This is a genomic window from Clostridium intestinale DSM 6191, assembly GCF_900130055.1.
Taxonomy (GTDB): Bacteria; Bacillota; Clostridia; order Clostridiales; family Clostridiaceae; genus Clostridium_T; species Clostridium_T intestinale.
Genome location: NZ_FQXU01000018.1, coordinates 1 through 57,671, shown reverse-complemented (window position 1 = coordinate 57,671; position 57,671 = coordinate 1). Strand labels below are relative to the sequence as shown.

General features: G+C 29.5%; 60 protein-coding genes and 3 tRNA genes (1 of these 63 running past the window's edge). 52 read left to right on the top strand and 11 right to left on the bottom strand.

Going from position 1 to position 57,671, the window contains the following annotated elements; all coding sequences use genetic code 11:
* A protein-coding gene (locus tag BUA92_RS20655) for a glycosyltransferase (protein ID WP_073022548.1) crosses the window boundary here: on the bottom strand, positions 1-278 show its 5' portion. The gene continues 820 nt to the left of window position 1, outside the view; 278 of the gene's 1,098 nt are visible here — the first part of the coding sequence; the start codon lies at positions 276-278; its stop codon lies off the left edge, out of view.
* Positions 279-287: 9 nt separating this feature from the next.
* On the bottom strand, positions 288-761 hold the full coding sequence (locus BUA92_RS20650) for a hypothetical protein (protein WP_073022547.1): 474 nt from the start codon (positions 759-761) through the stop codon (positions 288-290).
* 183 nt (positions 762-944) lie between these two features.
* Here BUA92_RS20650 and BUA92_RS20645 point away from each other — a divergent pair, with 183 nt between their 5' ends.
* Complete coding sequence (locus BUA92_RS20645) at positions 945-1,817, top strand: CsxC family protein (protein WP_073022546.1); 873 nt, start codon at positions 945-947, stop codon at positions 1,815-1,817.
* 83 nt (positions 1,818-1,900) lie between these two features.
* On the opposite strand, the gene BUA92_RS20640 is transcribed toward BUA92_RS20645, so the two are convergent.
* Positions 1,901-2,368 (bottom strand): FMN-binding protein, encoded by a 468-nt coding sequence (locus BUA92_RS20640; RefSeq protein WP_073022545.1) that lies wholly within the window; start codon positions 2,366-2,368, stop codon positions 1,901-1,903.
* 359 nt (positions 2,369-2,727) lie between these two features.
* Here BUA92_RS20640 and BUA92_RS20635 point away from each other — a divergent pair, with 359 nt between their 5' ends.
* The 4 genes from BUA92_RS20635 to BUA92_RS20620 all read left to right on the top strand — a co-directional run bounded on the left by BUA92_RS20635 (position 2,728) and on the right by BUA92_RS20620 (position 6,618).
* A complete protein-coding gene (locus tag BUA92_RS20635) occupies positions 2,728-4,611 on the top strand; it encodes an FAD-dependent oxidoreductase (protein ID WP_073022544.1) in 1,884 nt (627 codons plus the stop codon).
* 107 nt (positions 4,612-4,718) lie between these two features.
* The gene (locus tag BUA92_RS20630) at positions 4,719-5,102 is read left to right on the top strand and encodes a NusG domain II-containing protein (RefSeq protein ID WP_073022543.1); all 384 of its coding nucleotides are present in this window, start codon (positions 4,719-4,721) and stop codon (positions 5,100-5,102) included.
* A 12-nt stretch (positions 5,103-5,114) separates the two neighbouring features.
* The gene (locus BUA92_RS20625; RefSeq protein ID WP_073022542.1) at positions 5,115-5,636 is read left to right on the top strand and encodes a Gx transporter family protein; all 522 of its coding nucleotides are present in this window, start codon (positions 5,115-5,117) and stop codon (positions 5,634-5,636) included.
* A gap of 16 nt (positions 5,637-5,652) precedes the next feature.
* Positions 5,653-6,618, top strand: a complete 966-nt coding sequence (locus BUA92_RS20620; RefSeq protein ID WP_073022541.1) for a polyprenyl synthetase family protein — start codon at positions 5,653-5,655, stop codon at positions 6,616-6,618.
* Between the two features lie 15 nt (positions 6,619-6,633).
* Here the strand turns inward: BUA92_RS20620 and BUA92_RS20615 are convergent, their stop codons facing one another.
* Positions 6,634-7,524, bottom strand: coding sequence for a LysR family transcriptional regulator (locus tag BUA92_RS20615; RefSeq protein ID WP_073022540.1), 891 nt, complete (start codon positions 7,522-7,524; stop codon positions 6,634-6,636).
* A gap of 165 nt (positions 7,525-7,689) precedes the next feature.
* Between BUA92_RS20615 and BUA92_RS20610 the strand changes: the two genes are divergently transcribed.
* Positions 7,690-8,796 carry an extracellular solute-binding protein gene (locus tag BUA92_RS20610; RefSeq protein ID WP_073022539.1) on the top strand — a complete coding sequence of 369 codons (1,107 nt, stop codon included), beginning with the start codon at positions 7,690-7,692 and terminating at the stop codon, positions 8,794-8,796.
* A 51-nt stretch (positions 8,797-8,847) separates the two neighbouring features.
* Here BUA92_RS20610 and BUA92_RS20605 read toward each other — a convergent pair whose 3' ends face one another.
* On the bottom strand, positions 8,848-9,981 hold the full coding sequence (locus BUA92_RS20605; protein ID WP_073022538.1) for a glycosyltransferase family 4 protein: 1,134 nt from the start codon (positions 9,979-9,981) through the stop codon (positions 8,848-8,850).
* A 122-nt stretch (positions 9,982-10,103) separates the two neighbouring features.
* Between BUA92_RS20605 and BUA92_RS20600 the strand changes: the two genes are divergently transcribed.
* Genes BUA92_RS20600 through BUA92_RS20590 form a run of 3 tightly spaced genes read left to right on the top strand, consistent with a single transcriptional unit; the run spans position 10,104 to position 12,904 of the window.
* Positions 10,104-11,123 (top strand): CotS family spore coat protein, encoded by a 1,020-nt coding sequence (locus BUA92_RS20600; RefSeq protein ID WP_073022537.1) that lies wholly within the window; start codon positions 10,104-10,106, stop codon positions 11,121-11,123.
* Positions 11,120-11,848: a hypothetical protein gene (locus BUA92_RS20595; protein ID WP_073022536.1), complete on the top strand. Its 729-nt coding sequence runs from the start codon at positions 11,120-11,122 to the stop codon at positions 11,846-11,848. Before BUA92_RS20600 ends, BUA92_RS20595 begins: the two co-directional genes overlap by 4 nt.
* A gap of 12 nt (positions 11,849-11,860) precedes the next feature.
* Positions 11,861-12,904: a CotS family spore coat protein gene (locus tag BUA92_RS20590; RefSeq protein WP_073022535.1), complete on the top strand. Its 1,044-nt coding sequence runs from the start codon at positions 11,861-11,863 to the stop codon at positions 12,902-12,904.
* 18 nt (positions 12,905-12,922) lie between these two features.
* Here BUA92_RS20590 and BUA92_RS20585 read toward each other — a convergent pair whose 3' ends face one another.
* From BUA92_RS20585 to BUA92_RS20575, 3 genes are all read right to left on the bottom strand, one after another.
* Positions 12,923-13,666 carry a TIGR03915 family putative DNA repair protein gene (locus tag BUA92_RS20585; RefSeq protein ID WP_073022534.1) on the bottom strand — a complete coding sequence of 248 codons (744 nt, stop codon included), beginning with the start codon at positions 13,664-13,666 and terminating at the stop codon, positions 12,923-12,925.
* A gap of 11 nt (positions 13,667-13,677) precedes the next feature.
* Positions 13,678-14,988, bottom strand: a complete 1,311-nt coding sequence (locus BUA92_RS20580; RefSeq protein WP_073022533.1) for a putative DNA modification/repair radical SAM protein — start codon at positions 14,986-14,988, stop codon at positions 13,678-13,680.
* 200 nt (positions 14,989-15,188) lie between these two features.
* Positions 15,189-16,313: a glycosyltransferase family 4 protein gene (locus BUA92_RS20575; protein ID WP_073022532.1), complete on the bottom strand. Its 1,125-nt coding sequence runs from the start codon at positions 16,311-16,313 to the stop codon at positions 15,189-15,191.
* Positions 16,314-16,419: 106 nt separating this feature from the next.
* Here BUA92_RS20575 and BUA92_RS20570 point away from each other — a divergent pair, with 106 nt between their 5' ends.
* The 13 genes from BUA92_RS20570 to rho all read left to right on the top strand — a co-directional run bounded on the left by BUA92_RS20570 (position 16,420) and on the right by rho (position 30,858).
* Positions 16,420-17,424, top strand: coding sequence for a CotS family spore coat protein (locus BUA92_RS20570; protein ID WP_073022531.1), 1,005 nt, complete (start codon positions 16,420-16,422; stop codon positions 17,422-17,424).
* Between the two features lie 111 nt (positions 17,425-17,535).
* Entirely contained in the window at positions 17,536-18,396 is an 861-nt protein-coding gene (yabG, locus tag BUA92_RS20565) for a sporulation peptidase YabG (RefSeq protein WP_073022530.1), read from the top strand.
* Between the two features lie 58 nt (positions 18,397-18,454).
* Positions 18,455-18,691, top strand: coding sequence for a Veg family protein (locus BUA92_RS20560; protein ID WP_073022563.1), 237 nt, complete (start codon positions 18,455-18,457; stop codon positions 18,689-18,691).
* Positions 18,692-19,036: 345 nt separating this feature from the next.
* Positions 19,037-19,273, top strand: a complete 237-nt coding sequence (locus tag BUA92_RS20555) for a Veg family protein (protein WP_021800455.1) — start codon at positions 19,037-19,039, stop codon at positions 19,271-19,273.
* Between the two features lie 327 nt (positions 19,274-19,600).
* Positions 19,601-21,166: a DUF3794 and LysM peptidoglycan-binding domain-containing protein gene (locus tag BUA92_RS20550; RefSeq protein WP_073022529.1), complete on the top strand. Its 1,566-nt coding sequence runs from the start codon at positions 19,601-19,603 to the stop codon at positions 21,164-21,166.
* 137 nt (positions 21,167-21,303) lie between these two features.
* On the top strand, positions 21,304-22,131 hold the full coding sequence (locus tag BUA92_RS20545; RefSeq protein WP_073022528.1) for a cyanophycinase: 828 nt from the start codon (positions 21,304-21,306) through the stop codon (positions 22,129-22,131).
* Positions 22,118-24,730, top strand: a complete 2,613-nt coding sequence (gene cphA / locus BUA92_RS20540) for a cyanophycin synthetase (RefSeq protein WP_073022527.1) — start codon at positions 22,118-22,120, stop codon at positions 24,728-24,730. Before BUA92_RS20545 ends, cphA begins: the two co-directional genes overlap by 14 nt.
* Positions 24,731-24,898: 168 nt before the next feature.
* Positions 24,899-25,744 (top strand): 4-(cytidine 5'-diphospho)-2-C-methyl-D-erythritol kinase, encoded by an 846-nt coding sequence (gene ispE / locus BUA92_RS20535; RefSeq protein ID WP_073022526.1) that lies wholly within the window; start codon positions 24,899-24,901, stop codon positions 25,742-25,744.
* 58 nt (positions 25,745-25,802) lie between these two features.
* Entirely contained in the window at positions 25,803-26,444 is a 642-nt protein-coding gene (gene spoIIR / locus BUA92_RS20530) for a stage II sporulation protein R (protein ID WP_073022525.1), read from the top strand.
* 136 nt (positions 26,445-26,580) lie between these two features.
* A complete protein-coding gene (locus BUA92_RS20525) occupies positions 26,581-27,003 on the top strand; it encodes a YwiB family protein (RefSeq protein ID WP_073022524.1) in 423 nt (140 codons plus the stop codon).
* A 125-nt stretch (positions 27,004-27,128) separates the two neighbouring features.
* Positions 27,129-27,422 (top strand): hypothetical protein, encoded by a 294-nt coding sequence (locus BUA92_RS20520; RefSeq protein WP_073022523.1) that lies wholly within the window; start codon positions 27,129-27,131, stop codon positions 27,420-27,422.
* A 163-nt stretch (positions 27,423-27,585) separates the two neighbouring features.
* A complete protein-coding gene (locus tag BUA92_RS20515; RefSeq protein ID WP_073022522.1) occupies positions 27,586-29,193 on the top strand; it encodes a CTP synthase in 1,608 nt (535 codons plus the stop codon).
* A gap of 225 nt (positions 29,194-29,418) precedes the next feature.
* Positions 29,419-30,858 carry a transcription termination factor Rho gene (gene rho, locus BUA92_RS20510; RefSeq protein ID WP_073022521.1) on the top strand — a complete coding sequence of 480 codons (1,440 nt, stop codon included), beginning with the start codon at positions 29,419-29,421 and terminating at the stop codon, positions 30,856-30,858.
* On the opposite strand, the gene BUA92_RS20505 is transcribed toward rho, so the two are convergent.
* Positions 30,855-31,976: an MGDG synthase family glycosyltransferase gene (locus tag BUA92_RS20505; RefSeq protein WP_073022520.1), complete on the bottom strand. Its 1,122-nt coding sequence runs from the start codon at positions 31,974-31,976 to the stop codon at positions 30,855-30,857. The genes rho and BUA92_RS20505 overlap by 4 nt on opposite strands.
* Positions 31,977-32,194: 218 nt before the next feature.
* Positions 32,195-32,401 (bottom strand): 50S ribosomal protein L31, encoded by a 207-nt coding sequence (gene rpmE / locus BUA92_RS20500; RefSeq protein WP_021800466.1) that lies wholly within the window; start codon positions 32,399-32,401, stop codon positions 32,195-32,197.
* A 183-nt stretch (positions 32,402-32,584) separates the two neighbouring features.
* Between rpmE and BUA92_RS20495 the strand changes: the two genes are divergently transcribed.
* The 26 genes from BUA92_RS20495 (at position 32,585) to mreB (ending at position 55,851) form a co-directional block, all read left to right on the top strand.
* Entirely contained in the window at positions 32,585-33,184 is a 600-nt protein-coding gene (locus BUA92_RS20495) for a thymidine kinase (protein ID WP_073022519.1), read from the top strand.
* A gap of 12 nt (positions 33,185-33,196) precedes the next feature.
* Positions 33,197-34,960: a peptide chain release factor N(5)-glutamine methyltransferase gene (prmC, locus tag BUA92_RS20490; RefSeq protein WP_073022518.1), complete on the top strand. Its 1,764-nt coding sequence runs from the start codon at positions 33,197-33,199 to the stop codon at positions 34,958-34,960.
* Between the two features lie 83 nt (positions 34,961-35,043).
* The gene (gene prfA / locus BUA92_RS20485; protein WP_073022517.1) at positions 35,044-36,129 is read left to right on the top strand and encodes a peptide chain release factor 1; all 1,086 of its coding nucleotides are present in this window, start codon (positions 35,044-35,046) and stop codon (positions 36,127-36,129) included.
* Positions 36,130-36,216: 87 nt separating this feature from the next.
* Positions 36,217-36,804 (top strand): hypothetical protein, encoded by a 588-nt coding sequence (locus BUA92_RS20480; RefSeq protein ID WP_073022516.1) that lies wholly within the window; start codon positions 36,217-36,219, stop codon positions 36,802-36,804.
* A 10-nt stretch (positions 36,805-36,814) separates the two neighbouring features.
* Positions 36,815-37,867: an L-threonylcarbamoyladenylate synthase gene (locus tag BUA92_RS20475; protein ID WP_073022515.1), complete on the top strand. Its 1,053-nt coding sequence runs from the start codon at positions 36,815-36,817 to the stop codon at positions 37,865-37,867.
* 11 nt (positions 37,868-37,878) lie between these two features.
* Positions 37,879-38,337 carry a low molecular weight protein arginine phosphatase gene (locus tag BUA92_RS20470; RefSeq protein ID WP_073022514.1) on the top strand — a complete coding sequence of 153 codons (459 nt, stop codon included), beginning with the start codon at positions 37,879-37,881 and terminating at the stop codon, positions 38,335-38,337.
* Positions 38,338-38,397: 60 nt separating this feature from the next.
* Complete coding sequence (gene rpiB / locus BUA92_RS20465) at positions 38,398-38,847, top strand: ribose 5-phosphate isomerase B (RefSeq protein WP_021800473.1); 450 nt, start codon at positions 38,398-38,400, stop codon at positions 38,845-38,847.
* An 18-nt stretch (positions 38,848-38,865) separates the two neighbouring features.
* Positions 38,866-39,495 carry a uracil phosphoribosyltransferase gene (upp, locus tag BUA92_RS20460; RefSeq protein WP_073022513.1) on the top strand — a complete coding sequence of 210 codons (630 nt, stop codon included), beginning with the start codon at positions 38,866-38,868 and terminating at the stop codon, positions 39,493-39,495.
* Between the two features lie 99 nt (positions 39,496-39,594).
* Positions 39,595-40,086: a dCMP deaminase family protein gene (locus BUA92_RS20455; RefSeq protein ID WP_021800475.1), complete on the top strand. Its 492-nt coding sequence runs from the start codon at positions 39,595-39,597 to the stop codon at positions 40,084-40,086.
* A gap of 16 nt (positions 40,087-40,102) precedes the next feature.
* A complete protein-coding gene (gene wecB / locus BUA92_RS20450) occupies positions 40,103-41,257 on the top strand; it encodes a non-hydrolyzing UDP-N-acetylglucosamine 2-epimerase (RefSeq protein WP_073022562.1) in 1,155 nt (384 codons plus the stop codon).
* 419 nt (positions 41,258-41,676) lie between these two features.
* Positions 41,677-42,858: an acetyl-CoA C-acetyltransferase gene (locus BUA92_RS20445; RefSeq protein WP_073022512.1), complete on the top strand. Its 1,182-nt coding sequence runs from the start codon at positions 41,677-41,679 to the stop codon at positions 42,856-42,858.
* Between the two features lie 610 nt (positions 42,859-43,468).
* Positions 43,469-43,825, top strand: a complete 357-nt coding sequence (locus BUA92_RS20440; protein ID WP_073022511.1) for a hypothetical protein — start codon at positions 43,469-43,471, stop codon at positions 43,823-43,825.
* An 8-nt stretch (positions 43,826-43,833) separates the two neighbouring features.
* On the top strand, positions 43,834-44,514 hold the full coding sequence (locus tag BUA92_RS20435) for a F0F1 ATP synthase subunit A (protein ID WP_073022561.1): 681 nt from the start codon (positions 43,834-43,836) through the stop codon (positions 44,512-44,514).
* A 26-nt stretch (positions 44,515-44,540) separates the two neighbouring features.
* Positions 44,541-44,771 carry an ATP synthase F0 subunit C gene (gene atpE / locus BUA92_RS20430; protein WP_021800480.1) on the top strand — a complete coding sequence of 77 codons (231 nt, stop codon included), beginning with the start codon at positions 44,541-44,543 and terminating at the stop codon, positions 44,769-44,771.
* Positions 44,772-44,833: 62 nt separating this feature from the next.
* Complete coding sequence (locus BUA92_RS20425; RefSeq protein WP_073022510.1) at positions 44,834-45,313, top strand: F0F1 ATP synthase subunit B; 480 nt, start codon at positions 44,834-44,836, stop codon at positions 45,311-45,313.
* A 1-nt stretch (position 45,314) separates the two neighbouring features.
* Positions 45,315-45,854 (top strand): F0F1 ATP synthase subunit delta, encoded by a 540-nt coding sequence (locus BUA92_RS20420; protein ID WP_073022509.1) that lies wholly within the window; start codon positions 45,315-45,317, stop codon positions 45,852-45,854.
* A gap of 10 nt (positions 45,855-45,864) precedes the next feature.
* Complete coding sequence (gene atpA / locus BUA92_RS20415; protein WP_073022508.1) at positions 45,865-47,379, top strand: F0F1 ATP synthase subunit alpha; 1,515 nt, start codon at positions 45,865-45,867, stop codon at positions 47,377-47,379.
* A 154-nt stretch (positions 47,380-47,533) separates the two neighbouring features.
* Positions 47,534-48,382: an ATP synthase F1 subunit gamma gene (gene atpG, locus BUA92_RS20410; protein ID WP_073022507.1), complete on the top strand. Its 849-nt coding sequence runs from the start codon at positions 47,534-47,536 to the stop codon at positions 48,380-48,382.
* A gap of 15 nt (positions 48,383-48,397) precedes the next feature.
* The gene (gene atpD / locus BUA92_RS20405; protein WP_073022506.1) at positions 48,398-49,795 is read left to right on the top strand and encodes a F0F1 ATP synthase subunit beta; all 1,398 of its coding nucleotides are present in this window, start codon (positions 48,398-48,400) and stop codon (positions 49,793-49,795) included.
* A gap of 23 nt (positions 49,796-49,818) precedes the next feature.
* The gene (locus BUA92_RS20400; RefSeq protein ID WP_073022505.1) at positions 49,819-50,223 is read left to right on the top strand and encodes an ATP synthase delta/epsilon chain alpha-helix domain-containing protein; all 405 of its coding nucleotides are present in this window, start codon (positions 49,819-49,821) and stop codon (positions 50,221-50,223) included.
* A 153-nt stretch (positions 50,224-50,376) separates the two neighbouring features.
* A complete protein-coding gene (locus tag BUA92_RS20395; protein ID WP_073022504.1) occupies positions 50,377-51,027 on the top strand; it encodes a hypothetical protein in 651 nt (216 codons plus the stop codon).
* Positions 51,028-51,048: 21 nt separating this feature from the next.
* The gene (murA, locus tag BUA92_RS20390) at positions 51,049-52,308 is read left to right on the top strand and encodes a UDP-N-acetylglucosamine 1-carboxyvinyltransferase (protein ID WP_073022503.1); all 1,260 of its coding nucleotides are present in this window, start codon (positions 51,049-51,051) and stop codon (positions 52,306-52,308) included.
* Positions 52,309-52,402: 94 nt separating this feature from the next.
* The gene (gene spoIID, locus BUA92_RS20385; RefSeq protein WP_073022502.1) at positions 52,403-53,461 is read left to right on the top strand and encodes a stage II sporulation protein D; all 1,059 of its coding nucleotides are present in this window, start codon (positions 52,403-52,405) and stop codon (positions 53,459-53,461) included.
* A 155-nt stretch (positions 53,462-53,616) separates the two neighbouring features.
* Positions 53,617-54,384, top strand: a complete 768-nt coding sequence (locus BUA92_RS20380) for a M23 family metallopeptidase (protein ID WP_073022501.1) — start codon at positions 53,617-53,619, stop codon at positions 54,382-54,384.
* 100 nt (positions 54,385-54,484) lie between these two features.
* The gene (gene spoIIID / locus BUA92_RS20375) at positions 54,485-54,736 is read left to right on the top strand and encodes a sporulation transcriptional regulator SpoIIID (RefSeq protein WP_021800490.1); all 252 of its coding nucleotides are present in this window, start codon (positions 54,485-54,487) and stop codon (positions 54,734-54,736) included.
* A gap of 92 nt (positions 54,737-54,828) precedes the next feature.
* Positions 54,829-55,851: a rod shape-determining protein MreB gene (gene mreB, locus BUA92_RS20370; protein WP_021800491.1), complete on the top strand. Its 1,023-nt coding sequence runs from the start codon at positions 54,829-54,831 to the stop codon at positions 55,849-55,851.
* Positions 55,852-55,909: 58 nt separating this feature from the next.
* Here the strand turns inward: mreB and yyaC are convergent, their stop codons facing one another.
* Positions 55,910-56,449: a spore protease YyaC gene (gene yyaC, locus BUA92_RS20365; RefSeq protein ID WP_073022500.1), complete on the bottom strand. Its 540-nt coding sequence runs from the start codon at positions 56,447-56,449 to the stop codon at positions 55,910-55,912.
* 151 nt (positions 56,450-56,600) lie between these two features.
* On the opposite strand from yyaC, the gene BUA92_RS20360 reads away from it, so the two are divergent.
* The 4 genes from BUA92_RS20360 to BUA92_RS20345 all read left to right on the top strand — a co-directional run bounded on the left by BUA92_RS20360 (position 56,601) and on the right by BUA92_RS20345 (position 57,643).
* The gene (locus BUA92_RS20360) at positions 56,601-57,212 is read left to right on the top strand and encodes a hypothetical protein (RefSeq protein WP_073022499.1); all 612 of its coding nucleotides are present in this window, start codon (positions 56,601-56,603) and stop codon (positions 57,210-57,212) included.
* Positions 57,213-57,384: 172 nt separating this feature from the next.
* Positions 57,385-57,459, top strand: a tRNA-Thr gene (locus BUA92_RS20355).
* 8 nt (positions 57,460-57,467) lie between these two features.
* Positions 57,468-57,552 (top strand) — tRNA-Tyr (locus BUA92_RS20350).
* Positions 57,553-57,567: 15 nt separating this feature from the next.
* Positions 57,568-57,643: transfer RNA gene (locus BUA92_RS20345), tRNA-Val, on the top strand.
* Positions 57,644-57,671: the final 28 nt, after the last annotated feature.

The following is a 57,671-nucleotide window of genomic DNA, read 5'->3' as shown; positions in this document are numbered from 1 at the left end:
AAGCCATTATTTGGATCGTGATAAAGATCTATTTCGTATCTATTTATAACATTATTTATATTAGGGGAAGGATATATACTCCTATCTATATTAAGGTAAAGGGGAGTTACATTCTTAAATGATAAATCGGAAGTTGGCTTATCTATATTATAAAGAAGTACATTAAAATCTATTTCATCTTCGGTGTTATTGATTAATGAAATAATCTCATTAGTGTAGGATCCTAAGGAATTTCCTACATGATGAGTAATTCCAAAACCATCAAATAGAATTTTCATAAAAACCTCCTAATAAAATTCTGAATCAGTATCGTATCTCGAGGTTTGAGAGTTGGGTTTAACGCCATATTTTAAGAAGTAGCTTATATAGTAGTCAATAATATTTGTATCAGCTACATAGAAGTATCCATGTATTAAATGAACTTGAACATTTTTTAATGATTCTCTAAGTGGAGTAATAAAGCTACCATTAAAAGGAGCTTTTTTTGTAAGATTAATTTCGTCATCATTATCATCAGCATAAGCTATCTTAAATTCTTTTACTCCCTCAAAATAATTTATCTTGCTGTCTGCTGTTAATAGACTTTTAAATGAAACAATTTTTAGGGATAAATCTATACTTATTAATTTCTTTAAGGGATAGGATTTGTCGGATAGAAATAAATAATCTTTATCTTCCATTAGATAACCGCGTCTTAAAGAAATGTTTTGTAATTCTTCTTCAGTTAAGAATCCATTAAGTAGAATTTCTTCTGTATCCATATAAACCTCCATAATTCATTTTTAATTATTATATGTAATAAATGCGTTATATGTTAATTTGAGGAAGAAAAATATATTTTAATATAAATAACACAAAACTGTCGAAAGGTGTAACAACATGTGAAGTAGAGAATATACTATTATTACAGAAGATAACTCGATGGACAAGAGGAGGAATAACAAATGTCTAAAAAATACTGTTCAAGTAAAATATACTCAGAAGAAGTAAATTTAAGCTCAAGCACTAATGCATCAATAAACCCTAGATGTAGAGTAACTTATACTAGGCTTCCTGTTTTATTATCAGTTAGAGATGTACAAATCGATTTACAATCTTGTATAGAATTATGTGACGATTTATATGAAATAAAGAGGGTAAAGAAAGAAGTATATATAACTCAATGTAAACTTATGGTTAATTGTGGTAAAGTAGATCCTGTAAACCCTGATAAAGGATATGGAAAGCTATTTTTAACTGGATATATAGAAAAAAATATAGAGTATGCAGTTGCTGGAAAACCAGGTTGTAACGGACAAATTATGGTTGGAGCAATAAAACACGCTACAGTAAAGGTTCCATTTAGTACAGCTACAGAAATCGACTATATCCAAAAACCAGTAATAGAATGTAGAGAAAATGGAAAAGAAATTAACTACTTCACTAAATGCAATAAATCAATAGATTGTTCTTGCGGCGGATTTGAAATGGGTAATTCTAAATGTGAATGGGATTTTGCTGATAAGATAATTTATATTGAAAAACCATTCTGTAGATTAGCAGAAGCTAGAATATTTGACGCAGACCAAGCTATAGATAGTGAAGATGTTGGTGGAAAAGACTACGGTTATGATAACTACAATGAATTTGCAGAATATGATGAATTTGAAGAATACGGAAAAGAAAAATGCAAGAAACATGGAAAAGATGATAAATGTGAAAATGTTTGTCAAGCTCAAGAATTTAAGTTCAAAAAACATCATAAGATAGTAGAAAGAATGGTAGCTTATTTAAAGATAGAATTATACCAAGAACAATTAGTTTATCTAGATAAATAATATTTTAAATACACTCTCTAATTTTGGGAGTGTATTTTTAAGAAAAAAAGACTTTAGAATTTCTAAAGTCTTTTTGATTATAATTATTTTATTTCAACTTTTGCAGTATCAGTTTTTCCAGCAGTAGCATTATCAACAGCTGCTTTAACTAATGTTTTAAAGTTTTCACTTGAGTGAGTTGCACCAGTTACAGAATCAACTTTCTCAACATCTTGTTTTTCTACTAAAGCCTTAGCTAATTCTACAGTGTATTTATCTGGAGAAGTACCAGATTTAGCAGCCATAGCAGCTATATATTTTTCATCAGTAGATTTTTTATGTCCATCTTGTTTGTTTGAATAGTCGAATGCAGCAGAAGCTATTTTTCCATCTTTGTATTCAACTTCAACGTAAGGTTTCCATCCTTTATCATCAAAATCACTAGCTTCAGCTTTGTAAGTACCATCCTTGATTTTAGATGCAGCAGCATCTTCTTTTTTACCGCAGCCAGCAAGTACAGTTACAGCTAAAGTAGCAGCAGCGATAACGCTTAGTAAAGTTTTCTTTTTCATTGAGAGAATCCCCCTTAAAAATATAATTTATATTATAATATTGTGAAAAAGTTGACAAGAAAGATATTATTTCCATCAACAAATTTAATTATACACGCTTTTCCCAAGAAATATAATTAAAGTTACTTATGTTATATTAAAAAAACTTATACAATTTTTATATAGTGAAAATGTTTAAGAAACCTTGAAAAGCAGGTTGTTAAAAAGAAAACGGGATTGATAAACTATTAACCTAAATAAGAAAATGACACTCTTTATCTATAGACATAGCGAAAAAAAAAGGATAAAATGAATATGGATTTGTATTTAAGTATGTTTTCTAAACAAAAATGTAAGAATAATATTGAAGAGGTGGTAAAATGTCTAATAAGAAAAAGATACTTGTTCTTGGAGCAGGTTATGGTGGAGTTCATTCTGCTAAAAAATTAGCAAAGAAATACAAAAAGAACGATGATGTTGAGATTACATTAATCGACAAAAATACCTTCCACACATTAATGACTGAATTACATGAAGTAGCTGGTGGAAGAGTTCATAAGGAGTCAGTTCAAGTCGATTTAACTAAAATTTTTGCTAGAACAAAAGTTAATTTAGTTACTGACTATATAGAAAAAGTAGATACTGATAAAAAAGTTGTAAAAACAACTCACGGTAGCTATGAATATGATTATTTAATAGTAGGTACAGGTTCAGAACCAGCATTTTTTGGAGTACCAGGGGTTAAGGAAAATGGATTTACTTTATGGTCCTTTGAAGATGCATTAGAAATAAGAGAACATATTCAAAAAATGTTTGAAAAAGCATCTAAAGAAAGAAATGCGAAAGCCAGAAAGAAAATGTTAACTTTTGCTGTAGCAGGTTCAGGTTTCACTGGAATAGAAATGGCTGGGGAACTTATTGAATGGAAAACAAAGTTAGCTAAAGAATACAATGTAGATGAAAGTGAAGTTAGATTGTTAGTTGTTGAAGCTATGGGAACAATTCTTAATATGCTAGATAGACAACAAGCTGACAAAGCTGAAAACTATATGGTTAGAAAAGGGGTAGAAGTACTTAAAAATTCCCCAATAGTAGAAGTTACTGAAGATAAAATAGTTCTAAAAGACGGTACAGAAATAGAAACTAATACTTTAATTTGGACTTGTGGTATACAAGCTAATGCAGAAGTTAAAGAATATGGATTAGAAACTGCAAGAGCAGGAAGATTACAAACAAATGAATATATGCAAGCAGTAGATAAAAAAGATGTATTTGTTGTTGGTGATTTAACTTATTTTGAAGAAGAACCAGGAAAAGGAACTCCTCAAATTGTTGAAGCGGCAGAACAAACTGCAAATACAGCTGTTAGTAATATAGTTGCATCAATAGAAAACAAAGAAATGACTAAATTTAAATCAAATTATCATGGATTTATGGTTTCTATTGGAGGAAAATATGGCGTTGCCAACCTAGCAGGTATAAAATTATCTGGATTCCTTGCTTTGTTTATGAAACATATGGTTAACCTATATTATTTATGGGGTGTAAATGGAATAAATGCATGTTATCATTATTTAAATCATGAATTCTTCTCAATAGAAGATAAGAGAAACATAATGAGAGGGCATTTAGCTTCTAAAGGTAATAGATTATGGCTTGTTCCATTAAGATTATACGTGGGAGTTATTTGGCTACTAGAGGGTCTTAAGAAACTTGTAGGTGAAGGAACTTGGGATGATAAAGGAATAAAAGGATTCTTCAATATTTTCTCTAATGGTTTAGCAAATGATTCATGGTTTAAAGCTGGAAATGTTAAGATGCCATTTGATTGGGTTCAAGCAGCTGCTAACTCTGGAGCATCTGAAGCGACAACTGATGCTGCAAAAGCTCTTCCAGTTCCAATGTTAGAACATATGCCAAAATTCTATGAAGCTGTTATGAAAATAATGATTCCAAATGCTGATGTAGCAGTATGGTTCCAAAGAATGGTTGTTTTACTAGAGTTAGGTATCGGTTTATGCTTATTAGCAGGATTATTTACTTTCTTAGCTTCAGCAGCATCAATATTCATGGGCTTTAACTTTATATTATCAGCTATGGGTGAATGGAGTATATTATGGTATATATTCTCTGCGATTGCTTTAATGCAAGGAGCTGGTAGAACATTTGGATTAGACTATTATGTGATGCCATGGGTAACAGAAAAAGTAGGAAATTACTGGTTGGGTAAAAAAGTTCCAGTATATAAACAAGGACAAAAATAAATTAAATTATATTAATATGGTAAACTTAATAAGGTAGAGTGAATTCACTCTACCTTATGATTATTTATACAGTTTAAGAAAAAGATTAGAGATTGGAGAAGAATGATATGATTAAAAAGTGGGATATAGTAATTATTATTCTACTTGTAGTGTTATCTTTTATTCCAGCGGTGATTTTTGGTGTGGTTTTGAATAAAAATTACAATAGTAAATATGCTCAAATTACTGTAAATGGAAAGGTTTATAAAAATATACCTTTATCAGCCCACAAAGGCGAAGAAATAATAGAAGTAAAAACTGAATCGGGAATTAATGTAGTCTCAGTTAAAGATGATACTATTGCTATTATTGAGGCGGATTGCCCAGATAAAATATGTATAAGACCAGGCTACATAGGTAAGGTAGGAGAACAATTAGTATGCTTACCTCATAGATTGATGGTAGAAATTAAAGGAGATACTTCAGATGATGGAGTGATTCTTTCATATTAGAGGTGAATTTATATGAGAAAAACAACCAAACTAGTATATATGTCATTATTGGTTGCTCAAGCATTAGTATTACATATATTTGAAAATATGATTCCGGTTCCTTTCGCAACCCCAGGGGCTAAACTTGGATTAGCAAATCTGATAACAGTAATTGCATTATATACATTAGATAAAAAAAGAGATGTATTTTATATTATTATATTAAGGCTAGCTTTAGCAACAATGTTTGGAGGAAATCTATCCTCTTTTATGTATTCATTTTCTGGAGCCTTGCTAAGTTTTTTAATAATGATAATAGTAAAAAAAATTGGAGCAGACAAAGTAAGCATTATAGGAGTAAGTTGCGCTGGTGCTGTTTTTCACAATGTTGGGCAACTTTTAATAGCGTCTTGGATAGTTAAGAATATAGGTGTTATGCTATATTTGCCGGTATTATCTTTAGTAGGAATTCTTACTGGATTTTTTATTGGGCTGACTGCGAACTATGCCTTAAAGCACATGTCTAAACTTCCGTATTTTGGTAAAATATCTTAAAAGTTGAGGCGATTATATGGATAAAATGTGGGATAGTAATATATATATTAAAAATGAGTTAGAAGAAGTAGTAAAACTCATGAAGAAAAACGCAAAATGTAAAGATAAATTTATAGAAAAATCTATCATTGAACTTATAGAGTCAGGTGGGAAAATGCTAAGACCTGCTTTTGTTATAATAAGCTCTAAATGGGGAGAAAGTAACGAAGGTAAGGTAAGAGCATTAGCATCTGTAGTAGAAATGCTGCATATGGCTACTTTAGTTCATGACGATATTATAGATGATGCAAAGGTTAGAAGAGGTACTGAAACCATCCAATCAAAATACGGTAAAGATTATGCCGTTTATATTGGAGATTATTTATTTTGTGCTTGTTTTAGATTATTAGCATCGGAAGGATCTTTACAAAGTATAAAGATAGATTCTAAGTCTATGTCTAGAATATGTCTTGGAGAAATAGAACAACTTAATTCTAAATTTAGTGAAAAATTATCGGTTAAAAATTATTTATCTAGAATATCTGGAAAAACAGCAGAATTATTTTCACTTTCTATGTATATAGGAGCTGCAGAAAGTAATTGTTCTGAAAAACTATGTAGAGAGTTTTGGAATATAGGTCACAATATTGGAATGGCTTTTCAAATAATAGATGATATTTTAGACTATACAGGAACTGATGAAAGTATTAAAAAATCTGCAATGAATGATATAAAACAAGGCATATTTACTTTGCCATTTATAATTGCATTTAGAAACGATAAGAAAAAAATAGAGCCGTATATGAAAAAAGAGACATTTGATGACAAAGATGTGTATGAAATAATTAAATTAGTAAGAGAAAATAAAGGTGTAGAAAAAGCAAAAGAACTTGCATTGAAATATACTAATAAGGCATTTAAGAGAATAAATAAGTTGCCTGATAACGAGTATAAAGATATATTAATAGAAGTTATCAAAGGATTACTTATGAGAAATTATTAGATTAGAAAAGGGCTCTTATTTTAAGAACCCTTTTATTTTTTTCTTGAGAGTGTCAATAAATACTTTTTCATCCATGTAAAATGATCTGTTTACCAATAGGTAAAGAGAATAAGAAAGTGTAAAGTTGCTTATTTTCACCTCTTTAAGATTATGATCTTTAGTATATAATTGTGCAACTGTTTTTGGAGCAAAAGATATGGCTTCATTAACAAGCAATGCATTTAAAGCGGTGAGAGGTGAGTCAGTAGTAAAAAGAACATTTAATGAATCTCTATTTGAGTTAAAAGAAGATAGTTTATCTTCAACGTATTTTGATATATTTGTATTATTGTTAACTATTATTATAGGAAGAGTAAGAATTTCTTCTATAGTATACTCATCTTTAATATTGAACTTAGGGGATGCTAGGGCTACAAACTCATCATCAAAAAGCTTTTGGCATACTATATCTTCTCTTAGAAACTTTTCACTACTAATTATTATGTCGAATGAACTTGAGTTTAGGGACTCCTCATTAAATGGTGTTTCTATAGAAGATAAATTTATTTTATAATTTTTGAAGTTTTTTTTGAAATCTCCTATAAAACCTGGTAGAATGAAGTTTTTTACGTAGGAAAGAGAATAGATATTTACTGTCTTTTTATTGTTTTTATAAGCATTTAGTTCTTCTAGCATTCTACTATAGCTTGTTAGGATTGTTTTAGTATATTTTAGTGCTATTTCACCTTCAGGAGTTAAATTGACTCCTTTATTACTTCTTTCTAGAAGTTTGGTATCAAGTTTATCTTCAAGCTTGATAAGTTGTTGGGACAATGCTGATTGTGATATATGAGATTTTTTTGCCACAAATGATATATTTTTAGTGGTTGCAATATCATAAAAATATTTTAAGTTATCAATGTGCATTATACATTTTACCCTCCTTATTTTCTATATAAATCCATTAATAATTATAAAATATAATTCTACATATTGCAAAAGAATAATCATTTTCAATTGAAAATGGATAGGTTTGATATATTAAGATATTTGTGATAAGTTTATAGTAAGTTCGCTTTAAGGAGTTTATTTATGAGAAATTTAAAGAAAAATATAATAGTATTAATTGTGATTACCCTACTTGTTTTATCTATGTATAAAGTGTTTAAAATTATTAATAATAAGGAGTTAGTTGGGAGTATTGAGATTATAACTAACGAAGAAAATTATGTTTACTTAAAAGACTCAGCAGAAATGTTTATGAGTGCAAATAAGAAGAGTAAAATTAATGTTACCAAACATAATAAAGATGAAATAATAGGATATTTAATTAAAGCATCAAATGTTGAAAATGAAATAAATCTTATAATGTTAGATTCTAAAACATTGAGAAGTATAAATGATGATTCTTTAGAACATATAAGCTATCAAGATAACATAATAGATAGTTACAGTAAGAACTTTAATTCATGGAGATTAAATGAGGTGAAAAAAGGTGAACATTACTTAGGTATACCAATACAGAGCAATCCTCAATTTTTAATTATTAGAGAAGATATATTGAACCAATATGGATATAAATCAGAAGATATAAGAAGTTGGAATGAATTAATAGATTTATATAAAGATATAGATAGTAAATCTAACAATGAAATAAGTTTATTTTCATATGATTTAACTACTATTGAGGAGATAGAAAAGATTATTATTTATCAAGGTGGTAATATAAATCAAGCGGAAGAAATAACTAATATAATTAAAGATGATAATTTAATGGGAAAAGAAACTCCACTAGGGTATATCGCTGATAAAAATAATTATAAAAATATTATTAACAATAACTTAAAAAATTCATTAAAAGCTATAATGATTCCAGCTATTGTAGTCGGAGGTAATAGAGCTGTTTCCTTTGATGGAGATAATATTGCTGCGTTGAAGAGTGAGTATGAAAGGCAAGAGGTTGCTAATAGATTTTTAAGATTCTTAATAGACAATCAAAATCTTATTAGCGTGGATACTTTAAACAATGAAGGATTTTTCCCAAGCTCGAGAGCTTTTTATAATAATATAGTTGTAGATAAGGAGTTTGAAGAAATTAATAATCAAAAAGTGTTATCCATAATGACTAATATTGTTAATAGAGTTCCAGATACAACAGATTATGATAGAATAGATGATATATTAGATGTTAGAAAGTAGAAGTAGAAAGATATCTCAAAATAACTATTTAAAGTATTTTGAGATATCTTTTTATTCAAACAAGTATTTTTCATTGATTTTATTGTAAGCTTTTAGAGTTTCTTTGGCTGTATTCTCCCAAGAATAATATTTACTTCTTTCAAGACCTTTTATACTTAAATCTTCACTAAGGTTTGAATCTTCAGATATTTTGACTAAGGCATTTGATATATCCAATATATCAAGTGGATTTATCAATAAACCATTATCACCTACTACTTCAGGGATTGATGTTATATTTGAGGTTATAACAGGAGTTGCACAACTCATTGCCTCTAGTGGGGGAAGTCCAAACCCTTCATAAAGAGATGGATAAACAAAAGCTTCACACGCATTATATAATACAGGAAGATCAGAGTTTTCACAAAAACCACCAAATACAATATTTTTTTGTAAAGACTTATCTTGAACTAATTGTTTCAATTTTTCTCCTTCTTCTCTCAATGAACCAATAATTAATAGGCTTCTTTCTTTAGGAAAGCTTCTAAAAGCTTTTTCAAATGCTAAAATTAGTCCTTTGACATTTTTTCTTGAACTAAATCCTCCTAAATATAAGAAAAAAGGAGTATTTATACCATACTTCTCTTGAACATGTTTTTTGCAAATATCCTTATTTAAAGGTCTGTAATTTTCATTAGCAGCTAGAGGAGTAACAAAAACATCATCCTCATCAATTTCAGGAAAAAATCTTAAAATATCCTTTTTAGAGTAATTTGAAACTGTTAATATACCATGAGAGTTATCCATTATTTTGGGCATTGTTGTTAAGAATTTCTTTAAATAACCTTTACCTACAGTTTCGGGTAATATATAAGGTATAAGATCATGAATAGTAACGACTTTTTTGCAATCTATATTCTCTTCTAATCCAATTCCGTTTTGAGGAATATGATAAATATCTATAAGCTCTTTTTTTACAAATGAGGGTATATAGTAAGATTCAAAAAATCTTTGATGTTTTTTAGAAGCCATTAATATTTTTGTTTTATCATTATGAAAAGAATCGTAGTCTCCACCAGACCAAAATATATGGTAAAAATCTTCTCTATTTAAGTTGATCATATTTACTAATAAATTATAAGTATAGGTGCCTATACCAGTTCCTTTATACCAGTTTAACCCTCTAGCATCTACGCAAATCTTCATACTACTCCCCCAGTACAATGTTTATAATATATAAATATGATATATTTTTCCAATGGTGAATAATTCACACATGAATAATTATTCTCATATAATAAATGAGGATTAATCAGTGGAGGAACTTAATGGGACTAAGTAATCTAAAAGATTTCTTAAATGAAAAATACGATATAGAGGTAAAGGATATCGTTAAGAAAAAAAATATATATATTGTAAAAGGTGATGATAAAGAATATTGCTTAAAAACAATTAATTATAGTTATTCTCACTTTAAGTTTATTTTATCTGCTATATTACATCTTCAAAAAAAAGGTTTTAAGAACATTCCTCCTATACTTAAGACTAAATTGGGGATGGATTATATAGAATATGATAATAAGTACTGCTATTTATCTCCATGGATACCATCACGCGAAAGTAATTACGATAATATTCATGAATTATTAGAGGTAACTAAAAAACTTGCAGAACTTCATTTATGTAGCCAAGGTTTCACAATAGATCAAGATATGAAACCAAGAATATACTGGTTTAAATGGATAGAAAATTTTAATGTAAGAGGAAAAGAAATATTAGATTTTAGGAATCGTATCTACCAAAAAGCATACAAAAGCGATTTTGATAAGCTATATCTAGAAACTATGCAGAATCAGCTAACAATAATAGAAAAAACTATAGATGGTTTAAAGTGTTCTAACTATATAAATAGGATGAATAAAGAAGTTATTAAAAGAGGCTTTTGCCATCATGACTATGCTCATCATAATGTTCTTAGGGCCTATGATGAAGAATTATATGTTATTGATTTCGATTACTCAATTCTAGATACTAACCTACACGACCTCTCGTCATTAATTATAAGGTCTATGAAAAATGGAAAGTGGAGTAAAAATAAAGTGAAAGAAATATTAGCTAGCTATTCGAGTATTAATTCTTTAGAAAAAGGTGATAGCAAAATTATATCTTCTTTTATAAAATTTCCTCAACAATACTGGCAGTTAGGAATACAGTATTATTGGGAGCAACAACCTTGGGAAGAGGACTTTTTTCTGAATAAACTAGAAAAATATCTAGAAGATTGTGAAGAAAGAGAGGAATTTGTTGAAGATATAAAGCAATTAGAGAATGGTGGAGAAAATATATGAAATTTTTGACCATAGAAGAGTACTTGAAAAACAGAGGAATTACCATTTTAAAGAATAAAGAAAAAGTAATAGCTAAACAACTTAATGAGGGAGAGGTATACTTTCAACTAAATCTTATTAATAAAATTCACAAAATCTTGAGAGAATATCCTAGCAATTTTATACCATCTATCCAAAGTACGATTGGAGAAGATTACGAACAAATTAAGGTTCTTCAAAAAAGAGTAAACAGGTATTTAGAAGTCGGATATTTCCCGGGAAAAATTGAAGAAAAAGTTGAAAATATTTTGAATTTATCTAATTTAGCTGTAACTCAAATAGAGAAATCAGACTATTTGTCTATATTTAGGAGAGCTATGGATAATAAAGAGATTACGTTAGGCTATTGCGATGATAAAAATTTAAATTATAATAAGGGGATTATTATATATGATCTAAAGGGGATAGCCTATAATTTTGTAGAAAGTGATTATGGAAAGTTTTTATTAAAAATTAAAAGAAGGATAAAGATTATTAACTATAATGAAGCTATAGAATTTATATTGACTCAAGAAGGTTTAGACAATAATTCTAAAAAATATTTAAATGGCTATATTTCTTTTCCGCTAGAGACGTTAAAAACTCTGCAAAAATATAAAGAAGGGAAGAAACAATGGAACGAAGAAACCTTCTATTATAAATTTATGAAGGCTTATGAATTTGATAATAGTATTACATTATTATAGAAGGGTGATTTTATGAACAAGCTTAGATATTCGGATGAAAAATACCTTTGTGATTATGATTTAGACACTGACTTATTTGAATTATTTGATTTAAAGGTTGAGGATTTAATACCTTTACGAAGTGTATATATTTTGATTACTGATAAGGGCAAAAAAATATTAAAAAAAATAGAAAATACAGAAGATATGAAATTTATAACTTCAGCTTTAGATTATATTAAGGATGGTTATTCAGATATATTAACCTTTGTTAAAGCTGGGGATGGAAATTATTATGTAAGATGGAAAGATGGTATATATTGTGTTATGGAATTGATTGAGGGAAGGGAATGCTGTTGTTCAAATCCTTTAGATGTAGTAATAGCATCAAAAGCTCTAGCGCAATATCATAAATCTTCTCTAGGAATATTAAAGTATCTTGAAGGCAGTAACTTAGAAATTTTGAAAAGTAACTTAGGGAAGTTTCCTAATAAATTTAATGAAGCAAAAGAAAATTTACTCGATATAAAACAAAGAGTAGGTAAATACGGATATAAGAATACCTTCGATAAACTTCTGCTAGAGAGTATAGATGAACAAATAGAGAATATAAATGAATCGATAAAGAGAATAGAAAAGTCAAATTATGAAAATTTATGTAGAGATGAAAGTAAGACAGTGTTATGTCATAATGATTTGGCACATCATAACATTATACTGTCAGAAGATAGAGCTTATTTTATAGATTTTGAATATTCTTTAGTAGATATTAGAGTTCATGATATATGTAATTTTTTGATGAAATCTATAAAAAATTATGGATATGATTTTGATAAAAGTATAGAAATAATAAATGCCTATGATTCAGTATGGAAGATAGAAAAGGATGAATTAGAAGTATTATATGCAATAATGATTTTTCCAAATGATTATTATAATTTGGTATACAATTACTACAATAAGAAAAAGAATTGGAGTTATGAATCCTTTTTATCAAAGTTTCAAAATAAATTAGCAGATGAACCAGATAGAAAAGATTTTCTGAAAATATATGAAGAAAAAAAGATTACAAAATAAAACCAGAATTAACTGGTTTTATTTTGTTTCTAAAAGATGTTTCCAATAACGTTTAGGCATTTTGTTACTTTGAAGCCTCAAGTTTTGTCTAGATGATATTGTGGTTGAGTTATAATAAGTCTTCCATAATTGTGTTATATCTTCTTTATAATTTTTTAATGCATCATAATAATTTATTGACATAGAGATGATTTCATAGTCATTTTGTAGTGAACTATAAACTAAAGCTAATTCTCTTTTAATATCATGTATTATAAAATTTTCATTACAAAATCTTTTGGTAAAATGATAACTTAATAATTCTAAAATATTGTGATCAGGTTCAATAGATGAATATAACATTTGGTCGTTAATCAAAGAAAATCGAACAAAGCCTTCAAACATATGAGTTTCCTTCAAAACCTTATTTCTAAGAGCTAATATGTTTTTAACCCTACTATCATAAACGTGATGGTTAATTAAAGAACCTAATTTAAAAGCCAGTTGTATATATTTAAAAGCTAATGAGAAACAGTCTTTGGTATCGGATAAATAAGCATAGTAAATATTCTCTACAACCTCTTTTCCAGTATTTTTTAGTAGAGAGGTATATACCTTATTTGCTTTTACATCATCTGTAGCTATATATTTTTTTTCGTATAATAAATTTTCTTCAAATGAATGTTTAGAAAATATTAAAGAAGTATTTTTGTATGAATAGTAACATTCATATATGCAAGTTAAAAATCCATTAAAACTTCCGTCATGTATTAGTACAATCATAAAACTCCTATCTATAGATTACCACTTATACTGGTAATTCTATCTTCTGGTTTATTTAATGATAATTGAGAGAAAAAACTTAGTTGAGTATAGTCTTCTGAATTATTATAAACTTTAATTTTTTTGTCTGTTAGTTTATTTTCAATTAGTAGAGGGTCAAAATAGGTATCACCTAAGTACTTACCCTTACATAATATAAAATATTGTGCGCGTTTTAGTACAACTCCGAGGCTCTTTAAATCTTCATAGGATAACGAGTGAACTCTTCTAGAAATCACTATTCTTTTAGCTGATTTTAGTCCTATACCAGGAATTCTAAGTAAAGTTTCATAGGGGGCTTTATTAACTTCTATAGGAAATAAATCAATGTTATTTAGCGCCCAAAAACTTTTTGGATCAAGTTTTAAATTAAGACTAGGATTTTTTTCGTTAAGCAGCTCAGAGGTTGTAAAACCATAATAACGGAGTAACCAATCACTTTGATATAGTCTGTGCTCTCTAATTAGTGGAGGCACTGATATTGAAGGGAGAAGTTTATTGTTTTTTACAATTGGTATGTAAGCTGAATAATAGACTCTCTTCAATTTGTAGTTTTTATATAAATTTTCGCTTAAAGTAAGAATATCCTTATCATGTTCGTTAGTTGCTCCCACTATTAGTTGGGTGCTTTGACCGCCAGGGACAAAGGTGGGAGAATGAGAAAAAACTCGTTTATTATAATTAAATTCATTTATTTCTTTAGCTATTGTTTTCATAGGAGAAAGTATGTCGATTTTTGATTTTTGAGGAGCTAAAAGCTTTAATGAAGAAGCTGATGGAAGTTCTATATTAACGCTCATTCTATCTGCATATTTGCCTAATTCTTTAATCAATACTTCATCACAGCCGGGAATAGCCTTAACATGTATATAACCATTAAACTTATGAACTTGACGTAATAATTTTAAGGTTTTTAATAGCAATTCCATAGTATAATTAGGACTTTTTAAAATTCCTGAACTTAAAAATAAACCCTCTATGTAATTTCTTTTATAAAAATTAATTGTTAAATCACATATTTCTTCAGGCGTAAAAGCGGCTCTTTCACAGTCATTAGACATTCTATTTTGACAATAAGCACAATCATAGACACAATAATTAGTTAATAGGATTTTTAATAAGGATATACAACGTCCATCAGGAGTGAAGCTATGGCAAATTCCACTGCTCGAGGTATCTCCTAAATAATTTTTCTTACTAGACCTACTAGATCCAGATGATGAACATGAAACATCATATTTAGCACTATCCGATAAAATACGAAGTTTGTTAATTAAATCCATAAAAATCACTCCTAAAAATTAAGCTAAGTATATTATATAGCAAACATATGTTCTAAGTAAAGGGGGGATTATAATATATAGTGTTTATTAAGTGTTAAAGAAGCTCCAATCCATATTTAATTTCATGGATTGGAGCTTTAAAGTTTAGTATTAAACTCTTATTTTATATGGCATTAAGATATATAATACACTCTTTATAATTATCTTATTTTATTTATAAATTTATAAGCTGATAGTGTGTCTAAGGCAGTTTTATTCCAATTATATATTTTGTTTCTTTCAATGCCTTCAACTGTAAGTTTTATCTTTAAATCTATATTTGTTAATATGCTATACATAGCATTCATAATCGCATATACATCCTTAGGATTAATTAAAAGTGCAGAGTTTCCTAATATCTCAGGGATAGAAGTGCAGTTAGAGGCTATAACAGGGGTACCACACGCCATTGCTTCAAGTGGAGGTAATCCAAAGCCTTCATAAAATGAAGGATAAACTAGAGTCTCACAAGCATTATAAAAAACAGGCATATGTTCAAGTGGGATAAACCCAGGAAAGATAACTTGATCTTCTATTCCAAGTTCAAGGGCTCTATTTTTGTATTTCTCGTAAGAAATACCTTGTTTACCAACAATAACAAGTTTTAAATCTTGGGTATATATGCCTTTTAGTAATGAGAATGCTTCAATGAGACCAGTTATATTTTTTCTAGGGCTAAAACCACCAACATATAATATGAAATTACTATCTATTGAATAATTTGATCTTAAGAATTTTTTACATTTAATTTTATCCATAGGTTTATATATATTTTCAGCTGCTAAATGGGTTACAAAAATTTTATCTTTAGGATAATTAAATTCTTTAGAAATATCATCTTTTGAGAAGTTAGACACAGTAATAATTCCTTGTACTCCATCAATGATTTTTTTCATATCATTATTAAATATCCTTAGATACCTATCACTTACTGTTTCAGGCATTCTAAGAGGGATTATATCATGAAGGGTAATTATTGAGGAACTGTCTAAATTATTTGGTAAACCTACTCCATTTTGAGGGACATGATAAATATCTAAATTTTCATCTTTAAGGATATTTGGTAGAGAGACCTCTTCCCAAAAGTTTTCTTGGGTATCATGAACTGTATTGATAAATTTAAAGTTGCTATTAAGATTATCTAAATTTGAATTATTAGGAAGAAAGAGTGAATAATCATTGATCTTGTCAACTAAATTTAGGTTATATATTAGTTGATAGGTGTATGTGCCGATTCCAGTACCTCTATACCATTTAGCAGCTCTACCATCTATACCAATATGCATTATTAAATCCTTTCGCAGTAGTTATAATTTATTATATTAACTTCTTTTGATAATTGTTAATAATTGTTAGCGATAGCACATATAAATATTTAGGGGGTGATTAACTATGATGAGGGAATCAGAAATTGAAAGACAGTTTGGTATAAGGATAGAAAGCATTAAACCCAATAAAGGGATATACCATCTAAAAACAGATAAAGGTGAAAAGTGCTTAAAAAAAATTAATTATGGAATTCAAAAACTTTTATTTGTATATGGTGCAAAGGAATATATTATTAATAAAGGTTATCAAAATGTAGATAGATATTTTTTGAATATTGACGGAGAACCTTATGCACTAGTTAATGAAGATATATATACTTTATCTGAGTGGATAGAGGGAAAGGAATGTGATTTTCATAAATTAGATGAGGTTATAATCGCAGCAAAAGAATTGGCAAGACTACATGAAATCAGTAAGGGGTATGATCCTCCAGAAAACAGTAAATTAAAAACTGATTTAGGAAGATGGCCTAACCTTATGGAAAAAAGGATAAGGGCATTAGATAAAATGAGAGACATGGCTAGGAAAAAAAGTAACAAAGGAACTTTCGATTTAAATTATATTAAAACTGTAGAATTTTATAAAGAATTAGGTAAAAGAGCACTTTCAGTATTGAAGAACTCTAATTATTTAGAGATATGTAATATTACAGAACAGGAAAAGAGTTTTTGCCATCATGACTATACTTATCACAATATAATTTTAGACAAAGATAATAATGTGAATATAATTGATTTTGATTATTGTAAAAGAGAAGTAAGATCATATGATATATCCAATTTTATGATAAAGGTACTAAAGAGGGTTGGGTGGAATGTGGATTATGCTAAGGACATACTTAAGGCGTATGATTCTATTTCCAAGATTAAAGAAGAGGAATATAGTATTATATATGCATATCTATTATTTCCGCAAAGATATTGGAGATTAGCTAATCGTTATTATTATAATGAGGTTAATTGGGGACAAGTTACTTTTGGTAATAAACTAGAGTCATTGGGTAAAGAGAAAGATGATTATTTAAAATTTATTGATGAATTTAAAGAAGCGTATAATTTAAAAGAATAATTTATCAAAGAGTAAGAGCTGAACCTCTTACTCTATTCTTTTGTATTATAAAGCACACAATATGGGTTTCGGCATATTATAGTATATATCAGTATTTATGAGGAGATAAATATGGGAATAGGCGATATTGTAGTTAGGAAGTCATATGGAAAAGATATTACTTTTAAAATAATTGATATAAAAGAAAATGAGGACGGAGTAGTTTATGTTTTAAAAGGCATAAATATAAGAATTATAGCTGACGCATCTATCGATGACTTAGAACATGTAAATGACGAGTTTCAAGGAGAGAAAGACAAGATACTTAATGCTAGGGTCAATCAAGCAATAAAAAAGGCTATAACCTCCAGAGATGGCGCTTATAGAATTACAAAGTCTCCCAAAATCATACAAGAAAAAGAGTTGATGTTTGGGAGGCCTGGAAAAGTTCTGCACATAGATGGGGATAGTGTTTATATGGAAAATTGTTTAAAAGTATATAAACAGTTAAATCTTGATGCGGTAGGAAAAGCGATAGTTGAAAAAGAACAGCCTATACAGGTAGTAGAACTGGTGAAAGAAATAAAGCCAGATATAGTGGTATTAACTGGGCATGATGGTGTATTAAAAAATTCAAAAGATTATTTAGATTTAAATAACTACAGGAATTCTAAATACTATATTGAATCAGTAAAGGCACTTAGAAATTTTAATACTAGTTATGATGAATTAGTGATTTTTGCAGGTGCTTGCCAATCTTGTTATGAAAGTATATTAGATGCAGGAGCAAATTTTGCATCTTCACCAAGTCGAGTATTGATTCATTGTTTGGATCCTGTATTTGTATGCGAAAAAATAGCTTATACAAGAATAGATAAGGTAGTTTCTATTACTGACGTAATAGAAAATACTATAACCGGTATAAAGGGGATAGGAGGATTACAGACAAGAGGTAAATACAGAGAAGGATATCCTAAATCACCCTATGTATAATATTAGAAATATTTAAAACTAATTTTGCTAGTAATAAAATACAAGGAGGATGTGAGTGTTGGAGAAAAATACGACGATTGCGTCTATAAAGAAATATCTAGAAGCACACATTGGAGAAAAAGTTACATTAAAAGCTAACGGAGGGAGAAAGAAAATTTTTGTTGATAGTGGAGTACTTGAAGGAGTATATCCAAGTATCTTTGTCGTTAGACTAGAAACTGGAGCACAAAGGACTGTGACATATAGTTATTCAGATATATTAACAAAAACCGTCCAATTGTATTTTGGAGGATAAACTTCGATTTAAAAATCGAAGTTCTTATTTTTTATAAATAAAAGTTTCAAATAGATAAATCAATAATATTTACTAAATATAAATAATAATTAATTATATGGATATACTACTATAGAACTCATACTAAGAATTAAAATATTGCTGTATACATTATAAATAAATACCAGTGTAAAATTAAAATTTATTTGTATGTTAAGCAACAAATTATAAAAAAATATAAGATTAAATTTTTGGAATTTAAAAATTAGATTGACAAGTTGGAGTAAATAGTGATAAAATTAAAATTTTAATTTGACAATTATGAGGTTTTGAGGTAAAATATATAATGGAAAGAGGGTGTTTAATTTGGAAAAGAATAGAACCTTAGCTTCCATAAAAAGAGACCTTGAAGGCCATGTAGGTGAAAAAGTAACCTTAAGGGCTAACGGTGGAAGAAAAAAGATCCTAGTAAATAATGGAGTACTTGAAGGAGTATACCCTAGTATTTTCGTTGTAAGATTAGAAAGTGACACCCAAAGGACAGTGACATATAGTTATTCAGATGTTTTGACAAAGACAGTTCAATTATACTTTGCAGGATAAACTTCGATTAAAAAAATCGAAGTTTTTTTATTGTATAAAAAAAGAAAGATGGTGGGTTTCCATCTTTCAACTATGGTATAAAAGGGTATTGAGAATTTATGAGAGGTTATATGGTCAATAACCTCTTTTATAATACGACATTTTAATTACCATGTCAATAACTTTTGAGAAAAAAACTTAATATTATATATGTTTCGACAAAATTAATAAAATATATGTTTAAATATGTCGTAATAATTATTTTAAATACGGTATAAAGTATTCATATATTATAGGAAAGAAAGTATAAATAGTATTAGGTATTTTGTATTTTATGGGAGGGATATGATGTCACAGATAGATGTTATAAGAGAAAGTGTAGAGTATGAGCAATTACTTAGAGAAGATACTAATGAATTACCATTAAGAGGAGAGTTTTTAATTCCAGATACGCATCCGGATGTCCAGGAGATTATTTCAGTGGATGCAAAGACTATAATAAATAGCAAAGAATCTATGGGAGATAGAATTTCAATTGACGGAACTATAGAATATCTAGTTTTATATTTAGCAAGAGAAGAAGATGGGGTAGTTGTAAATAGTGTTTCTTATAGCGATAGGTTTAATAGCTATATTGAAGCGCTAGATTCAGAACATAGAGTTTCCTGTGAAGCAAATTGTATAATTGAACATATTGAAGGTAAGATAATCAATGAAAGAAAAGTAGCTATAGAAGGAAATTTAATGATAAAGAGTCAATGTTACAAAAATTCTCACCTAGATTTTTTGAAAGATGTTACGGGATTAAAAGATGTACAAATATTAAAGAGTAAAGAAACTATTGATAAAATATCTGCAAAAAAGGAACTTGAAATATCGGGTAAAGGAACTTTGGTAGTAGGTATGGATAAGCCTCAAATAGGAAAAATATTGAAGGCGTCTATAAATCTTCATAAAAAAGACGTTAAACTTTATGAAGATAGAGTTGGAACCTCGTGTTTTTGCAAAGTTGATATATTATATAGAGCTGCCGATGGAAGGGAATTAGTGACTTTAGAAGATGATATATATATAAATAGAGAAGAAGAGGTTATAGGAGTTACGTCTGATATGATTGCTTATGCTGATTTTAATATGGTAAGCAATGATGTACAAATAAGAGAAGATGACTTAGGCGAAACAAGAAATGTAGATTTTAATGTACTTACAAGAGTAGATTTAAAAGTAGTACAAAAAGAAGAAGTAGATTTTATTAAGGATGCATATTCACCTTCTACTAAAATAGAATTAAGTACAGATGAGGCAAAGATAGGTATAGTGCAAGGGCAAGAAATGGGAGAAGTTATAGTTAAAGATAATATAACACTAACTGAAGATATGCCAGAGCCTGTGAGTATAATATCTACAAAAGGAAATGTACTAATAACTAATAATGAGGTTACAGATGGGAAAATTTTAATTGAAGGAATTGTAAAAGCAGAAGTAATATATAAAACTGATAGCATGGATAAAGAGGTTATTAAAATAAAGGGAGAGATACCTTTTAAGACGTCTCTAGATATTGCTAATGCACTTAAAGAAATGAAAGGTATAGTTAGTGCTTTTATCGAGAATATTCAAGCTTCGATAGAAGGTGCAACAATAGCTATAAAAGCCACAGTTTCCACAGTGGGAAAAGTAATATATAATGCTTCTAAGAAGTGGGTTTCTGCATTGGAAATGGTAGAAGATGAACTTCAAAAAAAGGTGGCTAGTATAATAATATATGTTATACAAGCTGGAGATACATTATGGTCATTAGCTAAAAAATATTCAACAACAGTTATGGATTTGGTAAAACTAAATGACTTGGATGAGAAAGAAACTTTAAAACCTGGATGTAAGTTGCTGATTCCTGGAAGAGCTGTAATATAAAATGTTATGAAAGAAGACTTGGCTGTTTAGCTAAGTCTTTTTATGTTATCTAATCACTTAAAGATTGAGACATAAAATAATGAATAATTATGTAAATTCATGGATACAATAGAAATGCATGATTTGAGGTGATTTTTTTGGATAACTATTGTGATGGAAAACTAATAATTATAGGAGGAGCTGAAGATAAAGAAGGAAGAAAAGAAATATTAAAAAATGTATCATTAGAACTTAAAAATAAATCTAAAGCTTTAACAATAGCAACCTTAGCAACAGAGTATCCTAAAGAGGCATGGGATAAATATAAAAAAGTTTTTTCTGAACTAGGAGTAAAAAATCTTAAAGTTTTAGATGTAAGTAATAGAAAAGATTCTTTTGATGAAAATAATTTAAATATAGTAAGGGATTCATCCATAATATTTTTCACAGGAGGAGACCAACTTAGAATAACAAGTTTAGTTGGAGGTACTCCTTTATTTGACGAGTTTAACAAGGCATTTCAAGAAGGATGTGTTTTGGTTGGTACATCAGCGGGTGCCTCTATAATGAGTAGCACAATGATTGTCAAAGGAGATGATGAAAAATCTCCAAGAAAATGCACTTTAAAAATGGCGCCTGGTTTTGGATTTATTAAAAAAGTTATAATAGATCAACATTTCGCGCAAAGAGGTAGAATAGGAAGATTGTTAGCAGGTATAGCTCAAAATCCGGAAACTTTGGGAATAGGAATAGATGAAGATACAGCCATAGTTGTTGATAAAAATGAGATTAAGGTTATTGGAAATGGTGCGGTTTATTTTCTTGATGGTGCAGATTTAACTTTTTCAAATGTATCAGAAAAATATCAGGAAGAGATTTTAAGTATGTATAATGTTAAGATGCATATTTTAACTGCAGGAAACAGATTTGATTTGCAAAAGAGAGTACCTTTTGAGGAGGAAATTACTAGAAATGAAAATAGTTAGTCAAAGAGTATATGAAGGGAAAAATATATACTCTCATAAAAAATGCATTAGAATGGATTTAGATTTAGAAGGTTACTGTGAAATTCCTAGCAAAGATATACCTAATTTCAATTTTAATTTATTAAAAATATTACCAGAACTTTATAAACATAGATGTGGAATAGACGAAGATAGCGGATTTGTAAAACGTCTTAATGAAGGAACTTATTTAGCACATATATGTGAGCATTGTATAATTGCTATTCAAAATATGCTTAATATAGATGTTGCTTATGGCAAGGCTAGAGAAGTTAAAGAAGATCACTACTATATAATATTTCAGTATCAATACAAGAATGTAGCTTTAGAATGTGCTAAACTAGCAATTGACTTAATTAATTCTTTAATACATCAGGTGCCGATAAAATTCTCACAAAGATTTGACCTAATAAAGAATATGATTAAAGATGAAGCGGAAGGACCAAGTACAAAAGCAATATGTGACTATGCTAGAAAAATTGGATTACCAGTTGTGAAGCTGGGAGAAAGTGGACTGTATCAAATAGGATATGGCTCTGCTGCTAGAATAATAGAAGCTACTATAGGGAGCAATACATCTTGTGTTGCTACAGATATAGCGTGTGATAAGTTACTGACTAAAACTTTGCTTAAGTATCAATATATTCCTGTAGCGAATGGATATAAAGTTAATAATATAATGCAATTGATAAATTATAGTAAAGAATTAAGATATCCATTAGTTCTAAAACCACAATATGGAAGTAAAGGTAAGGGTGTAGTTTTAAATATTAACGATGATAATGAGCTTATAAATGCATTTAAAAGACTAAAGGAACAAACTGAAGATATACTTTTAGAGAAATATATATGTGGAAAAGATTACAGAGTATTAATTGTTGATGGCAAAGTGATTGCAGCTTCTCTTAGGGTTCCGCCTTTTATAGAAGGGGATGGGCAAAGGAGTGTAAGGGAACTTATATACAATGCTAATAAAGATCCAAATAGAGGGGAAGATCATGAAAAACCATTAACAAAGATAAAAATTGATGAACAACTCTTATCTTTATTAATTAAAGAAAATTTGACTTTAAATAGTATAATTGAAAAAAATAAGAGATTATATCTTAGAGAGAATGCAAATCTTTCTACGGGAGGATATGCAATAGATTGTACAGATATTATTTGTGAAGAAAATAAAGACATAGCCATTAGGGCGGCTAAAGCAGTTGGGTTAGATATATGTGGAGTAGATATATGTACAGAAGATATAAGTAAGCCGTTAGGTGATACTGGCATAGTAATGGAGGTAAACGCAGCTCCAGGTATAAGAATGCATTGCTATCCTACTGAAGGTAAAGTAGTTGATGTAGCTAAACCTATAGTTAATCTTTTGTATAATGATAACCCTAAAAATATTCCAGTTATTTCAGTTACAGGTACTAACGGTAAAACTACTACTACTAGATTAATTGCTTATATTTTCAATCTTATAGGATATAAGGTTGGAATGACATCAACGGATGGAATCTTTGTTGGAGATAAGTGTATAGATACGGGCGATGATACCGGTGCAGAAAGTGCTAAGACAATTTTCTTAAATAAAGATGTTGAAGTAGCAGTATTAGAGACAGCTAGAGGTGGAATAATAAGAAAAGGACTAGCTTATGATTTTGCTGATGTTGGTATAATAACTAATATAACTGAAGATCATTTGGGTTTGGATGGTATTAATTCTATGGAGGAATTAATGTTTGTAAAATCCTTAGTAGTAGAAGAAATTAGAGAGGGTGGCTATGCTGTTATAAATGCAGATGACTACTGGAGTTTGCAGGCCTTGTCTAGAATAAAGAGCAAGAAAGTATTTTTCTCCTTTGATAAGGATAATAGATATATTATTGAAAATATATCTAATGGAGGGATTGCTATCTATTTAGATGAAAACAATCTTATGGTTACAAATAATAATAAAACTTATAAGATATGCGCGATTGATAAAATAGGAATATCATTAGATGGGAAGTTAAAATATAATATAGGTAATGCCATGGCAGCTGTAGGTGCATTGGTAGCGATGAATGTAGACTATTGTATTATAGCTAAAGGATTAGAGAGTTTTAAAAGTGACGAAAAAACAAACAGAGGAAGATTTAATCAATTTGAGATTAATGGAGTAAATGTAATTTTAGATTACGGCCATAACTACCAAGGTTATAAATCTGTAATATCATCATTAGTAGATATGAAAGTTAGAAATTTAATTGGAGTAATTGGAGTTCCGGGAGATAGAGAGGATAGTTCCTCTATTAAAATAGCAGAGCTATGTGGAGAATATTTTGATAAAGTGTTTATAAAAGAAGATAAAGACAAACGTGGAAGAAAAGAAAGAGAAGTAGCTGAGATATTAGAGAGAGGAGTGTTAAAAACTATTAAGGAAAAAAACAATGTAAAAGTTGTCTTAGATGAATTAGAAGCACTAAGAGAAGCTTTGAATATTGCTCAAAAAGGAGACTTAATAGTAGTATTCTATGAAAAATTTGATAGATTATTTAATTATTTAAAATCCTCTCAAGGAGTATTAAAGGAAGTTGCAGTACAATAATATAAAATTAATTTTGAAACTCAACAAAAGTTGGGTTTCTTATTTTTAATATAGAATGTATAATGATTTATGCGTAATGACATTTATATTATTATTTAATATCTTTACAAGATAAATATATTAAATAATAATATAAATAGTGATTTGAAGTTGAAAGGAATAGATTTTATGAAAATTAAGGCCTATGGCAAAATCAATATTGCGTTAGAGGTAGTAGGTAAAAGGGAAGATGGATATCATCTTTTAAGAATGATAATGCAAAATATTGATTTATATGATTTGATAGAACTAAATGAAAAAAGAAGCAACGATATTACAATAGAGTGTAATAAGCCTTATGTTCCAAAAGATGATAGAAACCTTGCGTATAAAGCTGCTAGATTATTTATGGATACATATAAAATTAATAGAGGAATACATATTGATATAGTTAAAAACATACCGGTTGCTGCTGGTTTAGCAGGCGGAAGTACAAACGCTGCTGCCGTACTTAAAGCTCTAAATGAAATGTTCGATGTAGGGGCTAGCGAACAGGATTTAATGGATCTTGGAGTGAAACTTGGGGCTGATATACCATATTGTATTAAAGGTGGCACATGTTTGTGTGAGGGAATTGGAGAAAAAATATCTGAACTTAAATCCTTTAAGGATAAAATACTAGTTTTAGTTAAGCCACCTTTTGGAGTTTCAACAAAAGACGTATATGGAGCTATAGATATAAATAAGATATTTAAAAAAGTTTTAGTAAATGAACTAATTGAAGCAATTGAGAAAGATGACTTGCTATTTGTAGCGAAAAACATGAAAAACCATCTTGAGAATGTTACATTGAGAAGGCATCCACTTATTATAAAAATAAAAGAAGATATGATAAAAATGGGATCAATAGGATCTATGATGAGTGGAAGTGGTCCTACAGTTTTTGGGTTTTTTGATGATATGCTTAAAGCTCAAAGTTGTTATGAAAGAATGAAAAAGCAATTTAATGATGTATTTATAACAAGAACTATATAAATATGTGTATAAAATAAATTTCTTCTGTCAACAATTCAAGATACAGGAGGTTGATAGAATGAAAAAAATATTTTGTTTTTTATTAGGGATAATAGCAATAGTTAATTTATATTTTTTTGTTGGTGCGAAACAGGTAAAGTCTGATGAAGAAATTGTTAAGGATATAAGTGAAAAATTAATTAGGTTCCATGTTATAGCTAACAGTGATGAAGAGGCTGATCAACAGCTGAAAATTAAGGTTAAGGATAATATAATAAATTATATTTTTCCAAAATTAAAAGATTCTAAATCAATAGATGAATCAAGAGATATTTTGCGTAATAACAACAAGCAAATACTTAAAATAGCTGAGAAAACAATAAAGGAAAATGGATACAATTATAGTGTCAATTCAACTTTAGATAGAGAAAATTTTCCGGAAAAAAATTATGGAAATATAACATTGCCTCAAGGTGAATATGAAGCTTATAGAGTAATAATAGGAAGTGGACAAGGTAAGAATTGGTGGTGTGTAATGTTTCCTCCGCTATGTTTCGTAGATGTTACTAAGGGACAAGTCTCAGATAAAGAAACTGAGGAGACAATGAAAAGAGTTTTAGATGATGACGAATATACTGAAATATCTAATAAAAATGACAAAAATAAGATAAAAATAAAATTTAAAATAGTTGAAATTATAAAAGATTTGATAGATAAATAAATATATTGATTAAAGTTTACAAAATACTTAAAATAAAGATATAAAATTAATTAGCAAAAAGCTAGGAGTTTAATGTAAATTAAGCCAGCAAGACGCTAGAGATTTGAGTTTTATACTTTATAAGGAGGCTGGTTTTGTGAAAAAGAAAGCACTAATATCAATAATATCCAATCAAAACTATGAAGATGATGATGTAATAGAGGTTGTAACTCCAGGTGAATTTTATATAAACAATGATGGCTATGAAGCTATATATGAAGAAACAGAGATATCTGGAATGGAAGGAACCACTACTAAGTTAAAAATTTTTGGAAATGAAATTTCTTTAGAACGAGAAGGAACTACTACTACTAAGATGGATTTCAAAAAAAATAATAACTATATTACCTTATATAACACGCCTTACGGAATGTTAGAACTGAAAATAAATACTAAAAATTTAAAAATTGATATGAGTGATGATGGGGGCGAAGTTCAGATTGATTATAATTTAAGTATATCTGGTCAACCACCACAGGAGACTCAATTAAAAATAAAAATAAATTCAACAGCTAATTAATTATACATTATTAAAAACTCGGTATAGCCGAGTTTTTATTTTTTCTCGAATAATAAATGTTGATTATAATTATAGCAATAATAGGTAAGAATGATAATATAAGAACAAAGTATAGAGGTGGAAGAATGTATAATATCGAAGATAGATTATCGAACATAATTGAATATTTTTGTAAGGTAAATGGATTAAATAATGATAATCTCATGGCCTTTATTAAAAAGAGAGAAAATAGATATTTACTTCTTCTCATATTAAAAAAGTATGGGAATATAAACGATGAGAGAGTTAAAGAGTTATTAGGTATAAAAGATAGAAGTATTAATAATAATTTAAAGAGAGCAGAAGAGAAGATACTTATAAGTAAGAACTTTAGGGAGAAATATTTTCAAATTGATGGGATTATTAATAAAATAATTTAAAAAATAAAAAAAACACTGGATTAGGACATCAGTTTATGTTAATATATATTTTATGTTGTTAATAAACATAGTAAACCCATTTTATTGAAGGGTAATTTTTATTTTATCACTAAGAGTAATTACTGTCAATATATATTTATTAAAATAGGAGGAATTATTTTTTATGGCTACTAAATATGTATTCGTAACTGGTGGTGTAGTTTCATCATTAGGTAAAGGAATAACAGCAGCTTCGTTAGGAAGATTGTTAAAAAATAGAGGATTAAAGGTTGTAATTCAAAAATTTGATCCATATTTAAACGTGGATCCAGGAACAATGAGTCCATATCAACATGGAGAAGTTTTTGTAACTGATGATGGTGCAGAAACAGACTTAGATTTAGGTCATTATGAAAGATTTATAGATGAAAACCTATCACAAAGCTCCAATGTTACTACAGGTAGAGTATACTGGTCAGTTATATCTAAGGAAAGAAAAGGGGAGTATCTTGGAGGTACTGTTCAAGTTATACCACATATAACTAATGAGATAAAAAATAGAATACATAGAGTTTCAAAAGAAAGAGATGTTGATGTTGTAATAACAGAAATTGGTGGAACAGTTGGAGATATTGAATCTCAACCATTTTTGGAAGCAATAAGACAAATCAAATATGATGTAGGTAGAGAAAATGTATGTTTCATACATGTAACTTTAGTTCCATATTTAGGTAAAGCTGGAGAACTTAAAACAAAGCCTACTCAACATTCTGTTAAAGAGTTAAGAAGTATAGGTATTCAGCCTGATATAATAGTATGTAGATCAGAAAAAGAGATATCTGAAGATTTAAAGAAGAAGATAGGTCTTTTTTGTAACATAGATGGAAGAAGTGTTATACAAAATTTAGATGCTGAAAACTTATATGAAGTTCCGCTAATGATGTATGAAGAAGGATTAGACACTTTAGTATGTGAGAAACTAAATATTGTACCTAACGAAATAGATAACAGTGAATGGGTATCTATGGTTAATAATATTAAAAATCTATCTAAAAAAGTGAAGATAGCGCTTGTGGGAAAATACGTAGAGTTACATGATGCATATATATCTGTAGTAGAAGCATTAAGTCATGGTGGGTATGCAAATGATGCAGATGTGGAGATTAAGTGGATAAATGCTGTGGATTTAAATGATGAAAACATTGAAAGCCAATTAAAAGATGTAGATGGAGTATTAGTACCAGGTGGTTTTGGTGATAGAGGAATAGAAGGAAAGATAAAAGCTATACAATGGGCTAGAGAAAACAAGAAACCATTTTTAGGTATATGTCTAGGTATGCAATGTGCAGTTATAGAATTTGCTAGAAATGTTTTAGGATATAAAGATGCTAATTCATCTGAGATAGATCCAGAAACTCAATATCCTGTTATTGATTTAATGCCAGACCAAAAAGATATAGAAGATTTAGGTGGAACTATGAGATTAGGTTTATATCCATGTAAGTTAGAAATGGATTCATTCTCTAAAGAAGCTTATAACTCAGATTTAATATATGAAAGACACAGACATAGATATGAATTCAACAATGAATATAAGAAGGCTATAATTGATGCTGGAATGACTTTAGCAGGAACTAGCCCAGATGGAAGATTAGTAGAGGTTGTTGAGGTTAAGGATCATCCATGGTTTGTAGCTGTACAGTTCCATCCAGAATTGAAATCAAGACCTAATAGACCACATCCTTTGTTTAAAGATTTTATAAAAGCATCTGTAAATGAGGGAAAAAAGTAAAATAACAAGAAAATGCTTGAAAATGTACAGAAATTAACTCATAATATAAATGATATATTAAACGAGTAAAGTTTAACTTTACTCGTTTTCTTATTGGATTAAAAATACAAAAAAGTGGTATAATAATAAGATAAAAGTCTTAGTTAATAAATTCACGCCTTTATTATTAGAGATACTTCTCTAAAAAAATCCCCTTTTAAGATAGAAAAATGCGGAGGTGCAATGTTGTCAAAAGAAAAATATGAAAGTATGACTCTTATTGAGCTAAAGGAAATAGCTAAAGAGTTAGGTATAAAAAATTTGTCTAAAAAAAAGAAAAATGAAATAATAGAAGATATTCTATTAAATTCTCCAAATTTAATAGAAAAGGATGGAGTTATTTTAAGAGAAAAAATTACTCCTAAGGTAAGTGAACCAGAAGTCGTAAAAGAAGAAGTGAAAACTAATAGTACATTTAGGGATAATCAGGTAAGAGAACCTCAGTTTACAGAAAGAAGAGAAAGGCCAAGAGATAATATTGGAGAAGCTGCTAGCGATAAAGGCGTTCTAGAGATATTAGAAAATAATAACTTTGGTTTTTTAAGATGTAGAAATTATTTAACTGGTGATAACGACATATATATATCTCCATCTCAAATAAGAAGATTTAATCTTAGGACAGGGGATCAGGTAGAAGGTAAAGTGAGAGAACCTAAGGAAGGCGAAAAATTCAGAGCTTTAATATATGTAGAGAAGGTAAACGGAGATAATCCTGATAAGGCTGTTGGTAGAAAGTCTTTTGAAACATTAACACCTATATATCCTAAGGAAAGACTTAGGTTGGAGACTGGTAATCCAAATGATTTAAGTTCAAGACTTATGGATATTATTTCACCAGTTGGAAAGGGACAAAGAGGAATCATTGTAGCTCCTCCTAAGGCTGGTAAAACAACACTGCTTAAAAAAGTAGCTCAGAATATATCAGGCAATTATCCTGATGTTAAACTAATAGTATTACTAATTGATGAAAGACCAGAAGAAGTAACAGATATGCAAAGAAGTATTAATGGAGAGGTTATATACTCAACTTTTGATGAAGAACCTCAAAATCATGCTAAGGTTGCACAAATGGTTTTAGAAAGAGCCAAAAGAATGGTGGAACAAGGTCAGGATGTAGTTATATTATTAGATAGCATAACTAGGCTTGCGAGAGCGTATAACTTAACTATAAACCCTACAGGCAGAACTTTATCAGGTGGACTAGACCCGGGGGCGTTAATAATGCCTAAGAAATTTTTTGGGGCTGCAAGAAATATAGAAGAGGGAGGAAGTCTTACTATATTAGCAACCGCTTTAATTGAAACGGGAAGTAGAATGGATGATATGATATTTGAAGAATTTAAGGGAACTGGTAATATGGAAGTTCACTTAGATAGAAGGCTTCAAGAAAGAAGAATATTCCCAGCTATAGATATTTATAAATCTGGAACTAGAAAAGAAGATTTACTTTTAACTCCAGAAGAAAAAGAAGTTGCGTTCACAATTAGAAGAGTTATGTATAGAGATGGTAATATAGAAAGTATAGCTGAGAAGCTTATAAATATATTATCTAAAACAAAAAATAACAAAGAGTTTATGGCTGTATTCCAAAAAAGCGATTTAGATAACAAAAACACTAGAAATTAATTTCTAGTGTTTTTGTTATCTATTAGATTTTCACTAAGAGAACAGATATTTTCTATTGATTGTGGTTTTTTTATTTTCGCTATATTATCCTTCATGTTGTTTAATATATCGGGATTTTCTATAAGTAAATTAATATCTGAGTTTATGTCTCGTATGTTTTTTACATATAATGCACAACCTGCTTTGGTTAAAAAAGATGTATTCTGAACTTCTTGTCCAGGTATTGCAAAAGGTATCATAATAGGCAACTGTTTTGCTAAAGATTCAGTAACAGTAAGACCTCCAGGTTTTGAGATTACTAAGTCACAATAATCCATAATTGAAGATACATCTTTAGTAAAGCCTAAAATATGAAGTTTTTTATTAGGTATGCTTTTTGAAGAATACTCACTTAAAAGTTTTGATTTTAGATGAGTATTGTTTCCGCATATCACTGTAATTCTAAGTTTGTTTTTATTTTTGATAAGTTCCTTGAGAACATGGGAAATACTGTCTAGCCCCATGCTTCCCCCCATCAACAAGATATTAAAATATTCTGAGTCCTTTGTTTCTAAAATACTAATATCTTTATCATAAAATATAGGATTTATAGGTATTCCATAAGGATATATTATATCTTTATCAATACCTCTTGCATATAAATACTCTTTTGTATATTCATTGGCAGTTATATAACTGTCAGTATATTTATCTATATAAGAATAATGAACCATAAAATCGGTAATTATCGATATAAAAGGTATATTAATTAAATTTTTTCTCTTTAAGTGAGTTACGATATTTACAGATAAAGGATGAGTACCTATTATTAAATCTGGTTTTGTATCAAGAATATAATTATATAGCTTTTTTTCAGTATTCCAAAATACATATTTTAATAATGTATTAGTGTGCTTTTTATCTGTAACTTTATAAAGAAAGCCATAAAGGTCGGGAATTGTAGATGCTAAAAATTCATAACCTTTTGTAATTGTGCTATTTAAAAAAGTTGAATTACTTCTTAAAAAATCATAAGTTTCAACATCAAATCCTCTTGAGTTAAAGACTTCCTTTAAAGAATTAGCTGCTTGATTATGACCTTGACCTGTTGATGTTGTTAAAATTAGTATTTTTCTCATTCAATTCACTCACTTTTCTAGATGGTAACGTTTCTATAAATAGTTTAACATTTTTTAAATTAAAGTAAATAATAAAAGTTAGAAATAGTTTTTATAAATTTAAGGTGGGAAAGAACCTGTCTTCCCCACCTTAAATTAAACATAATTCAAGGTGGAGAAAAAACTCCACCTGAATCATATCTGAACCTATCTAGAAATTAAAATCTAGATAAATTAAATTACTTGTTAAGATTGAATCTCTTATTAAATTTATCAACTCTTCCGCCAACGTCAACAATTTTTTGTTTTCCAGTGAAGAATGGATGACATTTAGAGCATATTTCTACTTTTAATTCTGGTTTAACAGAACCTGTTGTAAAAGTATTTCCACATGCACACTTAACAACTGCTTCATGAGTGTATTCTGGATGTATGCCTTCTCTCATTATATTCACCTCTTTCAAATTAAGTAAATTATAACACGTAACCTAATGTAACTATTAGAATATATCATGATAGATAGGAGTTGTCAATAAAACTTAAAGTAATAACCATAAAATATGTTTTTATAGAAGTTAAAGGTGTGATATAATCGAAAAAGAACGAAAGAAATGAGAGGAAGTATAGGGATGAGCAAGCTTTATTTTAGATATGGTGCTATGAATTCAGGGAAATCTACTCACTTAATGCAGGTGGCACATAATTATGAAGAAAGAGGTATGAGAGTTCTGATATTAAAACCCTCAAAAGATAAAAAAGCAGGTGAAAAACTTCTATCAAGATTAGGTGTTGAAAGAAAAGTAGATTTAATGATAGCTGATGAAGATAATATATGCACTTTATTAGAAGAAGAGAAAAAAACAAATGGAGAAATTCATTGTATTTTAGTAGATGAAGTTCAGTTTTTAAAAAAAGAACATATAGATGGTCTTTTTGAAGTAGCTGTAACTATGAATATACCTGTAATATGTTATGGCTTAAGAACAGATTTTTTGATGAATGGCTTTGAAGGAAGTGAAAGATTACTATTAATTGCTCACTCAATAGAAGAGATGAAAACTATATGTAAATGTGGTAAAAAAGCTATATTAAATGGAAGAAAAATAAATGATAGATATGTTTTCGAAGGAGAGCAAATAGCAATAGACAATATAGATAATGTAGAATATGAGTCATTATGTGGAGAATGTTACTTAAAATATAAAAAGGAAGAAAAAAATAATTATTAAAGGAATGATTGTATGAAAAAGGAAGATGTAGGAGGCCAAGCAGTAATAGAAGGAGTAATGATGAGAGGTACTAAGGGGACAGCTACAGCAGTACGAACTCCAAGTGGGAAAATTGAAGTAGAGTTTTCAAAAGAAGTTCCTATAACAAAGAAGTATTCAATATTAAACATACCTTTTATAAGAGGTTTTTTTGTTTTTATAGATTCATTGTTATTAGGAGTAAAGTCATTAAATTACTCGGCTAGCTTTTTTGACGAAGATGATGAACCTTCCAAGTTTGATGAATGGTTTAATAAAAGGTTTGGGGATAAAAGCAATGATATATTGATATACATAAGTTTAGCTATATCTTTTGCTATGGCGATGGGTCTTTTTGTATTAATACCAACCTTTATAGCCTCTCTATTTAGAGGGATAACAACATCCTCAATTGTTTTAAACATAATAGAGGCAGTTATTAGAATAGTTATACTTATCTCTTATATGGTAGGGGTAGGAAGACTTGAGGATATAAAAAGGTTATATCAATATCATGGAGCAGAGCATAAGACGATATCATGTTATGCTAGCAACGATGAGCTTACAGTTGAAAATGTAAAAAAACATACAAGGCTTCATCCTAGATGTGGAACAAATTTCATTTTTTTAATAATGTTTATAAGTATAATAGTATTTTCATTTACCAGTTTTAGTTCAGTAGGCGAAAGATTAATTTTAAGAATAGTATTATTACCTCTGATTACTGGAATAACTTATGAGTTAATAAAGTGGTTAGGTAGAAACGAAGGAGTGATTTCTAGAATAGTAGCAACTCCAGGATTAAAACTACAACTATTAACAACAAAGGAACCAGATGATGATCAAATAGAGGTTGCTATAAGAGCATTAAAAGAAGTAGAAGGAATAAAGCCAACAGAAATAAGTATTGGAGAATTACTTGGTAAGTCTACAGAAATACTTAAGACAGCAGATATAGATAGCTATATTATTGATGCACAGCTTTTATTAGCAAAAGTTATTGGTAAAGATAGATTATATATAATTACACATAAAGAAGAACTAGTTTCAAAAGAGCAAGAAAGTTTAATGAATACTTATATAGAGGAAAGAAGAAAGAAAAAACCTTTAAAATATATTACTAATTCAGCTGAGTTTATGGGAATGGAGTTTTATATTAAAGAAGGAGTTCTTGTTCCTAGAGGAGATACTGAAATACTAGTACATGAACTACTAGATATTATTAAAGAAGATAAAGAATATAAGATATGTGATTTATGTACAGGTAGTGGAGCAATAGGTATATCATTAGCAAATTTAAGAAATAATGTAAGTGTAGATTGTATAGACATTGAGAAAGTACCAGAAGAAGTTACTAATATAAATATAGGAAAATTTTCTTTGGAGAGTAAAGCTAGATTTATACATTCAGATTTGTTAGATAAGCCTATAAATAATAACGAGGAATATGATATTATAGTTTCAAATCCACCATATATTAAAAAGGAAGTAATCGATACATTGATGGACGATGTTAAAAATTATGAACCTATGGTAGCTTTAGATGGCGGTGATGATGGTTTAGACTTTTATAAAAAGATAGTAGAAGACAGCGTTAAGGTTTTAAAGAAAGACGGTATATTAGCTTTTGAAATTGGTCATGATCAAGGAGAAGAGGTTAAAAAAATAATGGAATCTAACGGATATACTGATGTATATGTTAAAAAAGATATGGCTAATTTAGATAGAATAGTAATTGGAACAAGAAAAGTTGATTAGAAATAATCAATTATGATATAATAATTAGATGTGAAAAATTATACTATAGATTAGTTTAAAAATAATTGTACGGAGTGATAATAATGTTACTAGACAGATTAAATTTTATAGAGAATAAATATGATGAGTTATCAGTAAAAATAAGTGATCCATCTATTATGGCAAACCAAAATGAGTGGAGAAAACTTTGTAAGGAACATGCTGATTTAGAGATAATAGTTAATAAATATAGAGAATATAAAGCTGCAACTGAAGACCTAGAAGTAAACAAAGAAATGCTTGGTTCTGAAAATGACAAAGAGATGAAAGAAATGATTCAAGAAGAAATAAGAGAATTAACGGAAAGAGAAGAAATTCTAGCTAATGAAATTCAAATTTTATTACTTCCTAAAGACCCAAATGATGATAAAAACGTATTTGTGGAAATAAGAGGAGGAGCAGGTGGAGAGGAAGCGGCTCTATTTGGATATAATCTTTTTAGAATGTACACAAGGTATGCAGAAACTCAAAGATGGAAAGTAGAACTTATGAGTGTAAATGAAACAGATATTGGTGGTTTCAAAGAAGTTGTATTTATGATTAAAGGAGATGGAGCTTACTCTAAACTTAAGTATGAAAGTGGAGTACACAGAGTACAAAGAGTTCCAGACACAGAATCATCAGGAAGAATACACACTTCAACAGCTACTGTAGCAGTTCTTCCAGAAGTTGATGATGTTGAAGTTGAAATAAGTGAAAAAGACTTAAGAATAGATGTTTATAGATCTTCAGGTAATGGGGGTCAATCGGTAAATACTACAGACTCTGCTGTAAGAATAACACATATTCCATCAGGACTTGTAGTTGCTTGCCAAGATGAAAAATCACAACTTAAAAATAAAGAAAAAGCTATGAAGATATTAAGATCTAGATTATTTGAAATAGCAGAGGCAGAAAGAACAGCTGGAATAGCAGAAGATAGAAAGAGTCAAGTTGGAACAGGGGATAGATCTGAAAGAATTAGAACATACAACTATCCACAAGGTAGAATTACAGATCACAGAATCGGATTAACATTATATAAGTTAGATGCTTTTATGGATGGAGATTTAACTGAAATGATAAACTCTCTAATAACAGCAGATCAAGCAGAAAAAATGAAGTTAATGGGAAATAACGATAGCTATTAATTCATATAAGTCAACTAAATTCTTAACATAAAAAACTCAGCTATGCTGAGTTTTTTTATCAACTGTTAATCTTAAAGGAGGTAGTTTATGAATATATCAAAGGCAATTAAAAAACAAAAAAAGTCCTCTAAAAGATTCAAAATTCTAATGATATTTATTTTTATATTACTGCCGATTATAGTTTTGTTAACAGATATGACTCAAGCATTTTTTATAGCATATTTGGTTTTTATAGAAGCCCTTATATTGCTAGCATTAATACATAAAGTTAACTGGGAGAAAATTGAGTTTAGCTGCCATAACAATAAATTGAAATATAAGTGTGGATTATTTTCCAAAGAACTGCTGATATTGTGCGATAAAGTACAGTTAGTTCACACAGAAAAATCAAAAGATGATATGGAAATAATAATAATATCAACAGTAAGATTTAAAAATAAAAGTTATAAACCTATAACTCAAGGATTTCTAAAAAAGTATCCGATGGTAAATGAAGAATACATAAAAATAAAAAAATTAGATCCAGAAAATATGTTTTATTTTCTAATTATTAGAAAAGGTTCTTTAGTAAAGTATAACTTATTAGATATTATTTTTAAAAATTGTGTTAAAGCTACATATACACTTGATGCTATAGAGAACATAAAAATAGCTAGAGGTCAAAAAGAGATTTAAGGAGAATCATATGGACACTAAAATTTCTATAATTAAAGATATACACAAAAATATTAAAAGCATAGAAGAAGCAGCAAGTGTAATTAAAGAGGGCGGAGTTGTTGCATTTCCTACAGAAACAGTTTATGGATTGGGAGCAGACGCGTTAAATCCACTAGCAGTAAAAAAGATATTTGAAGCAAAAGGAAGACCTCAAGATAACCCTCTTATAATTCATGTAGCTAACAAAAATCTTGAGAGTTTAGTTAAGGAAATTCCAAGTATTGCAAATAAAATTATGGATAGGTTTTGGCCAGGACCATTAACTTTAATATTTAAGAAAAAGAATATAATACCTGATGTGACTTCTGCCAATTTAGATACAATAGGAGTAAGAATGCCTAGTAATGAGATTGCATTAAAGTTAATAGAGAGTTCAGGTACACCAATAGCAGCACCATCAGCTAATATTTCAGGTAGACCAAGCCCTACAGATGTAGAAAGATGTATTGAAGACTTAGAAGGAAAGATTGATTACATATTAGGCGGAAACAGAAGTGATGTAGGTGTAGAATCAACAATATTAGATTTAAGTGTAGATCCTCCTTGTGTTTTAAGACCAGGTGGAATTACTTTGGAAATGCTTAAAGAGATAGATGAAAGAATATATATAGACCCTGCAATAATGAAAAAAAGTAATGAAAATATAAAACCAAAAGCACCAGGAATGAAGTACAGACACTATGCTCCTAAAGCTAAAATCAAAATAATAAATGGAAATACAGAAAAAACTATTGAAAAAATTAAAGATTTGTTGCAAAATTATATAGACAATAAATTAAGTGTTGGAGTAATGACTTGTGATGAACACATTAACTATTATTCTAATCAGGTAGAGATAATTTCTTTAGGGTCAAGAAAGAAATTGGATGAGATAGCAAAAAACCTTTTTGAAGCTTTAAGAAGTTTTGATGATAGAGGTGTAGATATAATCCTAGCAGAAGGATATGAAGAAAAAGATTTAGGAATTGCTATAATGAATAGGTTAAAAAAAGCTGCTGCTTACGATATTTTAGAAGTTTAATGGAGGTTTTGATGAAAAAGATTCTTTTTGTTTGTACAGGAAACACTTGCAGAAGTCCTATAGCTGAAGCTATATTTAATAATTTGAATAAAAACAAAGATATAATAGCTCATTCTGCTGGAATTAGCGTATTTCCTGGTAGTAAAACATCTAATAATTCTAAAGAACTTATTTTTTCAAATCTAGGAGTTGATTTCTCAAATAGAAAAGCAGTGCAGTTAACTAATATAGAATTAGATGAGGCTCATGTAATTCTAACTATGACTTCATCAATGAAAAGAGCATTAATAGATGCTCTAACTTATGGTTCTCAAAAAGTTTATACACTTTGTGAATATGTAGGTGAAAATGGGGATGTAATAGACCCATATGGTGGAGACTTAACTATTTATGAGAAGACATATTCTCAATTAGAAAAGTTAATAAATAAATTATTGCTAAAAATTAAAGAGGAAGAAGGTATTCTTTAGATACTTTTTCTTCTTTTTTTTGGATAGATTACCACAAATTTAATATGGAGGTGTATAACGATGAAGATAGCAATTGGCTGTGATCATGGTGGATACAATTTAAAAGGTGAAATAATCAATTATTTAGAAAGTAAATCAATTGAATATAAGGATTATGGAACCTTTACTAAGGAATCTTGCGACTATCCAGATTATGCTTTAAATGTAGCAGAAGCTGTAGTAAGCAAGGAATACGATTTTGGAATTTTAATATGTGGAACTGGTATAGGAATCAGTATAGCTGCAAATAAAGTTCCAGGAGTAAGGGCTGCATTATGTAGTGACACTTTTAGTGCACATGCAACAAGAGAACATAATAATGCTAATATTTTAGCATTAGGAGAAAGAGTTGTTGGTCCAGGACTTGCAATAGATATAGTTGATACCTTCTTAAATTCTGAATTTCAAGGAGATAGACATCAAAATAGAATAGACAAAATAACAAAAATAGAAGAAAAATATTATAGATAATATTAGGAGGATTTTTAAATGAGCAAATTAACACAATTAAACCACCCATTAATATTCCACAAGATGGCGCTTATAAGAGACAAAAATACAGGGGCTAAAGACTTTAGAGAGCTTGTAGAAGAAGTTTCAATGTTAATGGCTTATGAAGTTACTAGAGATCTTCAAACAGAATATGTTGAAATAGAGACACCTATATGTAAAACTAAACACAGAGTTTTATCAGGTAAGAAATTAGCAATAGTTCCTATATTAAGAGCAGGTCTTGGTATGGTTGATGGTATGCTAAAATTAATACCAGCTGCAAAAGTTGGACACATTGGATTATATAGAGATGAAGAAACTCTAAAACCAGTAGAATACTTCTGCAAATTGCCACAAGATATAGCTGAAAGAGATATAATGGTAGTAGATCCTATGCTTGCAACTGGTGGATCAGCAGCAGATGCTTTAACATTACTTAAAGAAAAAGGAGCTAAAAACCTTAGACTTGTATGTTTAATATCAGCTCCAGAAGGAATCAAATATGTACAAGAAATACATCCAGATGTAGATATATATGTTGGAGCAATAGATGAAAAGTTAAACGAACATGGCTACATAGTTCCAGGTCTAGGTGATGCTGGAGATAGATTATTTGGCACAAAGTAAAAATAGATTTAAGTAAATGAGGTTGGTTAATCCAACCTTTATTTACATTAAGGCAGATTTATTTTATAATTATATCAAAATATTCTTTGAGGTGGGATAATGGAGCGGAGAGATAAATACAATTATTATCTGGATATAGCAGAAACCGTTTTAGAAAGAGGAACGTGTTTAAGAAGAAATTATGGATCTATAATTGTAAAAAATGATGAGATTATATCTACGGGTTATACTGGAGCACCTAGAGGAAGAAAGAATTGTCTTGACATAGGAACATGTGTTAGAGAAAAACTAAATGTTCCAAGAGGAACTCATTACGAGCTTTGTAGAAGTGTACATAGTGAAGCTAATGCCATAATAAGTGCAGCTAGAAGAGATATGATAGGTGCAACTTTATATTTAGTAGGAAAAGACTCAAAAACAAAGGAATATGTAAAAGATGCTAATTCTTGTTCCATGTGCAAAAGATTAATAATTAATTCTGGAATTGAAAAGATAATAATAAGAAACTCTAAAGATGAATTTAAAATATTCTATGTAGATGAGTGGATAGAAAACGATGAGTCGTTAAATTATGAGGTTAAAGGATATTAATCCTAATGGAGGAAACATGAAAAAGATAAAAATATTTACTATATTTGGTACAAGACCAGAAGCAATAAAAATGGCACCATTAGTAAAAGAATTAGAAAAAAGAGAAGGTATAATTTCAAAGGTATGTGTAACAGCACAACATAGAGAAATGCTAGACCAAGTTTTAAATTATTTTGATATTAAGACAGACTATGACTTAAACATAATGAAGAGTAAACAAACATTAACAGGAATAACTACCAAAGTGTTAGAAGGTTTAGAAGAAGTTTTTGAAGAAGAGAAGCCCGATATGATATTAGTTCATGGTGATACTACTACAACATTTGGTGGAGCACTTGCAGCTTTTTACAAACAGATAAAGGTTGGGCATGTAGAAGCTGGACTAAGAACCTTTGATAAATATTTTCCTTTTCCAGAAGAGATGAATAGAAAGCTTACAGGAGCCTTAGCAGATATACACTTTGCTCCAACGGTAGGATCTAAAAACAATCTTTTAAGAGAAGGCGTAAAAGAAGAAGATATATATGTTACAGGAAACACTGTTATAGATGCTATGGAGCATACAGTAAAAGAAGAATATGTATTTGAAACAGAAGAGCTTAATCACATAGACTTTAACAAAAAGAAAGTAATAATGATAACAGCTCATAGAAGAGAAAATTGGGGAGAGGGAATAGAAAATATATGCACTGCTTTAAAAACTATAGTAGAAGAAAATAAAGACGTAGAATTAGTTTACTTAGTGCATCTAAATCCAGTCGTAAAAGATGTGGTATATAAACATCTAAATGACAAAGAAAGAGTTCACTTACTTACCCCTCAGGATACAAAAGAAACTCATAATCTTATGAATAAGTGCTTTATGGTAATGACTGATTCAGGAGGATTACAAGAAGAAGCTCCTCACTTAGGAAAACCTGTATTAGTTTTAAGAGATGTGACAGAAAGACCAGAGGCTGTAGAAGCTGGAACCGTAAAGCTTGTTGGAACAGATGTAGAGACTATAATTAAAGAAGCTAACGATTTAATAAGAGATAAAGAAGCTTACGAAAAAATGAGTAAATCTGTTAATCCATATGGGGATGGTAAAGCATCTGAAAGAATAGTGGATGCTATCGAAAAATATTTTGGATTAAGCGATAAAGAAATAGAAGAATTTAAAAATAATTAAAGTAAAAACTCAGCTATAAGTCTGAGTTTTTTATTTTAAGTAAGAAAATTAGTTGAATTTTTTACATTGTGTTTAATAATCAGAAAACCAGTTAACCAGTTAACCATAAAACCAGTTAACTGGTTTTATGGTTAACTGGAAATACAGATAACTGGAAAAGCAGATTTTTGGCTGAAATATTGATATAAAATTATCTAACTAACTATGATATAATGGTAGGAAATATTTAAAATAATATAAATAAGGAAAATAATATATATAAAATTGCTTATATAGAAATGAATAATGAGTTAATGAAGAGAAAAGTTTGTTATTTTTTTATCAAAAATCTTGATTAAAGATAAAATAGAAGTTATAATAAAAGAGAAGTTATAAATGAAAATAAAATCTTTAAATATATCCGTGGGAGGGTTATCAAAATGAGAGAAGTTGTTATTGTAAGTGCAGTTAGAACTGCATTAGGAACCTTTGGAGGAAGCTTAAAGGACGTATCAGCAGCAGATTTAGGTGCAATTGTAGTAAAAGAAGCAGTTAAAAGAGCAGGAATAAACCCTGAAAATGTTGATGAAGTTGTATTAGGAAATGTTATTCAAGCTGGATTAGGTCAAAATGTTGCAAGACAATCAGCTGTAAAGGCAGGATTACCATTAGAAGTACCAGCTATGACAATAAATAAAGTATGTGGATCAGGATTAAGAGCAGTTGCTCTAGCAGCTCAAATGATTAAAGCTGGAGATGCAGATGTAGTAGTTGCTGGTGGTATGGAAAATATGTCACAAGCTCCATATTTATTAAAATCATCAAGATGGGGTCAAAGAATGGGCGATGGAAAAATGGTTGACTCTATGATAAATGATGCTCTATGGGATGCATTCAATGACTACCACATGGGAGTTACAGCTGAAAATATAGGAGAGCAATGGGGACTTACTAGAGACGAATTAGATGCTTTCTCAGCAGCTTCTCAACAAAAAGCAGAAGAAGCTATAAAATCAGGAAGATTTAAAGATGAAATAGTTCCAGTAGTTATTCCACAAAGAAAAGGAGAACCAAAAGTATTTGATACTGACGAGTTTCCAAGATTCGGAACTACTAAAGAATCATTAGGAAAACTTAGACCTGCATTTAAGAAAGATGGAATAGTGACAGCTGGTAATGCATCAGGAATTAATGATGGAGCAGCAGCAATAATTGTTATGAGTGCAGATAAAGCTAAGGAATTAGGAATAAAACCATTAGCAAAAATTCTTTCTTATGGTTCAAAAGGATTAGATCCTTCAATAATGGGATATGGACCATTCCATGCTACTAAAAAAGCATTAGAAGGAACAGGATTAACAGTTAGTGATTTAGATTTAATAGAATCAAATGAAGCTTTTGCAGCTCAAAGTTTAGCAGTTGCTAAAGATTTAGAATTTGATATGAGCAAAGTTAATGTTAATGGGGGAGCTATAGCATTAGGTCATCCAGTTGGAGCTTCAGGAGCAAGAATATTAGTTACATTACTTCACGAAATGGAAAAAAGAGATGCTAAAAAAGGTCTAGCTACTTTATGCATAGGTGGTGGACTTGGAACAGCTTTAATAGTTGAAAGAGTATAGTTAGTTATATAAGATACCTATCAAACAATGATTTTAATCTTTGTTTGATAGGTATTTTTTTATTCCTTAGTGAAGTAACATAGGTTATTAAATAGGGGATTGATTAACCTAAAAAGTAAGATGGAATAAGGGTATAAAGGGTCTAGCTGCCTTCTTTGCTCCTATAATTATAAAAAGATAGCTTCAATATATAAATTAAAAGTAATTACTGATAAATATTTTGTGAATAAAAGTGAATGGCATTATTCAATTGTGGATTTAAAAAAGAAAATGTTTGATGAGGCAAGTTTAATTAAATTCAAAATATATCAAGAAATTAGTAATTTCCATAAAAAAATAGCAAAAAAATATTAATTGAAAATGTTGTCAAACTAGATGTTGCATAAAAATAAAATAATCAGAAAATTCTTAATAATGAATTGAGATGCAAGAATTATTTATTATTATAGATAAGAGAAAAATTAGTAAGATATCCCGACATAAAGCTTAGTATTTTAAGCTATTAAGGCAATTTGACGAAATAAGATGTATTTTAGTCTGATATAATGTTTTGTTAATAAAAACTAACAGTATATAATAATCACAGGCATTACAAAAAGGAGTCAAACTTATGGATAAATCCTTAAAAGAACTACTAGTTAAGAATTTTAGGTTTACGATTATAATAATAATGGGTATAACAGTAGCAGTATTATCGTTATTAGGTATAAAAATTGCATTTGCATATTTTATAGGTGCAATTTTAGGTTTAATAAATTTCATGTCTAGTGGAATTATTATGGGAAAGTACTTTTTGAAGAAACCAATTCTCATAAATATAGGATATATGTTAAGAATATTACTAATAATATTAGTAGCAATTCCTTTCACAAATGACTTAATTATGTTTTTAGCATATTTAGGTGGATTTATATCTCATCATATATGTTTAATTTTTTATTGGATTTTTATTAAAGAAAGGAAGTGATTATGCTTATGGAAGAATCAAAACCATTGTATTCTTTTATGGTTGGGAATTTTACAATAGATATTACTAAAGAACTTGTAATACAGTGGATAATAATGTTAATAATTATTTTATTAGCTTTTTGGGCAACTAAAGGTATGAAAAAAAGACCAAATAAAAAGCAAACAGTTGTGGAAGTCCTTTATAATGCTATAAAAGGTGTTGTTGTTCAAAATATGGGCGAAAAATATGTAGGATTTATTCCATACATAGGCACACTAGCGATTTTTATTCTATTGCTAAATTTAACCGGATTAATAGGTGTGGCACCACCTACTGAAAACTATAGTGTTACATTAGGATTAGCTTTAATGACTTTTGTGGTTGTTCAAGCATATGCAATTAAAACTATAGGGATCAAACATTACTTTTTAGGACTAGGTCAGCCATTTGCGGCTATGCTTCCATTAAATATAATGGAAAGAATAATGTTACCTGTATCTCTTTCATTGAGACTTTTTGGTAATATAATGGCAGCAACAGTACTTATAGAATTGGTATATCAAGCTTTAGGAAGTCTTTCTTTCTTTGCACAAATAGGAATACCAATATTTTTACATGCATATTTCGATATATTCGATGGTGTTATACAAATGGTCATTTTTGTTATGTTGACCATGATTAACATAAAAATAGTAGCAGAACATTAATATCTAAATTTTAAGGAGGAACAAAAATGGAAATTGCAATGAGAGCATTAGGGGCAGGTATCGCTGTATTAGTAGGAATTGGAGCTGGTATAGGTATAGGAAATGCAACAGGTAAGGCTGTGGAAGGTATTTCTAGACAACCAGAACAAAGCGGAAAAATAACTACTACTTTATTAATAGGTTGTGGTTTTGCTGAAGCAACAGCTATATATGGACTATTAATATCAATCTTATTAATTTTTGTAGGTATAAAATAATAAACAAATAAATGGAATTATAAATTAATTATTGACTCCAGAAGGGAGGCATGGGCTTCGAGATGGAAATAAACGTATCGTTGATTGTAGGAACTATAATAAATTTTATTATTTTGTTAGCAATTTTAAAGCACTACTTCTTTAATAAAGTAAAAGATGTTATAGAAGATAGACAAAATGAAATTGAAGATAAGATAATAAGAGCAGATGAAGATTTAGAAAAAGCTAGAATATTTAAGCTTGAAAATGAAAGAATACTTAAATCAGCAAGAGAAGAAGGTAAAAAGATTACTGAAGAATATAAGAGAAAAGCTGATAAAGTTCACAGTGAAATTCTTCAAGAAGCTAATAAAGAAGCAAATGTAGTAATGGAAAGAGCAAAAGTTGAAGTTGAAAGAGAAAAAAATAAAGCAGAAGCTGAATTAAAGAAGCAAGTTGTTGATTTAGCAGTAATGCTATCCGTAAGAGCTTTAGAAGAAAGTATTGATGAGGAAAAACATAGAAAACTTATTAATGACTTTATAGCTAAGGTAGGTATTTAATATGTATGAATATTTGGATAGAAGATATGCTTTAGCTCTTTATCAGGTTGGAGAAGAAAAAGGTAAGGTAGAAGAATATTTACGTGATTTGAGAGAAATCTGCGATCTTGTGTACAATAATCCAGAGTTCTATGAGGTTATAAAACATCCTCAAATAAGTACATCTAAGAAGAAAAGTACTTTTGTAAATATTTTTAAAGGAAAAATTGATGAAGAATTATTATCTTTCCTATTATTACTTATAGAAAAAGATAGAATCCTTTATTTAAAAGAAAAACTAAATGAAATGGAAAAAATTCATTTAGAGAGAAATAATACTTTAATTGCTAAAGTTAAAAGTGTTATTCCCCTTACAGAAGAACAGCATAATAAGCTAACAGAAAATTTACAGAATAAATATGATAAAAAAGTGGTTCTTCAAGAGGAAATTGATAAAAGCATAATTGGTGGGTTATACGTTAGAGTTGGAAATGATGTAATAGATGGAACAGTAAAATCCAAACTCGACGAAATGAAAGCTCGTATGCTAAAGAGAGAATAGAGGTGAGTCTATGAATATCAAACCAGAAGAAATTACATCAATTATTAAAAATGAAATTCAAAAATATGAAAAACAAATAAAAACAGTGGATTCTGGTACTATAATTCAAATAGGTGACGGTGTTTCTAGAGTTTATGGCCTTGACGATTGTATGGAAGGAGAGCTTTTAGAATTTCCTAACAATATATATGGAATGGCACTAAACTTAGAACAAGACAATGTTGGATGTGTTCTTTTAGGATCAGAAGAAGGAATAAAAGAAGGCGACATTGTAAAGAGAACCGGAAAAATAGTTGAGGTACCAGTTGGAGACGCACTTGTAGGCAGGGTTGTTAACTCTTTAGGAGTAGCTATAGATGGAAAAGGACCTATTAAAAATGATGGTTTTAGACCAATAGAAGTTCCAGCGCCAAGCATAATTGATAGAAGTTCAGTTAATGAACCTCTACAAACTGGAATAAAAGCTATAGATACAATGATTCCTATAGGTAAAGGTCAAAGAGAGCTAATAATTGGAGACAGACAGACTGGAAAAACAGCATTAGCTTTAGATGCTATTATAAATCAAAGAGGCAAAGATGTTATATGTATATATGTAGCTATTGGTCAAAAACAATCTACAGTTGCACATATAGTTAACACACTTACTGAAATGGGGTCTATGGATTACACAATCGTAGTAACTTCAACAGCTTCTGATAGTGCTCCTCTTCAATATCTTGCTCCTTATGCAGGATGTTCTATGGGGGAATACTTCATGAATAAAGGAAAAGATGTTCTTATAATATATGATGATTTGTCTAAACATGCGGTTGCTTATAGAACAATGTCATTATTACTTAGGAGACCACCAGGAAGAGAAGCTTATCCAGGGGATGTATTCTATATACATTCAAGACTTCTAGAAAGAGCTGCGAAGCTTTCAGAGAAGAATGGTTCAGGATCACTTACAGCTCTTCCTATAATTGAAACATTAGCAGGAGACGTTACTGCTTATATACCAACAAACGTAATATCCATAACTGATGGACAGATATTCCTTGAGTCAGAATTGTTTTATGCAGGTCAAAGACCAGCTGTTAACGCAGGTATTTCTGTATCAAGAGTTGGTGGTAACGCTCAGATAAAAGCTATGAAGCAAGCTTCAGGAACATTAAGAATAGAGCTAGCTCAATACAGAGAACTTGCAGCTTTTGCTCAATTTGGATCTGATTTAGATAAAGATGCTAAAATGAGATTAGAAAAAGGTAAGAGATTAGTAGAGATATTAAAACAAGCTCAATATAAACCTATGGATGTTGAAAAGCAGATAATGATTCTTTATTCTGCAGTTAATGACTTCTTATCAGATATCAAAGTTTCTGATATTAAGAAATTTGAAGCAGAGTTTTTAGAATTTATGGATACGCACCATAGAGAAATAGGAAAAGCTATAGTAGAGCAAAAAGTATTAAGTGATGAAATTAAGACTGGTTTAGAATCAGCTATATTTGAATTTAAGAAGATGTTTCTACAAAATGCGTAACAGCAAATTTTAACCTATACAATAAGGTGTAAGGAATTTAAAGCCTAATATAATAAGGTGTAGGGAATTGATACCTAGATATAAGTGAAGGAATTAAAACCTAATAAAATAAGGTGCATAGCAAAAGCTATGCCATCTTTTAGGAGGTGGATATATGGCAGGAGCGGGACTTATCCAGATAAAAAGAAGAATTAAGTCTATAACTAATACAAAGAAAATTACAAAAGCCATGGGACTTGTTGCCACTTCAAAACTTAGAAAAACAAGAAAACAACTTTCTTTTAATGATAAATACTTTAATTCTTTAAAAGATTTAACAGAAAGTTTAATAAGTTCTATAGAGGAAGATGACAATAGTATTTATTTTAAAGCTAACAATCAGGGACCTGCATTATATATTTTAATTGCATCTGATACAGGATTATGTGGAGGGTTTAACGGAAATATAGTAAACTATTTTATGACTCAAAGTGTAAATGCAGAAAATGCTGAGGTTATGGTTGTAGGGCAAAAAGGATTATCTTATCTTAAGAGGTATAATCAAAGTACATTAGCAGAATATGTTGATATACCAGACGTACCAACGGTTAAGGAAGCTAAGATAATTTATGAACATGCAATTAGACTTTATAAAGAAGGAAGTATTTCAGAAATAAATGTAATATATGCTGAATTCATTTCCCCTGTTAAACAGAATATGAAAAAAGCTAAACTACTTCCAATGGATAAAATAGAAGGTAAAAAAGCTAACATTATAGCAGAACCTAATATTGAAGAAGTTGTTGAAGGAACTTTGGATATTTATTTGAAATCATATATATTAAATTGCATGCTTAATTCTAAGGCAAGTGAGCAAAGTGCTAGAATGACTGCAATGGATGGAGCAACTAATAATGCAAGTGATTTATTAGATGCATTAAATACTAAATATAATAGAATCAGACAAACCGCTATAACTCAAGAAATTTCTGAAATAGTTGGTGGAGCTGAGGCTCAAAAATAGTGAGGAGGTATACTAATGCCTGGTACTATCGGAAAAGTAGTTCAAGTAATTGGACCAGTTATTGATATAAAATTTGATACAGATGCTCTTCCAAACATATATAATGCAATTGAAATTTGTATGGGAGAACATAAAGTTGTAGCTGAAGTTGAACAACATATAGGTGATGATATAGTTAGAGCTATAGCGATGGAAGCTACTGAAGGATTAAAAAGGGGTATGGACGCTTTAGACACTGGTAAAGCTATAACAGTACCTGTAGGAGAACAAGTTTTAGGTAGATTATTTAATGTCCTAGGTAGCCCTATGGATGAAAAGGAAGAGGTAAAGGCTGAAAAGTACTACCCAATTCATAGACCTGCTCCAACATTTCAAGAACAATCTGTTGAACCAGAGATGTTTGAAACTGGTATTAAGGTAATAGACTTAATTGCTCCATACCAAAGAGGTGGAAAAATAGGTCTATTTGGAGGAGCTGGAGTTGGTAAAACAGTTCTTATACAAGAACTTATAAACAACATAGCTAAACAACACGGTGGACTTTCAGTGTTTACTGGTGTTGGAGAAAGATCAAGAGAAGGAAATGATCTTTATCATGAAATGATGGATTCAGGAGTTATAAATAAGACTGCTTTAGTATTCGGTCAAATGAATGAACCACCTGGTGCTAGAATGAGAGTAGCATTAACAGGACTTACAATGGCAGAATATTTTAGAGATAAAGGTCAAGATGTATTATTGTTTATAGATAATATATTTAGATTTACTCAAGCTGGTTCAGAAGTATCAGCTTTACTTGGAAGAATTCCATCAGCTGTTGGATATCAACCTACATTAGCAACAGAAATGGGTGCTCTTCAAGAAAGAATCACATCAACAACTAATGGTTCTATAACATCAGTTCAAGCAGTATATGTTCCAGCGGATGATTTAACGGATCCAGCTCCAGCGACAACATTTGCTCACTTAGATGCAACAACAGTTTTATCAAGAGAAATATCAGAACTTGGTATTTATCCAGCTGTTAACCCATTAGAGTCAAGTTCTAGAATACTTGACCCAAGAATAGTTGGTGAAGAGCATTATGAAGTAGCTTCTAAGGTTAAGCATATTCTTGAAAGATATAAAGAATTACAAGATATAATAGCTATCTTAGGGATAGATGAACTTTCAGAAGAAGATAAACAAATAGTTTCTAGAGCAAGAAAAATACAAAGATTCTTATCTCAACCTTTCACTGTAGCTGAACAATTTACAGGATTCCAAGGTAAGTATGTACCTGTAGCTGAAACTGTTAGAGGTTTTAAAGAAATTCTTGAAGGAAAACATGATGATATTCCAGAATCAGCATTCCTTTTTGTTGGATCTATAGAAGAAGCTGTAGAGAAAGGTAAGAAGATTGCTAATTCATAGTAGTTTTATGAAGGGAGAATATTATGTCTAAAAAATATACTTTAAAAATTATAACTCCCGATAGAGAATTATTTGAAGGTGAGGTAAGTAAAGCTGTAATTCCAACTAATGATGGAAATATAGAGATATACGCTAATCATACACCTATAACAGTTATAACTGTTCCAAATAAAACTGAGTTTGTAGATGAAGCAGAAAATAAAAAAGTACTATTTACATCAAGTGGAGTTGTAACTTTTAATGATGGTATGCTTACTTTTTGTTGTGAATCAGGTGAATGGCCAGAGGAAATAGATATTGCTAGAGCTGAGGACGCCAAAATGAGAGCAGAAAATAGAATAAAAGATTCAAGTAAATTTGATGAAAAAAGAGCTAAACTAGCATTAAGTAGAGCTCTAGTTAGAATAGATATTAAAAATAATTTGTAATAAATAAAACCCTAGCAGTGTTAGGGTTTTATTTTATGCTTACAATATGGAAAATATTCACAAAAAAATAAAAAATTAATATAATAATAATATATCTAAGTGAATAAAAGCTTTTTGCCTTGACAATAATTAAGAGGAAAGGTAGGGGGTATAATGAAGTACAAAAAATTTGCAATGGTTGTACTTTTCCTTTTTTCTCTCTTAACTTTTTTAAATTTGTACAATTTAAAATGCCAAGGTTTTCAAAGTTTAGAAGGAAAGTTTTTAGAGAACTATAAGGATGTTGAGAGAACTTTAATAGTTGAAGGTAAAAGTTATTTAAATAACCAGGATTTTAAAGATTTAATAAAAAACAAAATGAATAGTGAATTTTACGGAGAAAAATCTTTAGAAGAAAATACTACTTCTTTCTCTTATAAAATATTAAATGAATTAGATGATATTCAAGTAGATGTATATAATGATGAAGAAAATTCTTTTAGAATTATATATTCAACAAAGAATAAAAAGGAAAATCTAGAAGAGGTTAAAAAAAATATAAATCATCTCCTAGAGGAAGTATCATATGATGTGAGATATTTTAAAGAACTTAAGGGAAGAATAGATATACAAGGAGATTTAGAAGAAGTATTAGACAAGGAGCTGAAAGCAGTAGGAATAAAGAGCTATACATCTTTAAAAATTAATAATGGATATACTGGGAAGGCAGAATTGGCTAATAGTACTATAAACTTCGCTATTTGCACATATGAAAAAAACTCTTATATGGTTATTGGCGAACCATTAATAGTTTCAACATATTAACAATAGTTTATGGAGGATAACATGGAAAAAATCAGAGTAAAAGGTGGAAATACTTTAGCTGGTGAAGTTAATATTAGTTCTGCAAAAAATTCTGTGCTCCCAATAATAGTAGCATGTATTTTATGTGGAGATGAAATTACAATAAAAGAGGCACCACTCTTAGAGGATGTATATGTTATATGTAATGTATTAAAAGAATTAAATGCTGAAGTAGAAATAAATAAAATAACAAGAGAATTAAAAATTAATACAAAAAATTTAATTCCTAATAATGCAAATAGTGAACTAATAAAAAAAATGAGGGCATCATTTTTAATAATGGGACCTATGATAACTAAGTTTGGTTATTGTAAGTTATCGCATCCAGGTGGATGTAATATAGGAACAAGACCTATAGATCTTCACTTAAAAGGATTAAAAGCTTTGGGCGCAGAAATATCCATAGGACATGGATATGTAGAAGCTAAGGCAAAAGAACTTATAGGGAATCGAATTTACTTAGACTTTCCTTCTGTAGGAGCAACAGAAAATATAATGATGGCAGCGGTTTTTGCTAAAGGTACCACTATAATAGAAAATGCTGCTGAGGAACCAGAAATATGGGATTTAGCAAATTTCTTAAATTCTATGGGAGCAAAGGTTTATGGAGCTGGACAGGGAAAAATAACTATTGAAGGAGTTAATTCTCTAAAACCAGTAGTATATAAGCCTATATTTGACAGGATAGAGGCAGGAACGTTTATGGTTGCTGCAGCTATAACTAAAAGTGAAATAACTATAAATGGAGTTAATGAAGAGCATTTAAGACCTACTATTGAAAAACTTAAAGAATGTGGAGTAATAATGGAACTTGTAAATGGGAAAATGAGAGTTGATGGAAGAGGAGAATTAAGACCAGTAGATATAAAAACTCTGCCATATCCAGGTTTTCCTACTGATATGCAAGCTCAGATGATGGCTCTTTTAAGTCTCACAAAAGGTTCAAGTATTATATCAGAAACAGTTTTTGAAAATAGATTTATGCATGTCCAAGAACTACTAAGAATGGGAGCAAATATAAAAATTGATGGTAGAACAGCAATTATAGAAGGCGTTGATAGATTAACAGGTGCAGGAGTTAAAGCAACAGATTTAAGAGCAGGAGCAGCAATGATATTAGCAGGATTAGTAGCAGAAGGAGAAACAGAAATAAGCGAAGTATATCATATAGATAGAGGGTATGTTAATATTGAAGAAAAATTAAAAATGTTAGGTGCAGATATAGAGAGAATATATGAATAAAAAAATCAGCTTATGCTGATTTTTTTATTATTTGTCATAGCTTTCATATTTCTGAGTATATATAGTTATGTAAATTAATTATGAGGTGATAGCTATGAAAAGATATAATTTTGATGCAGGTATTATGAGAAAAGTTGCATTATATTTTTCCTCTATATTATGTTTGATATTAATTCCTATAATAGTACTAAATGGAGAAATTGCTACTCCTAAGAATAAAGATGATACTACAATTAAAGATGATGAAAATACAAACATAAATAATAATACTAATGATAAAGACTTTTCAAAAATAAAAGTTCATCATGTTGAAAGTAATTCAAATGAAGAGATGGATTTAGAAGAGTATATAGTGGGAGTAATAGCTGCAGAAATGCCAGCAGAATTTGAAATAGAGGCTTTAAAGGCACAAGCTATTGCTGCAAGAACTTATGCATTAAAAAGAATAGTAACTCCTTGTGAGCAGGCTAATGGAGCTGATATATGCGATACGGTTCATTGCCAGGTATATATTAGTAAAGAGAAAAGAATGGGAATGTGGGATAAATCTCAGGAAGAGGAAGAAAATTATTGGAAGAAGTTTCAACAGGCGGTACAAGAAACTAAAGGAAAAGTATTAAGTTATGAAGGTAAGCTAGTTTTATATCCACAGTTTTTTTCAACAAGCTGGGGTAAGACAGAAGATTCAGCTTCCGTATTTGCATCAGATGTACCTTATTTAAAATCTGTAGATTCTCCTGGAGAAGAAGATTCAAAAAGTTATAAATCAAATAAAGAATTAACTGTAGAAGAGTTTATTAAGTTGGTTAACAATAAATATAAAGAAGCGAAGTTAAGTGCTTCTAATCTAAATGGTTCAGTAAGTATATTAAGTAAAAATCCTGGTGGATCTGTTGCGGAAGTTAAATTAGGAGGAGTTAAGATAAAAGGAACTGAATTTAGGATATTATTAAACCTAAAGTCAGCTAATTTTACCATTAAGGTAGCTAACGGAAAGGTAAATATCGAGTGTATTGGTTATGGTCATGGGGTAGGGATGAGTCAAAGAGGAGCAAATGTAATGGCTAAAGCTGGTACTAAAAGTGAAGAGATACTTAAGCATTATTATAAAGGGGTAGAAATAAAAGATATAAAGGAAATTAACCTAAATTAAAATATTTTAGAAGTTATATACGAGTTAGATTTTTAATTCATATATAACTTTTTTTTATGTAAAAAATGTCGAAATAAAATAGAAAAAAGTAATGGAAAAATTGTATTTTTTTAGTTTATAAAGGACAGACTACCAAATGGAGGTGTTCATAACTAATGGATAAAAAGAACAGATTTGAAAAATTAAAAAACTTACTTAGAAAGGAGAGTTTTTACGTAATTTTATTTTTGTGCCTATGTGTGGTAGCTAGTGCAGCAGCGATTTCAGTAAGAAAAGCTAAAGCGGATTTAACTCCACCTGTAGCGGATAGTTCGGATGACTTACCAATTAATATAAATGATTCTAGTGGAAACAATGTAATTGATAACGCTGATCAGGTTAAAAATACTAATGATAAGTCAAATGAAGAAAAATCAGACAACAATAAAGATGCTAATAAAACTTCTCAAAACACAACACAAAAATCAACCACCGTTTCAAATACAAATACTGTTAAATTTAATAAACCTTTAGATGGTACATTATTAAGAAAGTTTTCATATGGTATTGAGATGGTAAAAGTTGATACCAATAATTATGAAAGTATAAAAGGAATCGATATTTCAGCAAAAGTTGGAACTGATGTTGTAGCTGTAGCTGAAGGAATTGTTGAAGAAGTTGGAGAAGAAGATGGTGATTTAAGTGGATGGTATGTTGTTATAAAACATACTAATGGTATGAAGAGTAAATATGCAAACTTAGATTCAAATATCAAAGTTAAAAAGGATCAAAAAGTTACTCAAGGAGCTGTTATCGGTAAAGTTGGAAATACAGCTAAGAAATTTACTAATAAAGATGTTGGAGAACATTTGAAATTCCAAATGGTAGATTCAAAGGGTGAACAAGTTGATCCATTAAAATATTTTACACTTAAGACACAATAATTGATTTATATAATTGAAATCAGTCATTTTATAAAATGGCTGATTTCTAAAAACATTAAATAAATATTAACTAATATAACTAAATGAGGAGGATCCAGCTTTGAAAGACTATATTGAAGAAAGGGTACTAGAGGTTGCTCAGTATATAATAGATTCGAAAGCTACAATTAGAAAAACTGCAAAGGTTTTTGGTGTTAGCAAAAGTACTATTCATAAAGATATGACTGAAAGATTACCTAAAATTAACCCATCTATAGCACAGGAAGCAAAATATATTTTAGATTTAAATAAAGCTGAAAGGCATATTAGAGGTGGAAAAGCTACAAAATTAAAGTACAAGGCTATTGAATAGATTCATTATTCCATATTATAATATAAAAAGGAGAATATTGTTGAAAAACTTTAAATATTTTCGAATTTTATCATTATAGGAGTGAATATAAAATGTGGTTTTGGAAGATGGGAAACGACTTAGCCATAGATTTAGGTACAGCTACTGTGTTAGTTTATATGGCAGGAAAAGGAATTATTTTAAAAGAACCTTCAGTAGTAGCGGTAGATAAAAATTCAAATAAGGTACTAGCTGTAGGAGAAGAAGCAAGAAAAATGATTGGCCGTACCCCAGGGAATATCGTTGCAGTACGTCCATTAAGAGATGGCGTAATATCTGATTACGATATTACTGAAAAAATGTTAAAACATTTTATTCAAAAAAGCTGCGGCAAAAGAAAAATTTCCGCCCCAAAAGTTATGGTATGTGTACCATCACAATCAACTGAAGTTGAAAAAAGAGCAGTAGTAGATGCTGCTAAAAATTCAGGAGCTAAGTCAGTATTTTTAATAGAAGAACCACTTGCAGCTGCAATAGGAGCTGGATTAGATATTTCAAAACCAAATGGAACAATGGTTATCGATATTGGTGGAGGAACCACTGATATAGCAATTATATCTCTAAATGGTGTAGTTGTAAGAGCGTCAATTAAGGTTGCTGGAGATAAGTTTGATGAATCTATTATCAGATTTATAAGAAGTAAATACAAGCTTATGATTGGAGAAAAATCAGCAGAAGAGCTTAAGATAACTGCTGGATCAGCACTAAGAGGCTCAAGAAATGTTACGGCTATAGTAAAAGGAAGAAATTTAATTACTGGATTGCCAGATAATATAGAAGTAACTACTGAAGAACTTACAAAGGCATTAGAAGAACCAGTAAGATTAATAATAGATAAAATTCGAGATGTATTAGAAAAAACCCCACCTGAGTTAGCGGCAGATATAATAGATAAAGGAATATTAATGACTGGTGGAGGGGCCTTGCTTTATGGATTCGATAAATTAATTGAGATAGAAACTGGAGTAAAAGTTAATGTAGCTGATAATTCAGTAGATTGTGTTGTTTTAGGATCTGGAAAAGCATTAACGTCTTTAGAAAAAGGACATGGTGAGTTTTTAATCTCAGATAAATAGAGTATTTATAAAAATAAAATGCTGCTAAAAATTCTATATTTTTAGTAGCATTTTATTTTTATATAGAAAGTTTTTTTATATCACTCAAATAGTAAGAGTGAACTATTCCTTTAACAATAGATTTACTCATATCCATTATTAAAGAAAGGCGTATAGTTCTATTAGAAAAAATTTCGGTAGCGCTACTTGAATCAACAATTCCTATAATTGAGGCATTACCTACATCAGGAAGAGTTTTTCCAACACCCTTTCCAGGATGTATAGCATAATCTCTAACATGAATTTCACCTATTGAATTAATATCTCCTAGACAAGCATCTATGCCTATTATTAAAGAATTAGGATGATTTTTATTAATCTCAACTAATTTTTTATCTATATTTAATGCGTGGATAGGTGAAGATAAAGTTCCGTAAATTGGTAAGGGTATTAGAGTTTCTTTTAGTAATGTACCTACTAGTGGTCCAAGAGAATCTCCTATACATTTATCAGTTCCTATACAGACTATTACAGTATTGTCTTTTATATAGTCTCTCAAGAAGTAAGCTATTTCGTAATAGGCCATATTTTCTTTATAATTTACTTTAACTTTATTCAAAAAAACCATCCTTTCTACTTGATGTATAAACGGTACTTTATTATATATGCAAGCAAAAAGAACGTTATTATATATAATAAAAAATTATAATATCAAAAGTATAAAAATGATAAATAATGGCAATAAAGGTTAATAGTAGAGAGGTGATAAAATGAATAAAAAAATTTTAACGATATTAGTTATATTAGCAACAATTATAAGTGTAGTCTTTATCTTATATCCAAGTAATCCTAAAAAAACAACGGAACAAAGCGTACAAGTTAAAAATAATACATCTAAGAAACAAGTTGTAGATAAAGCAAATAATGAAAATAATACTAGTGTAAAAAATGATAAATTGGAAAAGGAAAACAAAGCAGACGACAAAGGTAAAGCTGAAAATAGTGACCCATTAATTAAAGTTGAAGGTAATGAGTATGAAGATTCATATATAGATAATTCTAAAAATAATTATAATAAACCTGATAAAAAAGAAGAAGAGGCTTTGACTGCAAGTATGATTTTTAAGGTGGATAAAAATACAATAGAGAAGAAAATTTCTGTATCTAATAAAGCGAAATTGCTTTATTATGCAAGTAAATTATCTAATTTTGATTATGCACAAATCAAAGATATATTAGATAATGGAGATGAAGTGGATGGAGCTAAAGATATAGTTAAAATATTAAAAAATAGATTAAAAGCGAGTGATTATGAAGAAGTTAAAAAAATTCTCAGTCCTTATATAGATATAGAAAAAATAGAAAATCATATTAGTGTATAGGTTTAAAAGAAAGTTTGAAAAAATCAAATAATAGACTAATAAGGAGAAAAATATAGAAAATAGGAGTTTAAGTGTAATAATATCTGTAAATGAGGTATTTTAAGAGTTGAAACTTATTACTTATCCCCTTATACTAATCATTGTCGGTTCTGTAAAGAATCAAGATAAATCCGCTGGCATGGCTCAACGGTAGAGCAGCTGACTTGTAATCAGCAGGTTGTAGGTTCGATTCCTATTGCCAGCTCCACAAAACATGGAGGAGTTCCCGAGTGGCCAAAGGGGGCAGACTGTAAATCTGTTACGTTTCGTTTCGATGGTTCGAATCCGTCCTCCTCCACCATTTTTTAAAAAATAAGGGCGCATAGCTCAGCTGGGAGAGCACCTGCCTTACAAGCAGGGGGTCACAGGTTCGATCCCTGTTGTGCCCACCAATAGTTATAATATTAAATTATAACCAAG

Coding starts and splice junctions, on each gene's coding strand:
- BUA92_RS20650 (WP_073022547.1), bottom strand. CDS start 761: ATGGATACAGAAGAAATTCTACTTAATGGATTCTTAACTGAAGAAGAA.
- BUA92_RS20645 (WP_073022546.1), top strand. CDS start 945: ATGTCTAAAAAATACTGTTCAAGTAAAATATACTCAGAAGAAGTAAAT.
- BUA92_RS20640 (WP_073022545.1), bottom strand. CDS start 2,368: ATGAAAAAGAAAACTTTACTAAGCGTTATCGCTGCTGCTACTTTAGCT.
- BUA92_RS20635 (WP_073022544.1), top strand. CDS start 2,728: ATGTCTAATAAGAAAAAGATACTTGTTCTTGGAGCAGGTTATGGTGGA.
- BUA92_RS20630 (WP_073022543.1), top strand. CDS start 4,719: ATGATTAAAAAGTGGGATATAGTAATTATTATTCTACTTGTAGTGTTA.
- BUA92_RS20625 (WP_073022542.1), top strand. CDS start 5,115: ATGAGAAAAACAACCAAACTAGTATATATGTCATTATTGGTTGCTCAA.
- BUA92_RS20620 (WP_073022541.1), top strand. CDS start 5,653: ATGGATAAAATGTGGGATAGTAATATATATATTAAAAATGAGTTAGAA.
- BUA92_RS20615 (WP_073022540.1), bottom strand. CDS start 7,524: ATGCACATTGATAACTTAAAATATTTTTATGATATTGCAACCACTAAA.
- BUA92_RS20610 (WP_073022539.1), top strand. CDS start 7,690: ATGAGAAATTTAAAGAAAAATATAATAGTATTAATTGTGATTACCCTA.
- BUA92_RS20605 (WP_073022538.1), bottom strand. CDS start 9,981: ATGAAGATTTGCGTAGATGCTAGAGGGTTAAACTGGTATAAAGGAACT.
- BUA92_RS20600 (WP_073022537.1), top strand. CDS start 10,104: ATGGGACTAAGTAATCTAAAAGATTTCTTAAATGAAAAATACGATATA.
- BUA92_RS20595 (WP_073022536.1), top strand. CDS start 11,120: ATGAAATTTTTGACCATAGAAGAGTACTTGAAAAACAGAGGAATTACC.
- BUA92_RS20590 (WP_073022535.1), top strand. CDS start 11,861: ATGAACAAGCTTAGATATTCGGATGAAAAATACCTTTGTGATTATGAT.
- BUA92_RS20585 (WP_073022534.1), bottom strand. CDS start 13,666: ATGATTGTACTAATACATGACGGAAGTTTTAATGGATTTTTAACTTGC.
- BUA92_RS20580 (WP_073022533.1), bottom strand. CDS start 14,988: ATGGATTTAATTAACAAACTTCGTATTTTATCGGATAGTGCTAAATAT.
- BUA92_RS20575 (WP_073022532.1), bottom strand. CDS start 16,313: ATGCATATTGGTATAGATGGTAGAGCTGCTAAATGGTATAGAGGTACT.
- BUA92_RS20570 (WP_073022531.1), top strand. CDS start 16,420: ATGATGAGGGAATCAGAAATTGAAAGACAGTTTGGTATAAGGATAGAA.
- yabG (WP_073022530.1), top strand. CDS start 17,536: ATGGGAATAGGCGATATTGTAGTTAGGAAGTCATATGGAAAAGATATT.
- BUA92_RS20550 (WP_073022529.1), top strand. CDS start 19,601: ATGTCACAGATAGATGTTATAAGAGAAAGTGTAGAGTATGAGCAATTA.
- cphA (WP_073022527.1), top strand. CDS start 22,118: ATGAAAATAGTTAGTCAAAGAGTATATGAAGGGAAAAATATATACTCT.
- ispE (WP_073022526.1), top strand. CDS start 24,899: ATGAAAATTAAGGCCTATGGCAAAATCAATATTGCGTTAGAGGTAGTA.
- spoIIR (WP_073022525.1), top strand. CDS start 25,803: ATGAAAAAAATATTTTGTTTTTTATTAGGGATAATAGCAATAGTTAAT.
- BUA92_RS20520 (WP_073022523.1), top strand. CDS start 27,129: ATGTATAATATCGAAGATAGATTATCGAACATAATTGAATATTTTTGT.
- BUA92_RS20515 (WP_073022522.1), top strand. CDS start 27,586: ATGGCTACTAAATATGTATTCGTAACTGGTGGTGTAGTTTCATCATTA.
- BUA92_RS20505 (WP_073022520.1), bottom strand. CDS start 31,976: ATGAGAAAAATACTAATTTTAACAACATCAACAGGTCAAGGTCATAAT.
- rpmE (WP_021800466.1), bottom strand. CDS start 32,401: ATGAGAGAAGGCATACATCCAGAATACACTCATGAAGCAGTTGTTAAG.
- BUA92_RS20495 (WP_073022519.1), top strand. CDS start 32,585: ATGAGCAAGCTTTATTTTAGATATGGTGCTATGAATTCAGGGAAATCT.
- prmC (WP_073022518.1), top strand. CDS start 33,197: ATGAAAAAGGAAGATGTAGGAGGCCAAGCAGTAATAGAAGGAGTAATG.
- prfA (WP_073022517.1), top strand. CDS start 35,044: ATGTTACTAGACAGATTAAATTTTATAGAGAATAAATATGATGAGTTA.
- BUA92_RS20480 (WP_073022516.1), top strand. CDS start 36,217: ATGAATATATCAAAGGCAATTAAAAAACAAAAAAAGTCCTCTAAAAGA.
- BUA92_RS20475 (WP_073022515.1), top strand. CDS start 36,815: ATGGACACTAAAATTTCTATAATTAAAGATATACACAAAAATATTAAA.
- BUA92_RS20470 (WP_073022514.1), top strand. CDS start 37,879: ATGAAAAAGATTCTTTTTGTTTGTACAGGAAACACTTGCAGAAGTCCT.
- rpiB (WP_021800473.1), top strand. CDS start 38,398: ATGAAGATAGCAATTGGCTGTGATCATGGTGGATACAATTTAAAAGGT.
- upp (WP_073022513.1), top strand. CDS start 38,866: ATGAGCAAATTAACACAATTAAACCACCCATTAATATTCCACAAGATG.
- BUA92_RS20455 (WP_021800475.1), top strand. CDS start 39,595: ATGGAGCGGAGAGATAAATACAATTATTATCTGGATATAGCAGAAACC.
- wecB (WP_073022562.1), top strand. CDS start 40,103: ATGAAAAAGATAAAAATATTTACTATATTTGGTACAAGACCAGAAGCA.
- BUA92_RS20445 (WP_073022512.1), top strand. CDS start 41,677: ATGAGAGAAGTTGTTATTGTAAGTGCAGTTAGAACTGCATTAGGAACC.
- BUA92_RS20440 (WP_073022511.1), top strand. CDS start 43,469: ATGGATAAATCCTTAAAAGAACTACTAGTTAAGAATTTTAGGTTTACG.
- BUA92_RS20435 (WP_073022561.1), top strand. CDS start 43,834: ATGGAAGAATCAAAACCATTGTATTCTTTTATGGTTGGGAATTTTACA.
- atpE (WP_021800480.1), top strand. CDS start 44,541: ATGGAAATTGCAATGAGAGCATTAGGGGCAGGTATCGCTGTATTAGTA.
- BUA92_RS20425 (WP_073022510.1), top strand. CDS start 44,834: ATGGAAATAAACGTATCGTTGATTGTAGGAACTATAATAAATTTTATT.
- BUA92_RS20420 (WP_073022509.1), top strand. CDS start 45,315: ATGTATGAATATTTGGATAGAAGATATGCTTTAGCTCTTTATCAGGTT.
- atpA (WP_073022508.1), top strand. CDS start 45,865: ATGAATATCAAACCAGAAGAAATTACATCAATTATTAAAAATGAAATT.
- atpG (WP_073022507.1), top strand. CDS start 47,534: ATGGCAGGAGCGGGACTTATCCAGATAAAAAGAAGAATTAAGTCTATA.
- atpD (WP_073022506.1), top strand. CDS start 48,398: ATGCCTGGTACTATCGGAAAAGTAGTTCAAGTAATTGGACCAGTTATT.
- BUA92_RS20400 (WP_073022505.1), top strand. CDS start 49,819: ATGTCTAAAAAATATACTTTAAAAATTATAACTCCCGATAGAGAATTA.
- BUA92_RS20395 (WP_073022504.1), top strand. CDS start 50,377: ATGAAGTACAAAAAATTTGCAATGGTTGTACTTTTCCTTTTTTCTCTC.
- murA (WP_073022503.1), top strand. CDS start 51,049: ATGGAAAAAATCAGAGTAAAAGGTGGAAATACTTTAGCTGGTGAAGTT.
- spoIID (WP_073022502.1), top strand. CDS start 52,403: ATGAAAAGATATAATTTTGATGCAGGTATTATGAGAAAAGTTGCATTA.
- BUA92_RS20380 (WP_073022501.1), top strand. CDS start 53,617: ATGGATAAAAAGAACAGATTTGAAAAATTAAAAAACTTACTTAGAAAG.
- mreB (WP_021800491.1), top strand. CDS start 54,829: ATGTGGTTTTGGAAGATGGGAAACGACTTAGCCATAGATTTAGGTACA.
- BUA92_RS20360 (WP_073022499.1), top strand. CDS start 56,601: ATGAATAAAAAAATTTTAACGATATTAGTTATATTAGCAACAATTATA.